The following is a 56,372-nucleotide window of genomic DNA, read 5'->3' on the forward strand; positions in this document are numbered from 1 at the left end:
CGCGCTGGATCATGTGTTCGGTTATGCGCTGGGCCTCGACATGACGCGCCGCGATCTGCAGGCTGAAGCGAAAAAGCTCGGCCGTCCCTGGGATACGGCGAAGGGCTTCGATCATTCCGCGCCCATCGGTCCGATCCATCCGGTGACGCAAGTCGGCCAGATTGGCCAAGGTGCGATCTGGCTGAACGTGAACGGTGAGGAAAAGCAGCGCTCGGATATTTCCCAGCTGATCTGGCCGGTTGCGGACACGATCGCGTTCCTTTCGACGCTGTTCGAATTGAAGGCCGGCGATCTGATCTACACCGGCACGCCTGAAGGCGTGGGCGCGGTCAAGCGCGGCGACGTCATGACGGGCGGTGTGGATGGCCTGGGCGAGTTCGCCGTGCGCGTGGTCTGATCGAACCGAGAAAGGAGCGTGAGAGGAGCATGAAGCTTTACAGCTATTTCCGCAGTTCGGCGTCGTATCGCGTGCGTATTGCGCTCAACCTGAAAAATCTGCCGTACGAGTACGTGCCGGTGCATCTGGTGCGCGATGGAGGCGAGCAACTCAAGCCCGAATATCGCAAGGTCAATCCCGATGCGATCGTGCCGACCCTGATCGACGACGATAACCACGCAATCCAGCAGTCGCTCGCGATCATCGAGTACATCGAAGAGACGCATCCGGAGCCGCCGCTGCTGCCTGAGTCGCCGGCCGACCGCGCGCACGTGCGCTCGCTCGCGCTTCAGGTGGCGTGCGAAATCCATCCGATCGACAATCTGCGCGTGCTGAAGTACCTCAAGCACACGCTGGGTGTGGACGAGGCGGCCAAGGACGCGTGGTATCGGCACTGGATCGAGAACGGTTTTGCGACGCTGGAAGAGCGGCTCGCGAACGATGCGCGCACCGGCAAGCTCTGCTTCGGCGATACGCCGACCATCGCGGACCTGTGCCTCGTGCCGCAGGTGTTCAACGCGCGTCGCTTCAAGATCGACACCACGCGCTATCCCACGATCCAACGCATCTGCGATTACGCGGAACAACTGGACGCATTCGCGCAAGCCGCGCCGGGAGCGCAACCGGATGCGGAATGACGCCTCGTCAGGCGTCGATCGGTGAAAAAAGGGCGCCGTTCGCGAGAACGGCGCCCTTTTGACTTCAGCGCAACGGCGGCGTGCGGCTTAGCTGCCCAGCAGCGCGTCCGCGAATTCTTCGGCAACGAACGGCTGCAGGTCTTCGACCTTCTCGCCCACGCCGATGAAATACACCGGCACCGGACGCTGGCGCGCGATCGCCGCCAGAATGCCGCCCTTGGCCGTGCCGTCGAGCTTGGTGACGATCAGACCCGTGAGACCCAGCGCATCGTCGAACACCTTGACCTGCGTGAGCGCGTTCTGGCCCGTATTTGCGTCGATCACCAGCAGCACTTCGTGTGGCGCGCCGTCGAAGGCCTTGCCGATCACGCGCTTGACCTTCTTCAGCTCGTCCATCAGGTGCAGCTGGGTCGGCAGGCGCCCGGCGGTATCCGCCATCACGACGTTGATGCCGCGTGCGCGCGCGGCGTTCACGGCGTCGAAAATCACCGCGGCGGGGTCGCCGCTTTCCTGCTGCACGACCGTGACGTTGTTGCGCTCGCCCCAGATCGTCAACTGCTCGCGCGCGGCGGCGCGGAAGGTGTCGCCGGCAGCCAGCAGCACGCTCTGGTCGAAGTTCTGCAGATGCTTGGCCAGCTTGCCGATGCTGGTGGTCTTGCCCGCGCCGTTCACGCCCGCGATCATCATGACGAGCGGCTGCGCGCGGCCCAGCATGAGCGAGCGCTCAAGCGGCTTGAGCAGGTCGATCAGCAACTGACGCAGCGCGGTTTTCACCTGCTGCGCTTCGGTCAGACGCTCGGCGCGCACCTTCTGGCGCAGCGCTTCGAGCAGATATTCGGTGGCGTCCACGCCCGCGTCGGACATCAGCAGCGCGGTTTCGAGCTCTTCGTAGAGATCGTCGTCGATCTTCGCGTTGACGAAGATGCTCTGGATGTTCGAGCCGGTTTTCGAAAGGCCTGAGCGCAGGCGCGACAGCCAGGACTGCTTCGCGACGGCGTCGGGCGCGGGCGGCGGCACGATTTCGACGGTCTCGAATTCGCTTTCGTCGCTTTCGCTGTTTCCGCTAATTTCGGCTGCGCGCGGCGCGTGCGGCTCGATCGCGGCGGGCGCTTCAGGCGTTTCTAGCGCCTCACTCCCCGCTTGCGCTTCGTCCTGTGCGGCTTCGGCTGCGTTATTCCCGGCGCCCTTCGAGCCCCGGAGTCGTTTGAAGAAACTGAACATGATCTGGTGTGGTGGGGTCGCGTTGCGGGTCTGACCGAGGGACGGTCATCGACGTCGAAGATGCGGGCAACGCGTGGAAAACACAGCATTTTATCAGGCGGCTCCGGGCGCGTCGCCGCGACGGGCCTGGAGCGTGCGCGACGGCCATTTGCGGCGGGCGTGCAAGCGGCGCTGCGGCGTTCGCGCGCCCTTGTGGTAACGTTCGCGCAATAGTGCACCGGCGGTGCACCGGCGCGCTTAAGCACCTGCAAGCGCGCACAACCGAAATTATTCATCTAGCAGAATCGCATGGCCCGTTCCTCTATCCTGCGCCCCCAAAGCGCCAAGTCCGCTGCAAAGCACGACGCCAGGCCCGCCCCGAAGGCCGCGGTCAAGGCGCCCGTCAATGCGCCGCATTCGATCCGCATCATCGGCGGCGAGTGGAAGCGCACGCCGCTGCCGGTGCTCAATCTCGACGGCCTTCGGCCCACGCCCGATCGCGTGCGCGAGACGCTGTTCAACTGGCTCGGCCAGCAACTCGATGGCCTGCGTTGTCTCGATCTGTTCGCGGGCAGCGGCGCGCTGGGTTTCGAGGCCGCGTCGCGAGGCGCGGCGCGCGTCGTGATGGTGGAGCGCAACGCGCGCGCCGCCGCCCAGTTGCGCGCCAATCAGGCGCGCCTGGGCGCAAAGATGATCGAAATCGCCGAGGCCGATGCACTGCGTCTGGCCGCGAACCTCGCACCGGGTTCGTTCGATGTGGTGTTCCTCGATCCGCCATTCGGCGACGAGGCGCTGCTCACGCGCTCGCTCGAACTGGTCGCGCCGATCGTCGCCGCCGACGGCTGGCTCTATGTGGAATCCGGCGGACCGGTAGACCCGGCCTCGACACCCGCGCTGGCGGGCTGGAGCGTGGTGCGCGAGGGCAAGGCGGGGGCCGTCCGCTATCATTTGCTGCAGCGCGAAAATGAGGAATAATGCGCGTTCGATAACGAAGCGGGCGGGCGTCATCCGGCGTCACGCAGGCACTCGCGCAAGCCGCGCAGATCGAAACGCGGCGTGGCAATGCGCCCCATTTCTGTTGAGAGGAGAAGCCTCATGGTAGTCGCCGTGTACCCCGGTACGTTCGATCCGCTCACGCGCGGTCACGAAGATCTCGTGCGGCGCGCATCGAGCATTTTCGATACGCTGGTGGTCGGCGTGGCCGACAGCCGCAACAAGAAGCCGTTCTTCACGCTCGACGAGCGGCTCGAAATTGCCCACGAGGTGCTCGGCCATTATCCGAATGTGCAGGTGATGAGTTTCAAGGGCCTGCTCAAGGATTTTGTGCGCAGCAACAATGCGCGCGTGATCGTGCGGGGCCTGCGCGCCGTGTCGGACTTCGAGTACGAGTTCCAGATGGCGGGCATGAACCGCTACCTGCTGCCGGACGTCGAAACCATGTTCATGACGCCGTCGGATCAATACCAGTTCATCTCGGGCACCATCGTGCGCGAAATCGCCCAGTTGGGCGGCGATGTCAGCAAGTTCGTGTTTCCTTCGGTGGAAAAGCGTTTGCAGGACAAAGTCGCGGCGCTCAATAGCGCAGCAAAGCCCTGACGCTATCGCGGGTCAGGCAAAAGGCAGGGCCGCGGCGCTATAATGTATTGTTTTTGAAGGGAAAAGCGAGAGAAGTATGGCCCTGATGATTACCGACGAGTGCATCAATTGCGACGTTTGCGAGCCCGAGTGCCCGAACGGTGCGATCTCGATGGGCCCGGAAATCTACGTGATCGACCCGAACAAGTGCACGGAGTGCGTCGGCCATTTCGACGAGCCTCAGTGCATCCAGGTGTGTCCGGTGGAGTGCATCCCGAAGAATCCCGAGCACCTCGAATCGCAACAGCAACTGATGCAGAAGTATGAGACGCTGACGGCGGCGAAGAACGCCTGAGGTTTTCACGACTGGAAAAAGGAAACGCGCCCGAGGGCGCGTTTTTTTATGGCTCGGCGCGGTAGGGAACGTCAGGCGACGATGGCCTTGAGCGCCGCGACGAGCGTGTCGCATTCGGCGTCTGTGCCGACCGAAATACGCAGATGCTGGTTGATGCGCGGGGCGTTGAAGTGGCGCACGAAGATCTCCTGCTCGCGCAGTTTCGCCGAGATCGTCGCCGCGTCGTGCTGCGGATGCTTCGCGAACACGAAGTTCGCCGCCGACGGCACGACTTCGAAGCCCAGCGCTTCAAGCGAGGCAACGAGGCGCGCGCGGCTGTCGATCACACGCTGGCAGGTCGACTCGAAGTAGGCATGGTCTTCATAGGCCGCCGTGGCCGCCGCCTGGGCGAGCCGGTCGAGCGGATAGGAGTTGAAGCTGTCCTTCACGCGGTTGAGCGCGTCGATCAGATCGGCGTGGCCGAATGCGAAGCCTACGCGCATGCCCGCGAGCGAGCGCGACTTCGACGTCGTATGCACCACCAGCAGGTTCGGATAGCGATCGATCAACGCAATGGCCGATTGCGCGCCGAAATCCACATACGCTTCGTCGACGATCACCACCGAATCCGGATTGCCCGCGACCAGACGCTCGACGTCGGCGAGCGGCAGAACGTGGCCGGTTGGCGCGTTCGGATTCGGGAAAATCACGCCGCCGTTCGGGCGGTTCTGCGCGAGATAGTCGTCGACGCAGATCGTGAATTGCGCGTCGAGCGGCACCGTCTCGAATTCAATCTGGTAAAGGCGCGCGTAGGTCGGATAGAAGCTGTAGCTGATGTCGGGGAAAAGCAGCGGCTTGTCGTGCTTGAGGAGCGCCTGGAATGCGTGTGCGAGCACTTCGTCCGAGCCGTTGCCGACAAACACCTGGTTCGGTTGCAGGCCGTGATGCGCGGCCACGGTGGCGCGCAGGCCCTTGGCGAGCGGATCGGGGTAACGGCGCAGCGCTTCCGCATGCTCGCCCAGTTCGGCGCGGATCGCGTCGAGTACGCGCGGCGAAGGCGGGTAGGGATTCTCGTTGGTGTTCAGTTTGACCGGGTGCGCGAGGGCCGGCTGCTCGCCGGGCACGTAGGGCACGAGGCGGTGGACGATGTCACTCCAGAAACGACTCAAGACGCTCTCCTTGACTTCGATAAGACTTGCGGCGCGCGGCCGCGAGTCCCGACGCAGCGCGCGCGGATTTCAGCCGTTGCGATGCAGCAGCATCACGGCGCGTTCGGTTTCGCCCTTCACGAAGGTGGGCATGATGGCGAGCGAGCGCTCGATCGACGCGTCGATCACATCCTGCTCCTCGCGGCGCGGCGGCTTGAGCACGAAGTTCGCCACATCCGGCTTGGCGCCGGCGCGCGCGCCTTCGGGAATCAGATCGCGCGGATGGCCGATGCCGATGCGCAGACGCCAGTAATTCTGCGTCGACAGATGCGCGGAAATGTCCTTCAAACCGTTATGCCCGCCACTGCCGCCGCCGAGCTTGAGCTTGACGGTGCCGGGCGGCAGATCGAGTTCGTCATGCGCGACGAGGATCTCGTCGGGCAGGATCTTGAAGAAGTTCGCCACCGCGACGACCGACTGGCCCGAGCGGTTCATATACGTCTGCGGTTCGAGCAGATGCACTTCCTCGCCGTAGAGACGCGCCTTTGCGTAGTGGCCATGGAAGCGGCGCTCGTCGCGCAGGGTGGTGCCGGCTTCGCGCGCGAGCTGGTCCACGAGCCAGAAGCCCGCGTTGTGGCGCGTCGCCGTGTATTCGGCGCCCGGATTGCCGAGCCCGACGATCAACCTGATCATGTTGGGTGTTCCGCCTGCGTGAATCGATGAATTGCTGGATCGATCCGCAAGTGTACGGAAGAGTAGAAAAGAGTGCGAAAAAAAACCCGCCGGGCGAACCGCGGCGGGTCACGTCGTTCCGTTTTATTCAAACGGATCGAGAGGATCGGCTGTTGCCGGCAGCTTATTCAGCAGCTGCTTCGCCTTCAGCAGCGGCTTGCGCGCCAGCCGGAACCGGTGCCGAAGCGACGACCGGGTTTTCGGCTTCAACGTGCTGAACCAGCGTCACGCCTGCGGGCAGGGTGATGTCCTTGGCGTGCAGCGACTGGCCGGCTTCGATGTTCGCGAGGTCGACTTCGATGAATTCCGGCAGTTGGCCCGGCAGGCACTGGACTTCGATTTCAGCCAGAACGTGCGAGATGATCGCGCCACCCAGCTTGACTGCCGGGTTGGTTTCCTGGTTCATGAAGTGCAGGGGCACCTTCGTGTGGATCTTCTTGCTCGGGTCAACGCGCTGGAAGTCCACGTGCAGCACGAGCTGACGGAACGGGTGGTATTGCACGTCGCGCAGCAGAACCTGTTGCGACTTGCCTGCCACTTCGAGTTCGAGGATCGACGAGTGGAAAGCTTCTTTCTTGAGGGCGTGCCACAGCGCGTTGTGATCGACTTCGATCAGTTGCGGCTCAGCGCCGACACCGTAAACGATGCCAGGGGTCTTGCCAGCGATGCGCAGGCGGCGGCTCGCACCCGTACCTTGCAGGTTACGCTCGAAAGCGATGACTTTCATGGTGTTCTCTTTTCAATGCACTGCCCGCGACCAGGCAGTAAGTAAAACGGGGTCCTTTCGGCAAACACTTGCCAGAAGGCCCCCGACGATAACAGCACAGACCTTCGTTCGCCTGCGCTGATTACACGAAGGCGCGGCATCCTTGCGAATGCCGCGCCTGTCGCGTGAATCCTTTTAGCTGTCCGCGAACAGCGACATCACCGAGTCGCCGCGACGGATGCGCGAGAACGTTTCTGCCAGCAGACCGGCGCTGGTGAGCGCGCGGATCTTCGAGCAGGCACGGGCTTCTGCGCCCAGCGGAATCGTGTCGGTCACGACCAGTTCGTCGAGTTCCGAGGCTGCGATGCGCTCGCCCGCGCCACCCGAGAGAACCGGGTGCGTGGCGTAAGCGAACACCTTCTTCGCGCCGCGTTGCTTGAGCACTTGCGCTGCCTTGCAGAGCGTGCCGGCGGTGTCGACCATGTCGTCCATGATCACGCAGGTGCGGCCTTCGACTTCACCGATGATGTTCATCACTTCGGCGACGTTTGCCTTCGGACGACGCTTGTCGATGATCGCGAGATCGCAATTCAGTTGCTTGGCGAGCGCACGGGCGCGCACCACGCCGCCAACGTCCGGCGAAACGACCAGCAGGTTCTCGTGATTCTGCTTGCGCAGATCGCCGAGCAGCACGGGCGTAGCGTAGATGTTGTCGACGGGAATATCGAAAAAGCCCTGGATCTGGTCAGCGTGCAGATCCATCGTGATGATCCGCTCGACGCCCGCGATTTCCAGCATGTTCGCCACGACCTTCGCCGAGATGGCGACGCGCGCCGAACGGGGGCGGCGGTCTTGACGGGCATAGCCGAAGTAGGGGATGGCTGCGGTGATCCGGCCTGCGGATGCGCGTTTGAGCGCATCAACCATGATCATCAGTTCCATCAGATTGTCGTTGGTCGGAGCGCAGGTCGATTGCAGGACGAAGACGTCCTTACCGCGCACGTTTTCCTGGATTTCGACCTGGATTTCACCGTCGGAGAAGCGGCTAACCATAGCCTTACCGAGGGGAATACCGAGGATCTTGACGACTTCCTGTGCAAGCGCGGGGTTTGCGTTGCCAGTAAAAACCATCAGGCCGTCATGGCTGCTCATCATGCACCTGCTGCGGACTTTGGGGGGCGAGAGGAACTACTTGGGCGAACTACTTTAGAATTTTTGGCAGGGGAGGAAGGACTCGAACCCTCGCATGCCGGAATCAAAATCCGGTGCCTTGACCAACTTGGCGACTCCCCTACACTGAACTGCGAGCCTGACTGACCGGTAGGACGATCAGCCACGCAAAACTATGACGCGAAAGTGAAGAGTGGATGCTTGTCCAGACTGGAGGTGACTGCGCTTCTCCAGTTCGGTTTTTCCGCAAGCAGTCTGGCCTGAGCCGCTTCTGCTTCGTACCGACTGGCGAATGCTGCGAAGACGCTTGCACCCGATCCGGTCATCCGCGCCGGCGCGATACTGTTTGACACATCATCAAACCATCGCAGCACTTGCGCTACTTCCGCGTATTTTCCTGCGACAACGGCTTGCATATCGTTATGGCCGAAGCTGTCTGGCCATCCCTGCTGCGTTGCTTGCTGTGCAAGAAAGAATGCTATTGTGCAGTGCTGCGTGTCACGTGTCAACTGCTTTTCAGAAAAAATCTCGGCGGTCGGGACATGAGCTTGCGGCGTCACCACCAGGAAGTGGCGCGCGGGCAATTCCACTGCCTGCAGCGCTTCGCCAACGCCTTCTGCAAATGCATTCTTCCCGAAGACGAAAAAGGGCACATCCGCACCCAGTTTCAACGCCAGCGCCTGCAATTCCTCGCGCGGCAGATCGAGCTTCCAGAGGCGGTTGAGCGCAAGCAGCGTGGTGGCTGCGTCCGAGCTGCCGCCGCCCAGCCCCGCGCCCATCGGCAGACGCTTTTCGATGTCGATTTCGACGCCTTGCTGCGTGCCCGTATGTTGCTTGAGCAACGTCGCGGCGCGCACGGTGAGGTCGTGTGCGGCGGGAACGCCGTCGACTTCGGTCGTGCGCGTGATGCGGCCGTCCTGACGGCGCGTGAAATGCAGCGTATCGCCCCAATCGAGCAGTTGGAACACCGTCTGCAGATTGTGATAGCCATCGGGCCGGCGGCCCGTGATGTGGAGGAACAGATTGAGTTTCGCGGGCGCGAGGCAATCGCGCAGCGAGTCTTGAGTTTCGGTCATGTTGCGTGGCGCCCGGCGAGGCGTGCGTCGAAGCGCGAGCCGGGCGCGACTCCTGGAATTGCTGGATTACTGGTCGAGCACGAGTTTGATCTGCAGCGGCGGATCTTCGCGCGTGAGGTTCACGCGTTTGACGCCGGTGGCCGGCGCATCCGCGTAAGCAAGATAATCGATGTCCCAGCCGTCCTGCTCGATCTTCGAGAGGCGCTGCGGATTCTGCGGATCGAAGGTCGTGCGTGCGCGCGAGTCAGGCGCAGCGGAGGGCTGCAGCCAGTAGCGCAGCCCCTCGACCGGCAGCGCGAAGCCCATGGCCTGCTGCATCAGGGTGCTGACGTTGTCGGCGGTGAGCGGCGGTTTGTTCGGCAATTCGAGCGTGGCCTGACCCGGCGCGGACGTCACCACGGCCAGCGTCTGTCCGAGCGGATTGAGCAGTTGCAGCGTGACGGTCGAATTGGCTTCGCGCAGGTCGAAGTTGCCGTAGGCATTGCGCTGCTGGCCGTTCTGGTCGTTGTACTGGATCGCGAAACGGCCGTGATACGCGCGGCTCGTCTGCGCGGTCAGCGAAGTCGTGGCGCGCGCGGTGGACGGCTCGTGCGTCGCTTGCGTCGCGCAGCCCGCGAGGGCGAGCAGCGCGGCGGCCGCTACGCCCAGAGCCGGACGGCGCAGACCGGTGGACAGAAGGAAATTCACCATCAGAGATCGTTGACCTGGAAACGCTTGAGCGTTTTCAGGAGCGTGTCGTTGTCGGGTTCGAGCTTGCGCGCCTCGCGCCAGGCGTCGCGCGCGCCGGTCTGGTCGCCGTTCTTCCACAGCACTTCGCCCAGATGCGCGCCGATTTCGGCGTTCGGCTGCAGGCTGTAGGCCTTGCGCAGCAGCTTGATGGCATCGGCGTTGTCGCCCATGCGGTACTTGACCCAGCCCACGCTGTCCATGATGAACGCGTCGTCCGGCGCGAGCGACGAAGCCTTTTCAACCAGTCGGTCCGCTTCCGGCAGGCGCTGGTTGCGGTCCGCGAGCGAATAGCCGAGGGCGTTGTACGCCTGCGGATTATCCGGCTGGGACTTGATCAGCTTGCGCAGTTGCGCTTCCATGACTTCGTAGTGGCCGTTCTTTTCGGCGGCCATCGCGTAGTCGTAGGTGAGGTCGGGGTCGTCCGGGAAATCGGCGGTGGCCTTGGCCAGACGCGCTTCGGCTTCCGGATAGCGCTTCGCGTCAAACAGGATCGCGGCGTCCGTGCGCGCGACCAGCGCCTGGTCGCGCGGATCGTCGCTCTGAATGCTGGCGAGCTGCTTGCGCGCTTCGTCGATCTTGCCCTGACGGTCGAGCATCTGCGCGCGCGTGATCTGCGCGGGCACGTACTGTTGGCTGCTCGGGCCGATCTTGCTGAGCCACATCTGCGCGCCCGCGTCGTCTTTTTGCTCGACGGACAGCTGCGCGAGGTAGATGTAGGCCTGACCCGCATCCGCGCCCGGCGTTTTTTCAGCCTGTTGCGCGTACATCTGGAGGTACTTTTTCGCGTCGTCGTACTTCTTCTGCTGCACGTCGATGAGCGAAAGCGCCATCAGCGGCATCAGATCCTTCGAATCGTTCTTGTGCAGGATCTCGAACTGCTTCTGCGCATCGTCCAGACGATCCGAGGCCAGATAGGTCTGCGCGAGCGCGAGGCGTCCGTCACGCGACTTCGGATTGCTCTGCACGTACTTTTCGATCGCGGCGACGCCTTCCTTGCGCTCTTCCGGGCCCATCTGCGCGAGCATCAGCGCGGCGGGCAGGAAATCGGGCTTGATCGCGAGCGCCTGTTCGAACGACTTGCGCGCGCCGGGCACATCGTCGGCCAGCAGTTGCTGACGGCCGATCGCGAGTTGCGCCTCCGGGCGGTTCATGTCGTTTGACAGCAGCGACTTGAGCACGTCCAGGCCGCCCGAACGGTTCGGGCCGCGCGAGAGCAGCAGTTGCAGCGACAGGATGGCCTGACCGCGGCTGTCCGCGGGCACGCGGGCCAGTTCGCGCGCGAGCAGCGGCTGCGCATCGGCGGGCTTGCCGCTCAGCACCAGCAGGGAGGCGTCGAGTTGCGCCGCGCGCTGCGAATCGGGCGCGTACTGCTGCCACAGCTGCACGGCGGTCAGCGCGTCGGTGGGGCTTTGCGCGGCGAGGGCGATTTCGGTCGCACGCTGCGCCATGCGCGGATCGTGCGTGTCGCGCGCGAGCGCGAGATAGGTCTGATAGGCGGGCGCCGGCTGGTCGCGTTGCAGCGCGACTTCGGCGGCGAGCACCTGGAAGACGATCTGGCTGGAGAGCGCGACGTTCGGCAGGTCCTTCTGCTCGTCCGCCGTGGCGGGGCCGAAGGCGTCCGGCATCGTGACGGAAGTGTCGTCAGAGTCGGGGGACGGATCCTGCGCGTACGCGCTCGAAGTGGTCATAGCCCAGGCCGCGAGTACGGCGACGCCGAGCAGGCGACGGGGTCCGAACGCACGCAGTGCCGGGATGTTGCGCAGACGCGGCGCTGCTCCAGGCAGGCGCTTCGCAAACAGCTTTACGAAAGACAGTTCCATGGAATTCCGTCGAATGTTTCAGTCGATTGTAACGCGCTGGCTACAATACGCGCACGACGATGACGCAAGTTACAGACCAGCCCCGCGCATCCGCCGATCGTTTCAGCCAATCTCATCACCAGCCTTTCATCTGTCGCCTGTCATGCCAGAACTGCCAGAAGTCGAAGTCACCCGCAGAGGCATCGAGCCGTGGGTCGCGGGCCGCCGCGTCGAGCGCGTGGACGTGCGCAACGCGTCGCTGCGCTGGCCCGTGCCCGCCACGCTCGCCCGCACCTTGCGCGGACGCACGATTCGTTCCGTTGGGCGGCGCGGCAAGTATCTGCTGTTCGAAGTCGATGAAGGCTGGTTCATCGTGCATCTTGGCATGACTGGGACGTTGCGGGTGTTACGTAATTTTCCAAAGCCGCCCGCCGCCGAAAAGCACGATCACGTCGACTGGCTGTTCGACGACTTCACGCTGCGCTACCGCGATCCGCGACGCTTTGGCGCCGTGCTGTGGCATCCGCGCGAGAACGGCGATGTACTGGGCCATCCGCTGCTGGCGAGCCTTGGCATCGAGCCGTTCACGCCCGCCTTCGACGGCGCGCTGCTGTTTCGCGAGACCCGCGGGCGCAAGGTGGCGGTGAAGCAGGCGCTGCTCGCGGGCGATATCGTCGTGGGCGTCGGCAATATCTACGCGTCGGAAAGTCTTTTTCGCGCGGGCATCCGGCCGACCACGCCCGCCGGGCGCGTTTCGCTCGCGCGCTACGAACTGCTCGCCGACGCCGTGCGCGCCGTGCTGGCCTCAGCGATCGAAAAGGGCGGCAGCACGCTGCGCGACTTCGTCGGCAGCAATGGCGAGAGCGGCTATTTCCAGCTCGAATACTTCGTCTACGACCGCGCGGGCAAACCCTGCCGCGTTTGCGGCACGCCGATCAAGCAGATCGTGCAGGGCCAACGCTCCACTTATTTCTGTCCGCGCTGCCAGCGCTGACGGGCAAGCTTCTCCATGTATCTCTCGACCGCATCCAAAGACACGCTCACAAGCGCCGCGCGCCAGGCCGCGCTGAAGGCCACCTATCCCGTGGAACTGCTCGCGAGCTTCGCGCCGCGCCTGATCGCCTGGCAGCGCGAGCACGGCCGCCACGATCTGCCGTGGCAAAACACGCGCGATGCCTATCGCATCTGGCTATCGGAAATCATGCTGCAGCAGACGCAGGTTTCCACCGTGATTCCGTACTACGCGCGCTTTCTCGAACGCTTTCCGAGCGTCGAGGACCTCGCCAATGCACCCGTCGACGATGTGATGGCGCTGTGGGCCGGCCTTGGCTACTACACGCGCGCGCGCAATCTGTATCGCTGCGCGCAGGTGGTGGCGCAGGAGCACGGCGGCCAGTTTCCGCGCACCGTCGAAGGACTTGCGGAGTTGCCCGGCATAGGCCGCTCGACGGCGGCTGCGATCGCTTCGTTTGCGTTCGGCGCGCGCGAGACGATTCTCGATGGCAACGTGAAGCGCGTGCTCGCGCGCGTGTTCGGGGTGGAAGGCTTCCCTGGCGAAAAGCGCGTGGAAAACGGCATGTGGACGCTCGCTGAGTCGCTGGTTCCGGACGCCAATGCGACGGACGCCGACGTGACTTCCTACACGCAAGGCCTGATGGATCTGGGCGCAACGCTGTGCACGCGCGGCAAGCCCGACTGCGAGCGCTGCCCGTTCGCGAGCGATTGCGTCGCAAAGACCACCAATCGGCAGCGTCAACTGCCCGCATCGCGTCCGAAAAAGGCCGTGCCCTTGCGGCAGACGTGGATGCTCGTGCTGATGGACGGCGATTCGGTGATGCTCGAAAAGCGCCCGCCTTCGGGTATCTGGGGCGGCTTGTGGAGTCTGCCCGAAGCGCCCGGCGAAGCCGCGCTTGCCGCGCGCGCCGAAAGTCTTGGGGCGGATCTGGCGACTGTGTCGGCGCTCGCGCCGCTCACGCACACGTTCACGCACTTCAAGCTCGACATCGAACCGCGTGTGGTCGAGATGGGCCGCAAGGGCGGCGCGCTCGTCGCGCAGGAAGCCGATACGGCGTGGGTCCCATTGCGCGACATCGACGCCTATGGCGTGCCCGCGCCCGTGCGCAAATTGCTCGATGGTTTGCGCGGTTCGCTGATCTGACGCGCGGACTTCGAATGCATCGGCGTCAAAGCAACTGATGCTGCTGCATGTAGTGATGCACGACCTCAATGCGCGCACCCGCGTCGGTCAGTTCCATGAGCTTTTGACGCGCGCGCAGCGCGATCGGCAGCACTTCGGCGAGGCGGTTGGAGACCCAAGTGGGATCGTCGAACCGGAACGGCTCCGCGAACGGGACGCTGGCCGCATCGCGCTCGCGAATCGTCGCGATGATGCGCTCCAGCACTTCGGCGCACGCGCCGAAACGCGCCAGCGCTTCGCTGCCTTCGAGCGGGATGTCGTCGGGCAAGGGTTCCGCCATGCCGACCAGCAGGCCATCGTGCTGCACGCGATGCGACAGCAGCCTGAAGCGCCGCGTGCCCTGCGCGCGGATCAGCAGCATGCCGAACGCCTCCACATCGCATTGCTCGATTTCGGCGAGACAGCCGATGGTTTCGGGCACCGAAGGCTCATCGGGCAGCGCGACTTCGCCGCCGCTTTTCAGCAGGCACACGCCGAACGGCGTTTTCTCGCGCAGGCATTCGCGCGCCATGTCCAGATAACGCGCTTCGAAGATCTTGAGCGGCAGCAGGCCGCCGGGGAAGAGCACCGTATGCAGCGGAAACAGCGGCAAATCGGCGAGCACGGCAGGAGTCGAGGACATGGCGCAACGCTTTCGGTTAAGGCCGCGCGTGCGCGGCCAGTTAGGCGATAAGCCGGGACGATTCTCCGACGTCGAGGGGTGCATCGCGATGACGCACGATCACGTTCGACTCGCCCGCGAAGCGCGTGGCGAGCGTCTGGGCGATAAAGACCGAGCGATGCTGGCCGCCGGTGCAGCCAATCGCGACGGTCAGATAACTGCGGTTGTCGGCGCGAAAATGCGGCAGCCACTTGGCCACGAACGCATAGATATCGTCGATCATTTCATGCACCGCCGGTTGCGCCTTTAGAAAGTCGATCACGGGCTGATCGAGCCCGGTGAGCGGACGCAGACGGGCGTCGTAATGCGGATTGGGCAGCGTGCGCACGTCGAACACGAGATCCGCGTCGAGCGGCACGCCGCGCTTGAAGCCGAACGATTCGAAGGTGAGCGTGAGCGAGCCGCGCTCGCCTTCGACGAACACCTTGACCCATTGGCGCAGCGCGTTCGAACTGAGATTGCTGGTGTCGACCTGATGGCCGAATTCGGCGAGATTGGCGACCAGTTCGCGCTCGTGCTCGATCGCTTCTTCAAGCGACTTGAGCATGCCCACGTTCGCATCGTGCGCGGCGGAACCCGACAGCGGATGGCGGCGGCGCGTTTCCGAAAAACGCTGGATCAGCGATTGCGTGCTGGCGTTGAGGAACAGCACGCGCACATCATGCTGGGGCGCGAGACCGCGGATCATCTCCGGCATGTCTTCGAACGAGGAACTGGAGCGCGCGTCGATCGCGACCGCGAGACGCTCGTAACCGTCTTCGGAGAGATATTGCGCGAGTTGCGGCAGGAAACGCGGCGGCAGATTGTCGACACAGAAATAGCCGACGTCTTCGAGCGCGTTTAGCGCCACTGACTTGCCGGAACCCGAGATGCCGGTGATCAGGATGATACGCATGGGAAAGTCGATGAACCCGATTGGGTCATCATAGCATCCGATCTGCGCCCTCGCGATGACAGGAGGGCGCAGCGGCGGCCCTGGACTGGCTTGAGGCCGGGCCGCGGGGAGCGTTAAATCAGCTTGCCGGGAAACTGGCTGTCGGGGTCCTGCATGGCGAGGCGCTGGCGGTCCATGAAGTCGCGCAGCGTGTCGATGCCGCGCAGTTGCAGGATCGTGTTGCGCACGGCCGCTTCGACCAGCACGGCGAGATTTCGGCCCGCCGCCACCTGGATCGTGACTTTGCTGATGGGCAGGCCGAGCACGTCGACGGTTTGCGATTCGAGCGGCAGGCGCTGGAATTCGCCGTCCGGGCGGCGCACCAGTTGCACGATGAGCTTGAGCTTCATCTTGCGGCGCACGGCCGTTTCACCAAAGATCGTCTTGATGTCGAGCAGGCCCAAACCGCGCACTTCCAGCAAATTTTGCAGGAGCGGCGGGCAGCGGCCTTCGACGAAATCGGGGCCCAGGCGAACGAAGTCCACGGCGTCGTCGGCGACCAGACCGTGGCCGCGGCTGATCAGCTCCAGCCCCAGTTCGCTCTTGCCCAGACCCGAATCGCCCGTGAGCAGCACGCCCATGCCGAGAATGTCGAGGAACACGCCGTGCAACGTCGCGCGCGGCGCGAGGATGCGCGACATGTAAAGGCGCAGGCTGTCGATCACCGTGGCCGCCGACATCGGCGTGGTGAAAAGCGGCGTGGACGAACGCGTGCAGCGAAGGACCAGTTCGGGCGGCGCGGTCATGCCGTCGGCGACCACGAGGAACGGCGGCTCCAGCGCGATCAGCTCGGCCATGTGGCGCGAGCGGTCTTCGTCAGTCTGACGCTGGTAGTAGTGAACCTCGGCGTCGCCGAGCACCTGAATGCGGTTCGGGTGAATCAGGTTCAAGTGGCCGACGAGGTCGGCGCTGGCCGTGGCGGTGGCGACCGTTTCGGCGGAAAAGCCGCGTTCCCAGCCTTCGTGCCCCGTCAGCCAGCTGAGCTTGAGCGTGGTGGCGTTGTCGTCGAAGATGCTTTGGGCGTTGATGCTGGACGTGTCCATGAACCGGTGACTCCGCAGTGACTCGCTTGACTACTTCTTTCGTACTAACACCGTGCTTGTACCGTAATTAACGGATACCGGTCGCGCCCGGTTGCCCGTGTTTTCACCGATAAGCCGCGTGCGCATGCCGCCCGCGCAGCGCGCGCCGGGCCAGACGCACAGGCCCGGCAGGCGCGCGGCACGCTTGAATGCGCAACACGCGTTACATCAAGGTTGCCACTGGGTGAGCAGGCGATGCAATGTCTCGCGATCCTCTTCCGTGTGCAGGCGCTCGCGTGTTTCGCGATCCGACAGCAACTGGGCGATCTCGGACAGAATTTCAAGATGCTGCTGCGTGGCCTGTTCGGGCACGAGCAGGAAGATGAGGAGCGAGACGGGCTGACCATCCGGCGCTTCGAAGGCGATTGGCTCGGCCAGACGCACGAAGGCGGCAAGCGGCTGCTTCAGGCCCTTGATGCGGCCGTGCGGGATCGCCACGCCCTCACCGAGGCCGGTGGAGCCGAGGCGCTCGCGCGCGAACAGATTGTCGGTAACCGTGCTGCGGGCAATGCCGTTCTGGTTTTCGAAGATCAGGCCTGCTTGTTCGAAGACGCGTTTCTTGCTGGTAACGGACAGGCCGACGACGACGTTCTCGATGGGAAGTATTTTGGCTAAACGATTCATGTTGGCAGGCGAAAACGTGGCCTGAAATGCTCCTCACCCCGGCAAACGATGCGAAGGATGCGCGAGGCATACATGCCTTTGCGCACCTGACGATGCGTGCGCGGCCGGCGCCTTGGTTGGCACAACCTTGGCACAACCTGCGCGGAGCCGGGACCGTGGGGACGTGATACCCCGAAAGCGACCAGTCCATTATAGATCAAGCGTACTGGCCGATGGTGCGATGCGCCAGGCATCGGCGCAACCATTGTTGCACGGTTGCACCTGTGCTCACCGTTCGATGCAGCGTACACGTGCGGCGCGCATGGCGGGCTTCCATAAAAAAGCCGCCCTGTGGGCGGCTGTGCTGTGTGCATGGCTGGGTGTTCGAACCTTCCGTTAATCGGGGCTGCATCGGAACTCAACCGGCAACCTCGCGAACACTGCCATGCACCGACATCTTCATCGCATCATTGCGGCGGTAGTTCGATCTGAACCTGCGGCTGATGCTTGAGCGCTTCGTGCTGATGTCCCTGCACGCGGTCCTTGTGACGCACGACCTGGCGATCGAGTTTATCGACCAGAAGATCGATGGCGGCATACATGTCGCCATTGCAGCTCTCAACGAAGATGTCCTTGCCTTTCAGATGAAGGTTGACTTCAACCTTCTGTCTCTTGTCCTTTTCCTTGTGGTTGTCGACCGAGAGGACCACATTGCCATCGATGACCTGATCGAAATGCCTTAGCACCCTGTCCAGTTTGGTGATCACATATTCTCGCAACGCTGGCGTTACTTCGAGATGGTGTCCACTGATCTTCAGATTCATAGTGCTTCTCCAGGCTGATGGCCGCGTGACGCGTGAAGCGCGGCTGTGCCGGTCGACTGACTTGCCGATGCGTGCGGCTCCCCGAAAGGCCTGCTACGAACGACTAGCGCGGCCGGCCATTTCCGCCAACTGGCGTTGCGGCCGGAAAACGCCTGCTCCGTAAAAGCCGGAACAGGCTCAAAGAGACTTGCGCAAATTGACTGCTGGAATCTTCAGCGCCTCGCGATACTTCGCGACAGTGCGTCGCGCAACCACGAAACCCTGTTCAGCCAGCAGTTCGGCTATGCGGCTGTCCGAAAGAGGGGATTTGGTGTTCTCGGCTCCTATGAGTTGCTTGATGAGCGCGCGGATCGCGGTTGAGGATGCTGCGCCTCCCGTGTCCGTCGATACATGCGATCCGAAGAAGTACTTAAATTCAAGTGTCCCGAATGGAGTCAGCATGTATTTACCGGTTGTCACACGCGAGACAGTTGATTCGTGTAGGCCCAGCGTATCAGCAATCTCCCTCAAAACCAAGGGGCGCATGGCGATCTCGCCGTGCACGAAAAAGTTCTTCTGACGCTCGACGATAGCCTGCGCCACGCGCAGGATGGTTTCGAAGCGCTGCTGGATGTTCTTGATGAGCCAGCGCGCTTCCTGCAACTGCTGGCGCAGCGAGCCGCTGCCCGGGTCGCCCCGGTTGTTGCGCAGGATATTCGCGTACAGATGGTTGATGCGCAGCTTGGGCACCACTTCAGGGTTCAGTTCTGCGAACCAGTTCTGGCCCGTCTTCTTGACCATGATGTCCGGCACCACGTAGTCCGCTTCGGCCTTGCCGTAGGCCGCACCGGGGAACGGTTCGAGCGAACGGATCAGCGCGTGTGCGTCGCGCAGTTCGTCGTCGCCGGTCTTCAGTTGCTTGCGCAAGCGCGTGAAATCGCGCGCCGCGAGCAATTCGAGATGGTTCGACACGATTTCCAGCGCAAGCGTGCGCGTGGGCGACGAATCGATGCGCAGCAGTTGCAGCTTGAGACATTCGGAGGCCGAGCGCGCGCCCACGCCCGCCGGGTCGAAACTGTGCAGCAAGGCGAGTGCCGCGTTCAGTTCGTCGTTGTCGACTTCGAGCTCTTCCGGGATATCGGCAAGGATCTCCTCGCAGGTCGTGGAGAGGTAGCCGTCTTCGTCGAGCGATTCGATCAGGAACGTAATGAGCGCGCGATCACGGGGGCTCGCGTTCGTTTCGCGCAACTGCGCCATCAGGTGATCGCGCAGCGTCGTGGTGGATTCGTGTATCTGCAGCGGCGGCAGATCGTCGTCGTCGGAGGCGCTGCCCGAGCGACCGTAGTCGTCCAGGTTCCATTGACTGGAATCGCCGTTCGCGTCGCCGCCGAGGCCGTTGTAGTCGTCCACGCCGCGCGGTTCGCCATCGCCGTTATCGCTGTCGCTGCCCGACGAGCTGGATGAGCCGTTGCCCGCGCCCTGCATCGATTCCGGAGCCGACGATTGCGGCGGCTGCGCGATGAGGGAGCCATCCGAGGCCACGCGCAGCGGGCTTGAAATCCAGTCGTCGTCGTTCTCGAGCAGTGGATTTTGCGAGATCGCCGTGGCGACTTCCTGCTGCAGTTCGAGCGTCGACAGCTGTAGCAGCCGGATGGACTGCTGCAGTTGCGGAGTGAGCGCAAGATGCTGCGAGAGGCGGAGTTGGAGGCTGGCTTTCATGGCAATGTGCGATTCATTGTAAAGAGTTTGCCACGCTCGCGATACCACGCGACATTCGCGAAAACGCGCGTGCCCCGCCTTGGTGCCGCTGGGGCTGCGGGGGCGAATTTGGTGCGCAAACAGCGCCTGCGAATCCATGCTCGATGACGCATTTATTCGTCTTGCGTAAGCATGCCGCGCCTGTGACGCAGCCACACGATAGCGCATCGCGCGCTCGCAGCGGACAATCGCTGACGGCGGGCAGACACAACGGAAAACTCAGGGGAAGCGGGGGCGCGAGGCAGATTGGGCGCCCAGGATACAGCGACGGGCCGCCGGATTCTGTCAGAGCCAGCGAGACCGGCTCCGGGCGCATGCCGCGCCCGGCCGATCGTGCTGCTACATGCGGTGTTACATGCGGAAGTGTTCGCCGAGGTAAACGCGGCGCACGCTTTCGTTTTCGATGATTTCACCAGGCGCGCCGGCGGCCAGCACGGTGCCGTCGCTGATGATGTAGGCGTGATCGCAGATGCCGAGCGTTTCGCGCACGTTGTGGTCCGTGATCAGCACGCCGATGTTGCGCTGCTTCAGGAACTTGACGATCTTCTGGATTTCGAGCACGGCTATCGGGTCCACGCCCGCGAACGGCTCGTCCAGCAGAATGAAGCTTGGGTCGGTGGCCAGTGCGCGCGCGATTTCCACGCGGCGACGCTCGCCGCCCGACAGTGACAGCGCCGGATTCTCGCGCAGATGCGCAATCTGGAGTTCGTCGAGCAGCGCTTCGGCGCGCGTCGTGATGACGTCTTTCGACAGGCGTTTGCCGTTCTCGTCCACTTGCAGTTCGAGCACCGCGCGGATGTTCTCCTCGACCGTGAGCTTGCGGAACACCGACGCTTCCTGCGGCAGATACGAAAGCCCCAGCGCCGCGCGCTTGTGGATCGGCAGCAGGCTGATCGACTGGCCGTCGAGATCGATCTCGCCCGCGTCGAGCGGCACGAGACCCACGATCATGTAGAACGAGGTGGTCTTGCCCGCGCCGTTCGGACCGAGCAGACCAACCACTTCGCCGCTTTTCACGTCGAGCGAGACGTCCTTGACCACCGTGCGCGAGCCGTAGCGCTTCTTGAGGTTGCGCACGACGAGCGAGCTCGTCTTGCCCGCGGACGGGCGCTGATGGATGGGGGAGGCGGTGGCGATGTTCACTGTTGCGGCGCTTCCTGAAGCTTGGTGGAGGGCGCAAGCGTTGCCGAAGCGCCCGTGAGCGGCTGCACGCCGCCATTGCGCGGCGATAGCATGGCGCGCACACGGCCCTTCGGATTGCCCGGGCCCGCGACGTCCGTACCCGACTTCGCGGTGTAGAAGTCGTTCTGGCCGTCATAGGTCACGACGCTGCCATGCACCTGATCCATCACCGTGGACAGGCCTTGCAGGCGGCGCACCGTAGCGCGCGTCGTGAGCGTGGTGAGGTCCTGCTTGCCGTCGTAGTCGATGCGTTCGGCGGTGCCGTCGACGTATTCGTCGATGCCTTCGCGCTTCTGGCGGAAGTAGGCGAGGTTGGCGTCTGGCGTGCCCGGCGCGACCGTGCCGGTGGCGTACTGGTAACCCTGCGGATCCTGCGTGACGACGAGCTTGTCGGCCTTGATCAGGATCGTGCCCTTGGTGGCGACCACGTGACCGGTGAAGATGGTCTGCTGCTTGAGGTCGTCATAGGTCATGTTATCCGCTTCGATGTTGAGCGGTTTGTCCTTGTCGGCGCGTTCGGCGTGTGCGGCCGGCGCAAAGCCCGCGAGCGGAAGCGCGAGGGCGAGCGCGCCCAGCGTGGCGAACGCGGCGCGGCGCCAGCGCTCGGCGCGCGGCAAACCGGACAAATGACGGGGAAGCGAATCGTTCATGCAATCATGCCTTGCGTGGACGGCCCGGGGGATCAGGACGAGCCGCCGGAATCAGCCGGGGCGATCGCGCCGCGGACGTTGCCGTAGAGCTGGATGACCCGGGTGACGTTGTTGTAGTTCATGCCGTTGGTGGCCGTCATGACCGACAGGCCGCGACGAAGTTTAACCGGCTTTTCGGTCAGGATCACATCGTCGTTCACCAGCACGCGGAAATGCTCGGAATCAGCCTGCATCTCGGGGTTGCCATAGCCGGCGGCGCGCAGGATGCGTGCGTCGTCATACAGATTGACGATCGAGGCGTCCGAATTGACCGTGCCGCGCTTGCCGGTGGCCGTGACGGTCGGTTTGCCGGGCTGGAACGCGCGCACCGCCGGCATCGTGAGGTCGCTATCCTGATCGTCCTCGTAATGCACCATGTGGGTGGCGGTCAGGCGGTACTGCGTCGCGCCCGACTGGTCAAGCTCGGAAACCGAGAAGTTATCGGCGAAGTAATCGGGCGAATGCGTGAGCGGATGCGGCGCAGCCTCGTTCTCGTGCGGCTTGACGGCCTGGAACAGCCACCAGGTGAAGCCGGCGAGAAATGCCACGCAGACGAGCGGAATCAGCGAGGTGAGGCGGAACTTCTGGCTCATTGCTGCGCCTCGGCGGCGCAAGCCTGCGCGAGCATCGCGTCGTAGTGGCCCTGGGCGCGCAGGATCAGGTCGGTGACTTCGCGCACGGCGCCGTGGCCGCCGGTGCGCTCGGTGACCCAATGGGCGCGCGCGAGCACTTCGGTGTGCGCGTTGGCCGGCGCTGCGCCAAAGCCGCACTGGAGCATCACCGCGAGGTCGGGCCAGTCGTCGCCCATGTAGCCGCATTGTTCGGCCGTGACGCCGGTTTCGGCGAGCAGCTGCTTGAACGCAACGCGCTTGTCTTCCACGCCCTGATAAAGATGCGTGATGCGCAGTTCCCTGGCGCGCACGGCAACGATCTCGGACTTGCGCCCGGTGATGATGGCCGTGTCGATGCCCGCTTCGCGCAGCAGCTTCGCGCCGTGGCCGTCGAGCGAGTTGAAGTCCTTCATGGTGTCGCCCGCGCCGGTAAACAGCAGGCCGCCGTCGGTGAGCACGCCATCGACGTCGAAAATCATCAGTCGCACGCGTGCCGCGCGCGCCTTCGCATCAAGCTCGGAAGCCGCCATCAGATCACCTTCTTGGAGAACAGGTCGTGCATGTTGAGTGCGCCGATGAGTACGCCGTCGGCGTCCACCACCAGCATCTGATTGATGCGATGGCGCTCCATCAGTTCCACGGCTTCCACGGCAAGTTGATCGGGACCGATCGTGCGCGGTCCTTTGGTCATGACTGCGCTGATCGGCAAATCGCGGAAATCGCCCACGCGTTCGAGCACGCGGCGCAGGTCGCCGTCGGTGAAGATGCCCGCCACGTGGTTATCGGCGTTGACGATCGCCGTCATGCCCATGCGCTTGGCGGTTAGCTGGAAGAGGGCGTCGCGCACCGTGGCGTTGTCGCGCACCTGCGGGACGGCTTCGCCCGTGCGCATCACGTCGCGCACATAGGTGAGCAGGCGGCGGCCGAGTGCGCCGCCCGGATGCGAGCGCGCAAAGTCGTCCGCGCCGAAGCCGCGCGCGTCGAGCACCGCAACCGCGAGCGCGTCCGACAGCGCGAGCGCCGCCGTGGTGCTGGCGGTCGGGGCGAGATTGAGCGGGCAGGCTTCCTTTTCCACACCGGCGTTCAGGTGCACGTCGCACAGCTTGCCGAGCGTCGATCTCGGGCGGTCGCCCGTCATGCCGATCATCTTCGCGCCGATGCGCTTGACGAGCGGCAGGATCGCCACGAGTTCTTCGGATTCGCCGGAATTGGACAGGCCGATAAAGACGTCGTCCGCCGTCACCATGCCCAGGTCGCCGTGACTCGCTTCGGCGGGATGCACGAAGAAGGCGGGCGTGCCCGTGGAGGCCAGCGTGGCCGCGAGCTTGCGGGCAATATGACCCGATTTGCCGATGCCGGAAACGACCACGCGTCCACGGCAGCTGAGGATGAGATCGACCGCGCTGACGAAGTTGTCGTCGAGCCGGTCGCGAAGCCCGCGCACGGCGTCAGCTTCGATGTCGAGCACGTCGCGAGCGAGCGTCAGCGCCCGGTCGCCATTGATTTTCGCTATCATCCGGGGAGTATAGCAAAGGCGTATGCGCGCCGCGCCAGCGCTCCCAGCGCGCGCAGCCCGTCCACCGGCGCTCGCCGGACGCCCGGCTTTCCCCAGCAGTCCGCGGTTTGACCCTCGCAGCACTTCCCAATTCGCATCGTTTGCGCCGATCATGGACCCGACCGGCGCGGGCGGAACTTTCACCGTCGGCTACGCACCTTTTGAGACGTACTTTCGGCAACCCATAAGAAACGAGGACGCTTCGCACGATGATTTCACCGCTGGAAATGACGTTGTTCCTGCTGCTCGCTTCGGTGGTGGGCGTCGTGCTGTTCCGTTATCTGAATCTGCCGCCGATGCTGGGCTATCTGACGGTCGGGATTCTGGTCGGTCCGCGCGCGCTCGGCATCGTGCCGGACACGCACGGCGCGCAGAACCTGGCGGAATTCGGCGTGGTGTTCCTGATGTTCTCGATCGGGCTGGAGTTTTCGCTTTCCAAGCTGCGCGCGATGCGGCGCGCCGTGTTCGGGCTGGGGCTCTCGCAGGTCATGGGGTCGATCGCGGTGGCGCTGCTGGTGGGACTCGCGCTCTCGCCGTGGGTGCATATCACCTGGCAGGCCTGCGTGGCGCTGGGCGGGGCGCTGGCCATGTCGTCCACCGCCATCGTCAGCAAGATGCTGGCGGAGCGGCTGGAGATCGAATCGGAGCATGGCCGCAACATCCTTGGCGTGCTGCTGTTCCAGGATCTGGCCGTGGTGCCGCTGCTGATCGTGATCGCGGCGTTTGGCGGCTCGTCGGCGTCGCTGATCGAATCGCTGGGCATGGCGGCCATCAAGATCGTGCTCGCGCTGGGCATTCTGTTGTTCGTCGGCCAGAAGTTCATGACGCGCTGGTTCAACGTGGTCGCGCGGCGGCGCTCGCAGGAGCTGTTCGTGCTGAACGTGCTGCTCGTCACGCTGGGTGCGGCCTTCATCACCGATAAATTCGGCCTGTCGCTCGCGCTGGGCGCGTTTATCGCCGGGATGTTGATCGCCGAAACGCCCTACAAGCATCAGGTGGAAGAGGACATCAAGCCGTTTCGCGACGTGCTGCTGGGCCTTTTCTTCGTGACCACGGGCATGCTGCTGAACCCGCATGTGATCTGGCAGCACCCGCTCATGGTGGCCGCGTTCCTGATCGCGCCGATCGTGCTCAAGGCCGTGCTCATCACCGCGCTCACGCGGCTCTTTGGCGCGTCGCCGGGCGTGGCCATGCGCACGGGCCTCGGGCTCGCGCAGGCGGGCGAATTCGGCTTCGTGCTGCTTAACCTGATTCTCGACAAGCATCTGGTCGATCCCACGCTGCTGCAGGCGATCCTCGCGGCGATGCTGCTGTCCATGCTGGCCGCGCCGTTCCTGATCCAGAACGCCGACCGCATCGTGCTGCGCCTGTCCTCCACAGAATGGATGCAGCAGTCGCTGATGATGACGCGCATCGCTACGCAAAGCCTCAAGCAGAGCGGCCATGTGATCGTCTGCGGCTATGGCCGCGCGGGGCAGAACCTGGCGCGCATGCTCGAATACGAGGGGCTTTCGTATGTGGCGCTCGACCTCGACCCGGATCGCGTGGCGGCGGCGGCGGCGGCGGGCGAATCGGTGGTGTTCGGCGATGCGGCGCGGCGCGAGTCGCTGGTCGCGGCCGGCATCCATCGGGCGGCGGCGGTGGCGATCACCTATGCGAACACGCAGTCGGCGTTTCGCGTGCTGCATCACATTCACGAACTGGAGCCGACTCTCCCGGTGATCGTGCGCACCGTCGACGACGCCGATCTCGAACGCCTGCTCGCCGCGGGCGCAACCGAGGTGATCCCGGAAATCGTCGAAGGCAGCCTGATGCTGGCCTCGCACATGCTGGTGCTGATGGGCGTGCCGATGCGCCGCGTGGTGCGCCGGGTGGAAGAACTGCGCGACGAACGTTACAGCCTGCTGCGCGGCTACTTCCACGGCACCGACGATGCCGGCGAGGACGGTCACGAGCAGGTGCGGCTACAATCCGTACCGGTCGACGAGCGCGCCGACGCCGTGGGCCGCACGCTCGCGGAACTGGGGCTGGCCGACCTCGGCGTGGTCGTGACGGCGATCCGCCGCCACGGCATCCGCGGCGTGGAGCCGGACCCGTCCACCAAGCTGCGCGAAGCCGACATCGTCGTGCTGCGCGGCCTGCCCGAGCAGCTCGCGCTGGCCGAGGAGCGTCTGTCGCGCCACCGCAAGGCGGGCGCGACGGCCTGAGCGCCGCTGGGCCTTTCGGGGTCCCGCCCCGTTATCCGGCCCGCCTCTATCTATCTGTTACTCGTTACTACCCGGAGAAATCATGTCCAACGCACCTGCGAACGCGAGCGTCGATCCTGCGCAGTTCGTAAATAGCCTGATCCGCACGGTGCCTGACTGGCCTCAGCCGGGAGTGCAGTTCCGCGACATCACGCCGCTCATCGGCGACCCGAAGGGTCTGCGCGTGCTGATCGACCTGCTGGTCGAGCGTTACGTGGGCATGAAGCTCGACCGCATCGCGGGTCTGGACGCGCGCGGTTTCATCATCGGGCCGATCGTCGCCTATGAGTTGAACGTGGGTTTCGTGCCGATCCGCAAGATCGGCAAGCTGCCGTACAAGACGGTTTCGGAAACCTACAAGCTCGAATACGGCGAATCGACGGTGGAGATTCACGAGGACGCGGTCAGCCAGGGCGAGCGCGTCGTGATCGTCGACGATCTGATCGCCACGGGCGGCACCATGCTCGCGGGCAAGCGGCTGCTGGAGCGTCTGGGCGCAACGGTAGTGGAAGGCGCGGCGATCATCGACCTGCCGGAACTGGGCGGCTCGAAGCTGCTCACCGAATCGGGCCTGCCGCTTTACACCATCACGTCGTTCGGCGGACATTGATTCCGCGGATTTCACGGAGGCCCTGAGGCCATGCCCAATTTCGCGCTCTTTCTCGCGACTTCGCTCGCCATCACTTTCGCGCCCGGTCCGGATAATCTCCAGGTGCTCGCGCGCGGCATCTCGCAGGGCCGCGCCGCCGGTCTGGTGTCCGCGCTCGGCTTTGCCGCCGGCGTGACGTTCCACACCACGCTGGCCGCGCTGGGTATCGCCGCGCTGCTGCGTTCGTCGCCGCTGGCGTTCCAGATTCTCAAGCTCGCGGGTGCGGCCTACCTGATCTGGATCGGCGTGAAGGCGCTGCGCAGCCAGGGCCTGGCTTCTGCGGGCGACCGGCCGCGTCAGCCGCTCTCGACGATCTTTCGCCAGAGCGTGCTCGGCAACGTGATGAACCCGAAGGTCACGCTGTTCTTCGTGGTGTTCCTGCCGCAGTTTGTCGATACGCATGGCGCACAAAGCGGCGCGCAAAGCGTGACGCTGCAGATGCTCGAACTGGGCGTGGTGTTCATGCTGCAAACGGTGGTGGTGTTTTCGATCTTCGGCCTGTGCGCGGGCACCATCGGCGGCTGGCTCAAGCGCCGTCCGCGCGCGGGCGTGTGGCTCGACCGCCTCGCGGGCCTGACCTTCATCGCCATCGGCATGCGCATTGCACTGCGCGATTGAACTTGCCGCACGACTACCGGATGACCCGATGAGCTTGCCTTGCATCCTTGACGCGCGCCGCTTCGACGCCGCCGCGCACCTGCCGTTTTACTTCGGCGACGAGCGCGTGGGCTGGATTCGCCGCGCCGACGTCCCGCTGCTGGCGCGTTGGCCCGATGTCTTCACCATCGTCGATGCCGGGCCGGACGCGCATGTCGCGCTCGGCGCCGGGTTCGACAACGTCACGGCCCGCAGCGCGGCGCTGGGATCGGTGATTGGCGCGCTTGCCGCCGAGGGCCGCATTCCGGGCTGGCGCAACGAGACCTACGCGATCCGCAACCGCTTCGACGCGCCGCCGCTTGCCTTTATCGAGCGCGCCGCCTCGCGCTTCTTCGGCACCATGACCTACGCGGTGCATCTGAACGGCGTCGTAGAATATGCGGCCACGGCAGCGGGGAAAGCTCCGCAGTTGTGGATCGCGCGCCGCAGCGACACCAAGGCCACCGACCCCGGCATGCTCGACAACGTCGTGGCGGGCGGCATCGGCTGGGGCCTGGGCGTCGAGGCGACGCTTGCGAAGGAGTGCTGGGAAGAGGCGGGGATCGCCGCCGAACTGGCCGCGCGCGCCACGCCGGGCCGCACCGCACATGTGCTGCAGTCGCTGCCCGAAGGCACTCAGGCCGAGCAGATTTTCGTCTACGACCTCGTGTTGCCCGAAGATTTCGTGCCGCACAATCAGGACGGCGAAGTGGGCGAGCACCGCCTCGCGGGCATCGAGGAAACCGCGCGCTGGATCGAGGAAGGCCGAATGACGGTCGACGCGAGTCTCGCGACGCTCGACCTGCTGCTGCGCCGCCAATGGATCGACGAAGACGCGTGCGAGGGCATCGCCGCGATCTTCGAACCACCGACGCTGTGAAAGGGCGTTGGATTTTTTACTCGCTAAAGCCCTTTTGAATCACAAAGAAATGACGGGAGTTACCAAGGTCATGTCGACCGATCACAGCTTCATTCTCAATCTGTCGTGCGCCGACCGGCCGGGCATCGTGCATGCCGTGTCGGGTTTTCTGTTCGAGCGCGGCAGCAATATCCTCGATTCAGCGCAGTTTGGCGACAGCCACACGAGCGAATTCTTCATGCGCGTGCACTTCCAGCAAGTGGGCGGCGACCCGGGCCTCGACGGCCTGCGCGCGGCGTTTGCGCCGCTGGCCGAAGAGTTCGACATGCGCTGGGAGCTGCAGGACGCGAACGTGAAGCCGCGCGTGATCATCATGGTGTCGAAGATCGGCCACTGCCTGAACGACCTGCTGTTCCGCTACCGCACCGGCCAGTTGCCGATTGAAATCCCTGCGATCATCTCGAATCACAAGGACTTCTATCAGCTGGCGGCGAGCTACAACATTCCGTTCCATCACTTCCCGCTGCTCGGCGGCACGGCTGCCGACAAGGCCGCGCAGGAAGCGCGTGTGCTGGAAGTGATCAACAACGAACGCGCCGATCTGGTGGTGCTCGCGCGCTACATGCAGATTCTCTCGCCGCAGCTGTGCGATGCGCTGGAAGGCCGCGCAATCAACATTCACCACTCGTTCCTGCCGAGCTTCAAGGGTGCAAAGCCTTACTACCAGGCGTTCGACCGCGGCGTGAAGCTGATTGGCGCGACGGCGCATTATGTGACGTCGGACCTGGACGAAGGCCCGATCATCGAGCAGGAAGTCGAGCGCGTGGACCACAACATGACGCCGGAGCAGCTGACGGCGATCGGCCGCGACGTGGAATGCGTGACGCTCGCGCGTGCAGTGAAGTGGCACGTGGAGCACCGCATTTTGCTGAACGGGCACAAGACGGTGGTTTTCCGTTGAGCTGAGCTTTTGCTGCGTAGTAACGAAAATGGCCGCGAAAGCGGCCATTTTTCATCGCGCATCGCAAGCCTCAAACCAGCCGCAGATAAATCAGCTCGCGCTTGATATACGCGTAGAAAATCGGCGCGGCGATCACGCCCTGGATGCCGAATGCGGCTTCCATCACCAGCATCGCCATCAACAATTCCCAGGTGCGCGCCTCGATCTGGCCGCCCACGATGCGCGCGTTCAGGAAGTATTCGAGCTTGTGGATCAGGATCAGGAACGCCAGCGCCGTCACCGCCGCCGGCAGGCTGACCGTGAGCGCGATCGCCACGATCAGCGTGTTCGAAATCAGATTGCCGATCACCGGCAGCAGGCCTACCACGAAGGTCACCACCACCAGCATCTTTGCAAGCGGCAGCGGCGCGTGCACCACCGGCAGCACCAGCAGCAGGAACAGCCCCGTGAAAACGGTGTTGATGGCCGAAATCTTCACCTGCGCGAACACGATGCGGCGAAACGCGTCCGCGAAACGCGAGACGCGCGCGACAAACGCCGTCGACAGCGGCAGCCGCGTGGCGTTCTTCTGCGCACCGATCGCGATGATCGCGCCGATGATCATGCCAATCACGATATGACCCAGGATGCGCGCCGCGTTCTTGCCGCCCTGGCCAAGCTGGGTGGCGTGCTCGTGCATCAGCGCGAGCGCCTTGAGCTTCATCTGCGCGACGTCCACGGGCAGATAGGAGGCGATGGCGTCGGGAATGCGCCCGCGCGCCTGATCGACGAAGGTCATCATCTGCGCCATGACCTTCTGCACGCTCGGCACGTCGTTTTCGAACTGCTCGATTACGCCCACCGTGAGGCCGGTGAGCACGCCCACGATCACGATCGACACCAGCACCACCGAAAGCCAGCGCGCGCGGCTGCTCGACATGCGCCGCTCGATCAGCGGTGAAATCGTGTGCACGAGTTGATAGACGAGCATGCCCGCGAGCAGGGCGCCGAGCAGGTTCAGATGCAGCACCGCCCACATCCCGCCGATCGCGGCCAGGTAGCTGCCGATTTCCACCGCCGACAGCTTCGGCAAGCTCATATCGCTCGTGAGCCTCACGGGCCGGGGCCGCAGATCGCGCACCTGCTGCTTGTCGTTCGCTGTGTCGGTCGCTTCGTTGCGCTTGGCCATGTTGCGTGTATTCCGTCCCCAGACCCTTGGGGGCGCGCGGCCCCCGTTCCGTTGTGTGCGCAGCCTTAGTGAAAACCTGCGCTGCGTGTTTGCCCAGCTTGTTGCCCGACTCTGTTTCTGACTGCGTGACCCACTACGTGCCCGAAGCCGTATCGAGCGCGGCGACCTTGCCGCCCGAGCGCTTGAGCAGCGGCGCGAGATAGCGGCCGGTGAAGCTGGCCTTCGACTTCGCCACCTGCTCGGGCGTGCCTTGCGCCACGATCTGGCCGCCGCCCGCGCCGCCTTCGGGACCCATGTCGATGACCCAGTCTGCCGTTTTGATTACATCGAGATTATGCTCGATGATCACGACTGTATTGCCCTGATCGCGAAGCCGGTGAATCACTTCGAGCAGCAGGGCGATGTCGTGGAAGTGCAGGCCGGTGGTCGGCTCGTCGAGGATGTAGAGCGTGCGGCCGGTGTCGCGCTTGGACAGTTCCAGCGACAGCTTCACGCGCTGCGCCTCGCCGCCCGAGAGCGTGGTGGCCGACTGGCCAAGGCGGATATAGCCCAGACCCACGTCCAGCAAGGTCTTGAGCTTGCGCGCGACGACCGGCACCGCCTTGAAGAACTCGTAGGCGGTTTCCACCGTCATGTCGAGTACTTCGCTGATGTTCCGGCCCTTGTACTGGATCTCCAGCGTCTCGCGGTTGTAGCGCTTGCCGTGGCAGACGTCGCACGGCACGTACACGTCAGGCAGGAAGTGCATTTCCACCTTCAGCACGCCGTCGCCCTGGCAGCTTTCGCAGCGGCCGCCCTTGACGTTGAAAGAGAAGCGTCCGGATTCGTAGCCGCGCTCCTTGGCCGCCGGCACGCCCGCGAACAGTTCGCGGATCGGCGTAAAGAGGCCGGTGTAGGTGGCGGGGTTCGAGCGCGGCGTGCGGCCGATCGGCGATTGATCGACGTTGATGACCTTGTCGAAGTGCTCCAGGCCCTCGATGGCCTCGAACGGCGCCGGTTCCGCCGACGATCCGTACAGATGCTGCGCGACCGCGTGGTAAAGCGTGTCGTTGATCAGTGTGGACTTGCCCGAGCCCGACACGCCCGTCACACAGGTCAAGAGGCCCACCGGCAGGTCGAGCGTAACGTGCTTGAGGTTGTTGCCGTAGGCCTCGACAATGCGCAGGCGGCGCTCGCCGGGCTCCATGCGCTCGTCCGGATAGTCGATGCGGCGCGCGCCCGACAGATACTGGCCCGTCATCGAGGCCGGATCGCTCTCCACGTGCTTGGGCGTGCCTTCGGAAATCACCATGCCGCCGTGCTCGCCCGCGCCCGGCCCCATATCGACCACATAATCGGCCATGCGGATCATGTCTTCGTCATGCTCCACGACGATCACGGAGTTGCCCAGGTCGCGCAGGTGCTTGAGCGTGGAAATCAGGCGATCGTTGTCGCGCTGATGCAGGCCGATCGACGGCTCGTCCAGCACGTACATCACGCCCGTCAGGCCCGAACCGATCTGCGACGCCAGCCGGATACGCTGCGCCTCGCCGCCCGAGAGCGTTTCGGCGCTGCGGTCGAGCGACAGGTAATCGAGTCCGACGTTATTCAGGAACATCAGCCGCGCGACGATTTCCTTGACGACCTTGTCGGCGATCTCGCGCTTGGCGCCTTCGAGGCGCAGCGTCTGGAAGTAGCCGAGCGAGTCGCGCAGCGGCCAGCCGCTCACCTCGTAGATGGCGCGCGCGTCTTCATTCATGCCGATGCGCACGAAGCGCGCTTCGCGGCGCAGTCGCGTGCCTTCGCAGTGCGGGCAGGCCTGATTGTTCTGGTATTTCGAGAGTTCTTCGCGCACCGCGGACGAATCGGTCTCGCGATAACGGCGTTCCAGATTCGGAATGATCCCTTCGAACACATGTTCGCGCACCGAGGTGCGGCCGCGCTCGTTGATGTACGAGAACGGGATTTCCTGCTTGCCCGAGCCGTACAGCAGGATTTTGCGCACTTTCTCCGGCAGGTCTTCGAAGGCCGTGTCGATATCGAAGTCGTAGAACACCGCCAGGCTTTGCAGCATCTGGAAGTAGAACTGGTTGCGCCGGTCCCAGCCCTTTACCGCCCCCGCCGCGAGCGACAGCGACGGATGCGCGACCACCCGCTTCGGATCGAAGAAGGTGATCTGGCCCAGGCCGTCGCATTCCGGGCACGCGCCCATCGGGTTGTTGAACGAGAAGAGGCGCGGCTCCAGCTCCGGCAGCGAGTACGAGCAGATCGGGCAGGCGAATTTGGAGCTGAAGAGGTGCTCCTTGTTCGTGTCCATTTCGAGCGCGACCGCGCGGCCTTCGGCCAGACGCAGCGCGGTTTCGAACGATTCCGCGAGGCGCTGCTTCATGTCCGGGCGCACTTTCAGGCGGTCCACCACCACGTCGATGGTGTGGCGCTCGCTCTTCTTGAGCTTGGGCAGCGATTCCACCTCGTAGATCTTCGCCTCGCCTTCATTGGCCGTGCCGCCGCCCGAGCGCACGCGAAAGCGTACGAAACCCTGCGCCTGCATATCGTCGAAGAGTTCGGCGTGCTCGCCCTTGCGGTCCACGATCACGGGCGCGAGGATCATCAGCCGGGTTTCCTCGGGCAGCGCGAGCGCGGCGTCCACCATCTGCGACACGCTTTGCGATTCCAGCGGAATCTCGTGGTCGGGGCAGTACGGCGTGCCCACACGTGCGTAAAGAAGTCGCAGGTAGTCGTGAATTTCGGTGACCGTGCCGACCGTCGACCGCGGGTTATGCGAGGTGGCTTTCTGCTCGATGGAAATAGCCGGCGACAGACCCTCGATCAGGTCGACGTCGGGCTTTTCCATCAACTGCAGGAACTGGCGCGCATAGGCCGAGAGGCTTTCCACGTAACGGCGCTGGCCTTCCGCGTAAAGCGTGTCGAAAGCCAGCGAGGACTTGCCCGAGCCCGACAGCCCGGTGATCACCACGAGCTTGTGGCGCGGCAGGTCCAGATTGACGTTCTTGAGGTTGTGGGTTCGGGCCCCACGGATACGGATCTGTTCCATGAACCTGCGGGAGAAAGGGAGGCTAAACCTGCTACTATAACGACTTTTCCAGACCGCCGTTACGGCTTCCTGACGGTCTTTGAAAGGGTCCTGACGTGCGCCTGACGCATCGTACGCGGGCCCTGCAAGCGAAGCGACTGCTCTTGCATGCGACCCAGGCCTGCGCGCCGGGCCACGGTCGGCGCCACCGGCGCTCATGACCGCACGACCGGTGGGCAGCGGCGGCCTAAACACAAAACGCTCCGATGTCCTCCAACTCACCCGCTACCTCTTCACGCATGAGCGCGCCCGAAGTGCGCGCGACCGTGTCGCTTGCCGCGATCTTCGCGCTGCGCATGCTGGGCCTGTTCATGATCATGCCGGTGTTTTCGGTGTACGCGAAAACCATTCCCGGCGGCGACAACGTGCTGCTGGTCGGCATTGCGCTGGGCGCGTACGGCGTCACGCAGTCGCTTCTGTACATCTTCTACGGCTGGATTTCCGACAAGATCGGGCGCAAACCCGTGATCGCAGCGGGCCTTGTGATCTTCGCGATCGGCAGCTTCGTCGCGGCGGGCGCGCATGACATGACGTGGATTATCGTCGGTCGGGTGATTCAGGGCATGGGCGCGGTGTCGTCGGCAGTGCTCGCCTTTATCGCCGATCTGACCTCGGAGCAGAACCGCACCAAGGCCATGGCGATGGTGGGCGGCTCGATCGGCCTGTCCTTCGCGGTGGCGATCGTGGGTGCGCCGGTGGTGTTCCACTGGCTCGGCATGAGCGGCCTGTTCGCGGTGGTGGGCGTGTTCTCGATCCTCGCCGTGGGCGTGGTGCTGTGGGTGGTGCCCGATGCGCCCAAGCCCGTGCATGTGCGCGCGCCGTTCTCCGAAGTCCTGCATAACGTGGAACTGTTGCGCCTGAATTTCGGCGTGCTGGTGCTGCATGCCACGCAGACGGCGCTGTTCCTCGTGGTGCCGCGTCTGCTCGTCGATGCCGGTCTGCCGGTCGCGGCACACTGGAAAATTTACCTGCCGGTGATGGGCCTGTCTTTTGTCCTGATGGTGCCTGCCATCATTGCGGCAGAGAAGAAGGGCAAGATGAAGGCGGTGGTGGTATCGGCCATTGGCCTTATCCTGATTGGCCAGCTTCTGCTCGGCTCGCTTGCGCATACCATTGCAATCGTGGCGGCCGTGCTGTTCGTCTACTTCCTCGGCTTCAATATTCTGGAAGCGTCGCAGCCTTCGCTGGTGTCGAAGCTCGCGCCTGGCACCCGCAAGGGCGCGGCCACCGGCGTGTACAACACCACGCAGTCGATCGGCCTCGCGCTGGGCGGCCTGGTGGGCGGCTGGATGCTCAAGCACGAAGGAGCAAGCGCGGTTTTCTATGCGTGCTCTGGGCTGGTTCTGTGCTGGCTTATAATCGCGGCCAATATGAAGGCTCCGCCCAAACGGGCCGAAGCCAGACAGGCGTAAGCCTCAACAGACACATTGGCGAACAGCGGTTCGCGCCCGGCAGTCGCGCAATGACTGCAATGCGTGCGCATCGAGCAACATGAGCGCGCGGCCGCTTCTCGCAACTGAATCAACAGGAGAATTTCATGGCATCCGTGAACAAGGTGATCCTCGTCGGCAATCTCGGCGCCGAGCCGGAAGTGCGCTATCTGCCGAGCGGCGACGCCGTGGCGAACATCCGCCTCGCAACGACCGACCGCTATAAGGACAAGGCGTCCGGCGAGTTCAAGGAAATGACCGAATGGCACCGCGTGGCGTTCTTCGGCCGTCTGGCTGAGATCGTCTCGCAATACCTGAAGAAGGGTTCGTCGGTGTATATCGAAGGCCGCATCCGCACGCGCAAGTGGCAGGCGCAGGACGGCACCGACCGTTACTCGACGGAAATCGTCGCGGATCAGATGCAGATGCTGGGCGGCCGCAGCGGCGCCGGTGCATCGGCAGACGCCGATATGGGCGACGACGGCGGTTACAGCCAGCAGTCGTCGGCGCCGCGCGGCGGTGGCCGTGCTTCGGGCGGCAACGCGGGCGGCGGCGCTCCGCGTTCGAGCGGCGGCGCTAGCGGCGGTGGCCGCCCGAGCGCCCCGGCTGGCGGCGGCTTCGACGAAATGGACGACGATATTCCGTTCTGAGCGTCCGGCCACGCAGCATCCCATTCAAAACGCCCTTGCAGCATTGCCGCTGCAAGGGCGTTTTTCGTTGGGGTTTCGCTTTTCGTATTCCTCCGATTCAGGCGACGAGGCGCGCTCCCTAAGCTGATTTCCCACGACGCGCGGCAGGATGCTGCGCCCCACCGGAGTTCAGCCATGAGTCCCAGCCCGCTTATCGATCTCACCCGCCTGCAGCAGATTCCCGCTGCGTCTTACTCGCGCGCTTCGGCGTCCGGTTGCTTCGTCGCTTTCTTGCGGCGCTTTTTTGGCTGAACTTATCGACAGAATTTTTTGGCAACCCAACGTTTTGTCGAACGGTTTTGTCGGAGGGGGTTGACATTTTGTCGTAAACCGTCAAAATGTCATTCATGACGAAGCCCGCACTACACCACGAAAACCAGCTCCTGCTGCGCGAGGGCCGCAAGATCGTCGAGGCGCTCGGCCAGACGCTGGCGCCGCTCGTCGAGGTTCTGCTGCACGATCTCACGACACCGGAGCGATCGGTCGTCGCCATCGCCAACAATCTGTCGGGCCGTCAGATTGGCGATGCCGCCACCGAAATGGGTCTCGCGCGCATCGCGGACCCAGGTTTTCCCGATGTCGTCGCCAACTATCCGAATCGCTTTCCTGATGGACGGGCGGTCAAAAGCACATCGATCGGCCTGAAGAACAGCGCGGGCGAGTGCGTCGCGGCCATCTGCCTGAATATGGACGTGTCGCTGCTCGGCGCGGTCACGGCGGGCCTTGGCCAACTGATGCAGACCGGCGCGGCCGCGCCCGTCGCCGAAACGCTCGCGCCGCACGGCGGCGGCGAGGCGCGCGACACCATCCGCGTCGCGCTCGAACGCTTCGCTGCCGCGCGCAACACCACACCTATCGGCATGACGCTCGCGCAGCGCCGTGAAGCGGTGCGCGAGCTCGCCGAAAGCGGCCACCTGAACCTGCGCCACGCGCTTGCCGAAGTCGCGCGCACGCTCGGCGTGGCGCGCCCGACCGTCTATTCCTACCTGCCCAGCGAGCATCGATCATGAGTACCTTGCCGATTTCCTACGAAGACGTGGCCGCCGCCCACGAGCGCATTCGCGGCGTCGCGCATCGCACGCCTGTGCTGACTTCGCGCACTGCGAACGCGCTCGTCGGCGCGGACCTGTTCTTCAAGTGCGAGAACTTCCAGCGCATGGGCGCGTTCAAGTTTCGCGGCGCGTACAACTCGATCGCGCAGTTCACGCCGCAGCAGAAGCAGGGCGGCGTGATCACGTTTTCGTCGGGCAACCATGCGCAGGCGATCGCGCTTTCGGCGCAACTGCTCGGCGTGAAGGCCGTGATCGTCATGCCGAAGGACGCGCCCGCCGTGAAGGTCGAAGCGACGCGCGGCTACGGCGGCGAAGTCGTGTTCTACGACCGCTACACGGAAGACCGCGAAGCGCTCGGCCAGCGACTGGCCGATGAACGCGGCCTCACGCTGATTCCACCTTACGATCACCCGCATGTAATGGCGGGGCAAGGCACGGCGGCGAAGGAACTGTTCGAGGACGCGGGCGGACTGGACGTGCTGCTCACGCCGCTCGGCGGCGGCGGGCTGCTGTCGGGCAGTGCGACCGTGGCGCACGCGCTCGCCCCCGGCTGCACGGTGCTCGGCGTGGAACCGGAAGCGGGCAACGACGGCCAGCGCAGTTTCCAGTCGGGCGAGATCGTCCACATCGACACACCCAAGACCATCGCCGATGGCGCGCAGACCCAGCATCTGGGCAACTACACCTTTGCGGTGATTCGCGAGCGCGTGCAGGAGATCGTCACCGTGAGCGACGCCGAACTCGTCGAGACGATGAAGTTCTTCGCGAGCCGCATGAAGCTGGTGGTGGAACCGACTGGCTGCCTCGCGGCGGCGGCGGTGCTGCAACGTAAGCTGGATGTGCGCGGCAAGCGCGTGGGCATCGTGATTTCGGGCGGCAATGTGGATCTGTTGCGTTTCGCGGATCTGGTGAGCGCAAAAGACTGACGCGTTCGCAGCGACTCGCGGCCCGCTCCTCTAGCCGAGCAGGGCCGCGAGCGCCTCGCGCGCATGACTCACCTGCGGGTTCTCGCCGGGCCGCCCCGGCAAGAGATGAAACTCCGCCGCCGGCAACGCCGGCAGCCCGAACGAAGCGGGGCAGGCCTCCACGCCGTCGCCAATCGCCGATTCGTTCAGACACGAAATCCCCAATCCCGCCTTGAGCGCCAGTTGCAGACCGGCCACGCCCGACGCCGAATGCGAAATCAGATACGGCATGCGCGCGCGTTCCAGCAGCTTCACCACATAGCGCTGCAATTGACACGTCGACGGCAACAGCACCAGCGGCCACGGCGGCGCGAGCGAGCCATGCTCGCGCAGCGTTTCGCGCGCGCCGACCCACACCAGCTTCTCGCGCCGGATCACGGTGCTCTGGCGCGCGCCCGCTGCGCTGCCCGGGGTTGCGGCGCGGTTCGCGCGACTGGACGGCGCATCGACCATGCGCAGCGACAGGCCGATATCGAACATGTCGTCGTGCGCGCCCGCATCGATCACGGCGCTCGGCAGCACCGTCACATGCAGGCGCAGGCGCGGATGCTGGCTGGCGAAGCGCCGGATGATGGCGGCCACGTCGTGCGGCCGGTAGTAATCGGTGATGGCCAGGCGCAGCTCGCCGTCGAGCGAGCGCCCAAGCATGTCGTCGAAGGCGGCGTCGCACATCGCCACGATGCGGCGCGCATGCTCCACGAGTTTCGCGCCCGCCGGCGTAGGCGCGACGCCTTGCTTGCTGCGCACGAACAGCGGCTGGCCGATGCGTTCTTCGAGCTTCTTCAACTGTTCGCTCACGGAGGACTGCGAAAGAAATACGCGCTCCGCAGCGCCCGAGACGCTGCCTGCTTCCGTCACGGCGAGGAAAGTGCGCAATTGCGCGAGATCGAGACCGCGTGCGTTCATGTTGAAGCTGTCCGTGCATTCTGCATTTTATGTTTCGGTAAATCCGATCATGTCGATTGGATATTCCCGCTTTTCCGATAGATGGTGCGCCCTTAGCATGGCCGCAGTCAATGCATTTCTGGAGGCGGACATGGCTTGCTCAGGGGAACACGCGACGGGGCGCGCGGCGTCGCATCGCTGGAAGGTGCTGGGTGTCGGCGTTGCAGCCAATGCGAGTTTTGCGGCGGCGTTTTCGGGGATTCCCGCCACTGCGGTGTGGTTGCGCCACGCCTACGCCATCAGCACGGGGGAGCTGGGCGTTGTGCTGGGCATGCTCGGGCTTGGCATCGTGCTCAGCGAGTTGCCCTGGGGACTGCTGACGGATCGCTGGGGCGACCGGCGCGTGCTGCTGCTGGGGCTGGCTTCGACGATGGCGGCGCTGGTTGCGATGGCGGCATGGGGCGCGCCGTCCCGCGGCCATGTGCCAAGTCCGCAGGCGCTGGCGGCGGGCTTTCTCGCAATTGGACTGCTGGGCGGCAGCGTCAATGGATCGAGCGGGCGGGCCGTGATGGCCTGGTCCGGGCCTGGCGAGCGCGGCCTCGCGATGAGTATCCGGCAGACGGCAGTCCCCTCGGGCGCCGCTATCGGCGCGTTGCTGTTGCCGGCGCTCGCGGCCCATGCGGGCTTCGCGTGGGTGTATGGCGCACTCGCGGCAATGTGTCTTCTGTCTGCAATCCTTACGATTTTGTGGGTGCGCGAGCCTGACGTGCTTCCGCATGAGGCAACGGCAACGGGCACGATCGCTGCCGTGGTGACGGCGCGCTCGCCGTTGATGCGCGCGCAGGTCTGGCGCATGGTCGGCGGCATCGCGGCGCTGTGCATTCCGCAGGTTGCCGTGATCACGTTCGCGAGCGTTTTTCTCCACGATTTCGGCCATGCGGGTGCTGCGGTGGCAGGCGGGGCGCTCGCATCGGTGCAGCTCGGTGCGGCGGTCATGCGCGTCTGGAGCGGCCGATGGACCGACCGGCGTGCGAACCGCAATGAATATCTGCGTGCGTGCGCAGCGCTCACGGTTGCGCTTTTCGCTTTGCTGGCCGCGGCGACGGCATGGTGCGCTCACACAGTTCATGGGGCGCCGGGCATGCCGCTGTTCGGCACGATCGGACTTTTGATCCTGCTGGTGGCGGGCGGCATCGCCGCGTCCGCGTGGCACGGCGTGGCATTCACCGAACTGGCCACGCTCGCGGGGCATGGCCGTGTGGGCAGCGCGCTCGCGATGGGCAACACGGGCGCGTTCATTGCGTTCTGGCTCGCACCATCCGTCATTCCGATGCTGCTGGCGGGCACCGGTTGGCCGTCCGTGTGGCTGGCGGCGGCGGCGTGTGGCGCGCTCGCGTGGCCGGCATTCGCGCGCGCGCCTGCCAACCGGCTGCAGATGGATGGCGCGATTGACGTTGTCGCGCGGCCAGCTGGACGCAAGACCGGCAAGCGCGCCGTTGTTTGAGGCGCGCGATAGAAAAAGTGCGGGAGCGGTGAGCAGGAACGTCGTGAAATTTACCTCTATCTAATGCGCATAATCTGGCAATTGTTGATTTTTGGTTGAAATCTGCTGATTAGGAAATTTCCTATTCTGGCGTTCTTTAATCAATGTTCAGATGGTGCTTTCAGAAAGGTTGCGTGCGATGCAACGACATGCAGCGACATGCAACGACGAAAATGATGCGGCCGGGTGAGGGTTCGGGCACGCATCGGCCGATCCGATACCCCTACAACATCGAGAGAGAGCCACCTTGAAGCTCAGAGTCGTCCTTGCTGACGATCATCCATTCGTATTGCTCGGTGTGCGTTCCGCGCTTGAGGCGGCAGGCGATATTCATGTCGTCGGCGAAGCGTCCGGCCCGAGCGCTCTTTTCTGCACGCTCGAAAAAGTGCCGTGCGATATCGTGCTCACCGATCTCACGATGCCAGGCGAGCCAGGCGCATCGCAAGACGGGCTCACCCTTGTTCGTCGCCTGCGGCGCGACTGGCCAGAATTGCGCACCGTCGTGCTCACCAGCATTGCCAATGTCGCCATCCTGCGCGCCGTCATGAACACTGGCGTGACCGCGCTGATCCGCAAAAGCGAGCCGATGGACGAGCTGGTGGCGGCGGTGCGCGGCGCGGGCAACGGGCTGCGCTACGTGAGCCGCTCGATCCTCGACGAACTGGCGGCGACGGGCACGGAGCGCACCGAAGGCATGCGCGCGCGCCGTCTTTCGCCACGCGAATCGGAAGTCATCCGTCAATTCGTGCGCGGCCGCACGATCACCGAAATCGCCCGCACGCTCGAACGCGATGTGCGCACGGTGAGCCGCCAGAAGCGCGACGCCATGGCGAAGCTCGGCGTGAGCAATGACGCAGGATTATTCGCGTTCGTCCGCGCTCACGGTTTGCTATGAAGACCCCGTCTTCGGTCCAGGCCGCCGTATGGCCAGCGAAAGCCGGTGCGGAGCCGAACCAGGAGCGCGGCGCGCGCGAGCCTACCCCAAACGACGCCGATTCCGATGCCGCGCAACCGGCGCAACCGCTCAGGCTGCTCGTCGCGGACGATCATCCTCTCGTGCTCTTCGCGCTCGACAACCTGATCGCCGCACAGACGAACATGCGCATCGTCGCGCGCGCGCAGACTATGGGGCAGCTTTTCGAGATCGCGGCGCACCATGCCTTCGATCTTGTCCTGATGGATCTGCACATGCCCAGCGACGGCTGCGAGGGGGGGCACGAAGCGATCCGCGCCTTCCAGCGCGAGCACGCGGGCAAGCCCGTCGTCGTGCTGACGATGGACGACGACGCCAAAGTGCTGCGCGGTGCGCTCGACCTCGACGTTGGCGGCCTGCTCAGCAAGCGCGACCGCATCGACCTGATTCCCGTCGCGCTTGCCTCGGCGATGGTGCAGGAGCAATACGTCGGGCCGTCCGTGCGAGACCTGCTTGAAAGGGCCTCGCGCGAGGAACGGCGTGCACATGTTCATAGGGTGCTGTCGCGGCGTGAATACGAAGTCCTGTCGCATTACGCCACCGGTCTGGGCGTGACCGGGATCGCCAGGTTGCTCGGGCGCAGCGTCAAGACCATCAGCGCGCAGAAGTGCGCGGCCATGAAGAAACTCGCGCTCAGCAGCGATATCGAGCTTTACCGGTTCGCGGTCGAGTGCGGCGTCGTGCCCCCGGAAGATACTGAATAAGCTTCGAATAAGCGTCGAGGCTTGTCTGTCAGAAATAGCCGTCGGATTGACTCGCGCACAGCCGCTCCGATTTCCTCGCATTTTCAGAGTTGTCCTATCTGATCGGGCGTTACGCCTGACCATAATTTTCAGTCGCGCAGCGCGAACTGTTGGGTAGCTTCAGGTCAGCTCGACTATTCCGATCTTGTTTCCAACAGGGCCGCGAGCTCAGTGGCAGCTTGCGCGCGGCAACTGGAAGGGGACACAGAACGATGAAGCTTGGCGAGCGATTGGCGGTCGAGGCCGCAGGCACGGCATGGCTCGTGTTCGTGGGCTGCGCGAGTACGGCGCTCAATACCAGCGCACCTGCGCAGGGCTGGAATGTCTTCGACATGGCCGCTGCCTTCGGCCTTGCGCAGGCCGTAGCGGCTTACGCGTGCGGCCGCGCATCCAGCGCCCACTTCAACCCCGCCGTCACGATCGGCTATGCCATTGCCGGGCGCTTTCCCACGCGCGACGTCGCCCCTTATATCGCCGCACAAACCGTTGGCGCGCTCGCGGGCGCCTCGCTGCTTGCGGTCGTTGCGAGCGGACGGCCCGGCTTCGATTTCATGGTTTCGGATTTCGGCAGCAACGGCTATGCGGAACATTCGCCAGGCGAGTATGCGTTCGGCGCCGTGCTCGCCGTCGAACTCACCATGACGTTCGCTTTCGTGCTCATCCACCTTGTGATGTCCGGCTCGGAACGACGTCGCCGCGCAGCCCCGGCAGCGCTCGGCGCGTGCCTGACAGCGGTCAGTCTGATCGCGATTCCGGTCAGTAACGGCGGCATGAACCCGGCGCGCTCGACCGGGTGTGCGTTCTTCGTCGGCGACTGGGCGCTCGATCAACTGTGGCTATTCTGGGCCGCGCCGATGCTCGGCGGGATCGCCGCGGGCTGGCTTCACCGTTATGCGACGCGCCGCCGTCGCCGTATTGCGCCCGGTTCGGGCGGCCCGTTCGGCGGAGCCTGAGCCGCTTCATGAGCGCGCCGCCATGTGCCTCGCCGGTTGCCTTGCGGTCCACGCTGCGTGATTTCGCGCACGCGTGCGTGCTGTGCGTGATGATGGCGCTGGCATTGGCCGGTGTGCAGGTTCCGCGCCCGGCGTTGGCCGCGCAGACCGTCGCCTCGTCTGCGAGCGCGGGCGCAAAAACGGGCTCACAGACGGGCGCGCACACGGGCGCAAGCGGCTTGCCAGCCACATTGCGTGTCGGCATTGTCGCGGGCGGCTGGCCGCCGCTCGAATTTCTCGACGGCGACACGGTGAACGGTTTCAGCGCGGACTACCTGCGTCTGCTCGCAGGTCCTGGCGTGCGGCTCGTGCCGCAGGTCTATCCGGACATGAGCGCGCTGCTGGCGGGCGCTTGCGCCGCCGAAATCGATATCGTCATGAGCATCGCGCGCCTGCCGCAGCGCGAACGCTGCCTCGCCTTTACGGTGCCGTATCTGAGCGGCAACAGCGCGTTCGTCACGCGCATCGGCAGCGAGGCGTACGCGAATCCGGCGCAGCGTCTCGCGCACGCCCGCATCGCCGTCGAACGCGGCTATGCGCTAGAAACGATCCTGCGCAAGCGCTTCGCGCAAGCCGATATCGTCGTGTTCCCGGATACCCGCGCCGCGCTGCTCGCACTCGCCCAGGGGCGCGCCGACGTCTATGCCGGATTTGCTCCGGTCGTGCATTACCTGCTTTCTCTCGCTGCCTGGCGTGGGCTGCGCGTCGCCTACGAGGAAGGCTATACGGTGCGCGAACTGCGCTTTGGCGTGCCGCTCGCGAGGCAGGCGTTGCGTGACCAGTTGAACGTCGCGGCGGGCGGCGTGCGGCCAGCGGCTGCGGCCGCGCTGCGCGTGCGCTGGCTGGGCAGCGGAGCCGACCCGGGCCGCGAGGCGCACAGCGACGGCCCGCGCGCCTCGCCGCTCGTGCTCGATCCGGCCGAGCGCGCATGGCTGCATTCGCTGCCGCCCTTGAAAGTGGGCTTCGATCCGGCATGGCAGCCGTTCATCTTCACGAGCGGGCACAACCGCACCACGGGTATGTCGAACGACTATCTCGACTATCTGGCCCGCGCGCTTGGCGTTGCCTTCGAGCGCGTGCCCGTTGCGAAATGGGGGGATGCCGACGCCGCCTTGCGGCGCGGCGATCTGGCGATGCTGGCCTCAGCGGGGGGCGATGGCGGCCTGAGTCCCGACACTCTTTACACGCGCGCGATCGAACACTATCCGCTCGTGATCGTGGGCCGCCGCGACGAGCCGATGGCGCGCGATGCGCGCGAACTCGCCAATCGGCGCATCGTGCTCGCGCCGCATGCGCCATCGGCGCAGCAGTTGTTCGGCGACGCGCTTCCGGTGCGCGTCGAACGCGCCGTAACGCTCGATGCGGGTCTCGCCCAGGTCCAGCGCGGCGACGCCGATCTGCTGGTGGGCAACGCCGCTGCGCTTGATGCACCGCTGAGCCGTCAATATCTCGAATCGCTGAAAGTGGTCGGCGCGTCAGGCACCGACGAATCGACAACCTTCGCGGTGCGCCGCGATCTTGCTCCGCTCAATGCGCTGATCGATCGCGCGTTGGACGCGATGTCGCCCGTCGAACAGCAGGAAATCCGCAATCGCTGGACGGCCGCCGCGCTCGAGCGCCGTGGTGGCTGGAGCATGAACGCGCTGCGGCTGCTGCCTTTCGTGATCGCCTTCGGCGTGGTGCTTCTCGTGACGCTGCGCGCCTACATTCTGTTGCAGCGGGAGATGCGCGGGCGACGCCGCGCGGAGCAGGTGCTGGCGAGGCAGGTCGAACTGCAGGACACCATGACGGAGATGATCCCGTACCCGCTCGGCGCGCGGGATCTGGAAAACCGCTATCTGGCGGTGAATCGTGCCTATGAGGAGATGACCGGCCTGCAGCGCGGCGAGGTACTGGGCCGCACCGGCGCGGCGGTGGCCGCATGGGGCGAGGAAAACAGCCGCCGCGTGGATGCGCTGTACGCAAAAACGATCGACGAAGGTGAGAGCCAGCGGGTCGAATTCGTGTTCGACGCGCCAGTTGGGCAGGGCGTGCCGGAGGGCGGCCGGCGGCATGGCATCTTCTGGACGCGCCTGTGCCGCGACGCTCGCAATGCGCCGTACTGCGTGCTGGGCACGATGATCGACATCACCGATATCCGTCGCGCCGAAATGCGCGCGCGCGCGTCCGAGCGGCTGCTCTCGGATGTCACGGGGTCGCTTCCGGCGATCGTGTTCCAGCTGCGGCGCAGCGCCAACGGGCAGTACACCTTCCCCTACCTTGGCGGCGATACGCAACGTCTGCTCGGCGAAGCGGCCACGCAACTCATGCGCACCCGCGTGCAGGATCTGTCGCGCGTGCATCGCGGCGATCGCGCGCGGCTTGCGGCGGCGCTCGAACGATCGGCACGCCTGCTTGCGCCGGTCAACGTCGAATTCCGTTTTCACGGCGCCACCGGGCTGCTGTGGGCGCGCGCGGAGTTCATGCCGCGCCGCGCCGAAGGCGGCGTGGTCGTGTGGAGCGGCTACGCCGTGGACGCCAACGTCGAACACACCCGTGCGGCCGAGCTGTCGCGCGCTCGCGATCTGGCCGAAGCCGCCTCGCGCGCGAAAGACGACTTTCTCGCCATGATGAGCCACGAAATCCGCACGCCGATGAATGGCGTGCTCGGTCTCGTGGAGGTGTTGGAGCGCACGCCGCTCAATCCCGACCAGACGCAGATGGTCGGCATGGTGCAGGAATCGGCGGGCGCGCTGCTACAGATCCTCGACGATCTGCTCGATTATTCGAAGATCCAGGCGGGGCGGCTGGTGATCGGTTCCGAGCCGTTCAATGTGCGCGAACTGGTCGATAGCGCCGTCGGCTTGCTGGCGGGACGCGCGCACGAAAAGGGCCTCAAGGTGCGCGTGGACGTCGGCGCGGGCGTGGCTGCGCAGTTGCGCGGCGACAGCGTGCGGCTGCGGCAGATTCTCTTCAATCTGCTCAGTAATGCGATCAAGTTCACGCCGCATGGCGAGGTCAATGTGACGGTGTCCGCGAGCGCGGTGGATGGCATTGCTGGCGGGGCCCGAGGGCAGCGCCAGAGCCTGTCGATTTCCGTCGCCGATACCGGCATCGGCATCGCCCAGCAAGCTCAGGCGCAGTTGTTCGAGCCCTTCGTGCAGGCAGAAACGTCGACGACGCGGCGCTTTGGCGGCACGGGGCTGGGACTCACGATCTGCCGCAAGCTGGCGGCGCTGATGGGCGGCAGGCTCGAACTGCGCAGTGAGATTGACCGCGGCACCTGCATGACGCTCCATATCGAATTGCCCGTCGAGACGCTGACGAGCGACGCGGACGGCCTGCGCGGCAAGCGCGCGATTGTGCTGTGCGACGACGTGCCGGTTGCCGAAGCATTGATGCACCTTGGCGTGGCGCTTGGCATGAAGATGTCGCGCATCGGGGCGACGCAGTCGACGCAATCGAAGCCATCTAAGCAACCGAAGCAATCGAAGCAATCGAGGCAACCGAAAAAAGCGGGGCAGGTGCCTGCCGGGCAGCGCTCCGAACTGCAGGCGCTGCGCAAGCTGGCGCAGCGAGGCGATGTCGACCTCGTGTTCGCGGTGGAGGCGTTGGCTGGCGAACTTGTCGATCTGCGCGTGCCGGTTATCCGCCTGACCGAAAACCCCAAGCCCAGCGGTTATCGGGTGGCGGAAAGCGGTGTGCGCGTGAGCGTCAACCCGCTTTCCTGGCACGGACTAGGCGCCGCCTGTGCCATGGCGATTGCCGGCCTGCCCGCGATGGCGGCGCGCCCCGCCGCTCCCGCCGAAGCGGCGCTGGTTGCCCCCGGGCGCGAAAGGGAATGCGCGGCGGGCCGACTGATCCTGGTTGCCGAAGATCATCCCGTGAATCAGGAACTGATCCGGCATCAGCTTGCGCTGCTGGGTTTCGCCTGCGATGTGGTCGACGATGGCGCGCAGGCGCTGGAGGCGCTCAGGCGCACGCGCTATGGCTGCCTCATCACCGATTGCCATATGCCGAACGTCTCGGGCTACGACCTCGCGCGCAGCGTGCGTGAAATGGAGTTCAAGCGGGATCGGCGCGAGGGTCCGACGCTGGTCAACACGGCGCGCCTGCCCATTCTGGGCATCACGGCAAACACCGCTCCCGAAAACCTGCGCCTGTGCCGCGAAGCCGGTATGGACGATTGCCTGATCAAGCCCACGCGCGTGGCGACGCTGCGCGAGCATCTGGCGCGCTGGTTCGGCGCGGAGAACGCTCATCGTGTGGCGCTGGAGGGGGGTGAAGGACGCAGCGCGGGAGAGGAGCAAGGCAGCATCGGCGGCACGGCGGCAGTCAACGAAATTGCGCGCGAGGGCGAGCCGCTCGATCTCGCGCACATGATCCAGGTGTGGGGCAGCGAAGCGACGGTGAAGACGCTGCTTGGTTCGTTCGTGAGCGCGGTGCGCGAGGATATCGACTCGCTGCCGGCCTTGCTGGAGGTCGTTGAAGTAGCGCGTCTACGCGAATGGCATCATCGGCTCGCGGGCGCCGTGGGCGTGCTGCAGTATCCGGCGCTGCTCGCCGTGCTCGAAACCTATCGCCGTCATATGAACTGTCATACGCCACAGCAACTGCGCGAAGAAGGCTTCGCGCTGATGCGAACCTGTCACGCCATGCTCGATGGCATCGAACAGCAGGCCGCGCTATTGCCGTGACGCCTGTTCGTGCCCGCGCTTCACTCAAGATGATCCGAAGATGGCGCGAAACTGGCAGCTCTGTCAGATACCGGAAAAAGTCGGCGAGCGCGCGATAAAAAGGGGAAAAACAGGCGAAAAACAGGCAAAAAAAACGCGGCCGGAGCCGCGTTCAAGCTTGGAGACCCTTCGATGAAGAGTCACTTCTCGCAAGACGAAGCATAGTTCGCGAGCCTCCAAAAATCGAGATAAAAACGATCAATTAACTATTACACGTTGTGCTGATAATCGCCTGGCGCGTGACTTCGTTCTGCCGAAACCAGTCCACCGTGAAATCGACGAACGAACGTGTTTTTGCCGGAACGTGGCGGCGGCCGGGATAGACCAGCGAGAGTTCCTTGTCTGCGTCGCGGATTTCATAACCGGCAAGCACGCGCTTGAGCGCGCCTTGCGCGAGATCGGCGGCCACCTGAATGGCCGGCAGGATCGTGATGCCCATGTCCGCGAGCGCCGCCTGCCGCAGCATTGCCGAGTTGTTGACGGCGTAGACCGGTTCGATCCGCACGGGCACGCGCGCGCCACTGGCGTCGTCGAAATGCCATTCGTTGCCGTGAATGTCCGCCGACGGTGCGAGCAGCGTGTGTTGCGCAAGTTCCGCTGGATGCAAGGGGGCGCGATGCGCGGCCAGATAGGCGGGCGAGGCTACGGCAACCGGTGCGACGCTCACGAGCGGACGCCGGATCAGCGTGCCGCCGCTCACCTGGCGCGGCGCGACGATTCCCACGTCGAAGCCTTCTTCGATGAGATCGACGGGGCGATGCAACAGCGTGAGGGTGAGACGCACCAGACCGAAAGTGGCGAGATATTGCCGGAGCAGCGGCGTGAGGCCGTGCAGCGAAAACGACGCATGTGCCACCACGCGCAAGGTGCCCGAAGGCACCGAGACGCCGTGCGCGATCTGTGTTTCGGCGCGTTCGAGATCCTCCAGGACTTGCCGACACGTCTGAGCGTAGCTGCTGCCCGCTTCGGTTAGCGAAATACTGCGCGTGTTGCGATTGATGAGCCGCGTATTGAGATGCGCTTCAAGCAGCGCGATGTAACGCGTGACCACGGCATTCGACATGTTGAGGCTGGCGGCGGCGCGGCCAAACGAACCGTTATCCGCAACGCTCACGAATACGCGCATGGCCTGCAGCTGATTGATGGTCTTGGGACGCGTCGACATGACATGCAGCAGCGCGGCAAAGCGCCGTTGTCCAGAAAGTGAATGGCGAGAGTCGCCGGATAGTACCGGTACGAACAGGCGCAGTTAATAGGATGCGTCTTAATCCATCGCTGTCCTGAAATTTGTGCGTTGCATTGTGACAACGATATATCGGGATAGGTTTTCGCGGGCGGATTGAATCTGAAAATTTGAGATTGATTGAACGCGTTATGCATCAAGCCATTGCGCGTTTCACGACGACACTATTCGACTTCTTCGAAAAGCTTTTTGTGCCGCTGCGGGATGGCCGCGCTAAAAGTGATGCCAATAAACTTCGGCTTGCAAATTAAAGCGGCGTCGTGTTTGCGACGTGGGACACGGCGCGCCAGCGTACTGCCGGCGAATGTGTACACCCCGGCAAAATTGTTTTACACCGAAGGAATCGTTATGAAAAAGAGTCTGGTTATCGCGGCCGCAGTCGCGGCTACTTTCGCATCGGCGTCGTATGCACAAAGCAGCGTGACGCTCTACGGCGTCGTCGATGCCGGTTTCACCTATACGACCAACATCGGCGGCAAGGCTGACTACGCCATGACGAGCGGCAACGTTCAGGCAAGCCGTTGGGGCCTGCGCGGCGTTGAGGACCTGGGCGGCGGGCTCAAGGCGATCTTCACCCTCGAAAGCGGTTTTGACGTCATGAACGGCAGGCAGAATGGCAGCCTGTTCAATCGTCAATCGTATGTCGGTCTGTCGCAGGCGCAATACGGCACGGTGACGTTCGGCCGCCAGTTTGACTCGGTGGTCGACTACGTTGGTCCGCTGACCGCGGTCGGCACCTGGGGCGGCACCTACATGGCGCACGTGCTCGACAACGACAACGGTAACGCCACCTTCTCGCTCAACAACGCTGTCAAGTACACGAGCGGCAACCTCTCGGGCTTCCAGTTCGGCGGCGCGTATGCGTTCTCGAACCAGGCTGGCGGCTTCGCCAACAACCGCGCTTACAGCGCAGGTATGAGCTACAACTACGGCGGCCTGCGTCTGGGCGCTGCCTACCTGCAGGCGCAAGGCCTCGACCGCGGCAATGCGGGTGGCGCGATCGTCGGCGCACCGCTCGTCGGCGCGATCAACGATACGTATCGCCAGCGCACTTGGGGTGCCGGCGCAAGCTACGCCTACGGCCCGATGGTCGGCGGCGTGGTCTTCACGCAGTCGCGTCTGAGCGCAAGCAACAATGCCGCGCGCTTCAACAACATCGAAGCCAACGTGCGTTACAACCTGACGCCGGCGCTGGCCATCGGCGGTATGTACACGTACACGAACGCGCTTGGCAACGCCATCGACTCGGGCACGGGTAGCCGCTCGGCGCACTGGAACCAGTTCGGCCTGCAAGCCGACTACGCGCTGTCGAAGCGCACCGACGTCTACCTCGAAGGCGTGGGCGTGTGGGGCGCAGGCCAAAATGCAGTTGGCCTGACGGAAGTCGGCTACACCTCGGACGGCGGTATCTCGTCGTCGAAGAACCAGGGCATCGTCTCGACGGGTATCCGTCACCGCTTCTAATCGGAGCGCATCGTGCGGCCGGGCATCGAATCGGGCCGCACACGAAGCTGGGTAGCAAAGTAGAAGGTAGTACTTGGGTTCAGAGCGCCGTTCGCGGCGCTCTTTTTTTGCCTGCGTTTTACCGGGATATTCCCAGCGTTGCGCCGCGAGAGGCAACGACGCTGCAAACGTCATCGGCGGATTTGCTCTAGCATGTGGCTACGCGACTGCGGCCGGGGAATCCTTTCAGTTAGTCCTTTCGGTTTGCTCTGGTGCGGCGCGTCACAACAACGGAGAAATCCCATGAAAGCGCTTCGCCCGCTCCAGCTTGCTCTCGCTCTGTGTGTCCTCGCTTCCGGCGCGGCCTTCGCCGATACCGTCGCGCTCAAGGCGGATCTCGAACCGTCCAGTGAAGTGCCGCCGCGTGTGAGTCACGGCCACGGCATGCTCAACGCCACCTTCGACACCTCCAGCAAATCGCTGAACTGGACTGTCACTTATGAAGGCCTGTCGACGCCGGTGACGGCCGCGCACTTCCACGGTCCCGCGCCGGTTGGCCAGAATGCGGGCGTGCAGGTGCCGATTCCCAAGGGCGAACTGGCGAGTCCGATCAAAGGCAGCGCCACGCTCAACGACAAGCAGGTCACCGATCTGATGGCCGGCCAGTGGTACTTCAACGTGCACACGCAACAGAATCCGTCGGGCGAGATTCGCGGTCAGGTTTTGCCGGCGAACTGATCGCCGGCGAGCCGATTCATGAGCCTGCAAAGCCGCTTCATCTGCTGGTGGCTGCGCCGCCGCTTCTTGCCGGTGACGCGCCGTCCCATCGATGTCGCGCGCACGCGCGTCAATACGCAGAAGCGCGTGTGGCTGCCGCCCGTGCCGGCTGGCTGGCAGTTGCGAGAGCAGTATCGTGACGTCGATGTGCCGCTGCGCGGCGAATGGCTCGTGCGCGAGGGCGGTGCACCGCGCACGATTCTCTATCTGCATGGCGGCGGCTATTACTTCTGTTCGCCCAGAACGCATCGCGCGATCACGTATGGCCTCGCCACGCGCGCCGATGCCGATGTCTTTTCGCTCGACTATCGGCTTGCGCCCGAGCATCCCTTTCCGGCCGCGCTCGACGATGCGCTGGCGGCCTACCGCCGTTTGCTCGCCGATGGCGTGCGGGCCGATTCGCTCGTGATCGCCGGCGATTCGGCGGGCGGCGGTCTGGCGCTGGCGACGCTCGTGGCCTTGCGCGATGCCGGCGGCGCGCTGCCGGCGGGGGCGTTGCTCTATTCACCGTGGACCGATCTTGCCGTGACGGGCGCGTCGATCCGCGAAAACGATGGCCGCGATCCGATGTTCTGCGGCGATGTCTTCGCGCGTGTGGCGGCGATGTATCTGGGGGACGCGAACCAGACGCGCGCAACCGATCCCTACGTTTCCCCGCTCTATGCCGATTATCGCGGCTTGCCGCCGCTCTACATGCTGGCGGGCAGCACCGAGACGCTGCTCGACGATACGCGCCGCGTCGCGCAACGAGCGCGTGCGGCGGGCGTGCAGGTCGAATGCAATATTGCGCGCGGTCTGCCGCACATCTGGCCGATCTACGCACCGTTCATGCCTGAGGCGCGGCGTTCGCTCGACGATTCGGCGCGCTTCGTCCAGCGCGTGACCACCGTTGATACGACGGCGCGCGCACAGAAAGCGGCTTCATCGAGCCACGCGCCTCAATCACCCCAATCACCTCAATCCAGCGAGAGCTCGATCTCCTCGTAAGCCGCCTGCACGGCGGCTTCGCCGTACTGGCGTTCGAGCCGGCGCACCGTGAAATGCCCGTGCGCGACGTTCTGGAAGTGGTCGATGAAGACGGTGTTGACCATCGCGCCCAGCACCGCGCCGATCGCCGGAATCGATTTCGCCGCAACCTGCTCGCTGACCTGCACGGAAAAGCGCGCCGCGACCGTCTGCATGAGCTTGAGCAGCGCCGCCGAGCCATGCGCGGCGAAACCCTTGGCCGCCATCTCCGACGACGCCTTCGACACCGCCTGCGCCAGCGCGCCGCGCACCACGAAATAACCGAAGTCGGCTTCATCGTCCGAGGCCGAGCGTCCGCCCATGCCGAAAACGGTGAGGCACTGGAGTTGGGTGTCGGCGTGCGTGATGTCTTCGCCCTCGCTGCGCGCGATGTCGCAGATGGAGCGAAACATCAGCGTGGTCGTGACCGGCAATTCGACTGGTAGCGCGAACAGGCCGAATGCGCCGCCTGCTGCGCCCGTGGTCGCGACCGCGAACTTGTGCAGCAGGTTGCTGGGTTTGGCGGGCGCGACAGCGGCGAGCGAGTTCGCGTCCAGTTGCGCCTGCTTGCCGAGCGTCCTGAGCGCGAGTTGCAGGCACTTGCGCAGCGCGGCCTGGGTGGCGTCGTTGACCTTGTCGTTGGCCACGCCGGGTAGTTTCGCGATCAGCTTTTCAATCGGCGCGCCGACGATGGCGGCCAGTTTCATGCCGAGCGGCGGCGTTTCGAGTTCGTGTTTGGCGCGCCTGAGCGCGGCGAGATCGGCTTCGGAAAAATCGTTGAGTGACGCCATAAGTCTCCCGAAATACGGTGCGAAAGAGGCGGCCGGGGCCGCTTCACCCCAGTTTACCGAGGAACGGCCGTGCTAAGATGTGAATCCTTTGACGCGTCAATCGTTGCGGGATCAAAAAATGGCCGTTCATACTGCCGCCCATCACTCTAGCGCTCAGGTGTTGCCGTTCCGGGAGTCGCTGCTGGCGATGCTCGGCGTTTCTTTTGTCGCCATGCTGGTCGCGCTCGACCAGACCGTCGTCGGCACCGCCTTGCCGACCATCGTCTCCGAACTGCGCGGCTTCGAGCTGTACGCGTGGGTCGCCACGTCCTATCTGCTTACCTCGGTTATTACCGTCCCCATTTTTGGCAGGCTCGGCGATTACTACGGCCGCAAGCCGTTCGTGATCGCGTCGATCGTCGTGTTCACGCTGGCTTCGGTGCTGTGCGGCGCGGCCAGCAGCATGTCCTTCCTCGTGGTTGCGCGCGGCTTGCAGGGCATCGGCGGCGGCATGCTGGTGGGCACGGCGTTCGCCTGCATCCCCGATCTCTTCCCCGATTCGGTCGTGCGCCTGCGCTGGCAGGTGCTGATGAGTTCGGCGTTCGGCATCGCCAATGCGATCGGACCGTCGCTCGGTGGCTTTCTCACCCAGTACTACGGCTGGCGTTCGGTGTTCTACGTGAATCTGCCGGTCGGGCTGCTGTCGCTGTTCTTCGTCTGGCGTTATCTGCCGCATCTGCGCCATATCGCGCACAAGGAACGCATGCGGCTGGACTGGCCCGGCGCGCTGCTGATCGCCGTGGCGCTTGGCAGCCTGCAACTGTTCGTCGAGCGGTTGCCGGAGCATGGTCTATCGCTCGCGGCGATCGGGCTGCTGGCAATTGCGGCGGCCGCCGCGTTGGCGCTCTGGCAGTGGGAGCGGCGCTGTGCGCAGGCGATCCTGCCCGTCGACATGTTCCGCAACGCCAGCCTCAACGCGCTTTTCACGCTCGCCGTGCTGGGCGGCTTCACGATGTTCTCATTGCTGTTCTACGCGCCGCTGCTGTTCCAGGGCGGCTTCGGCATGTCGCCGAACGAGGCGGGCGTGGTCATCACGCCGCTGGTGGTGTTCATCACGATTGGCAGCATTGCGAACGGGCGCATCGTGTCGCGCATCCGCAATCCCAATCGCATGCTTTACGTCGGCTTCGCAATGCTCGCGTTCGCGTGCTTCGCGGTCGCGCTCGCGTCGCACAACACGCCGCGCGGGCTGCTGATGGCGGTGATGATCGTCGGCGGGCTGGGGCTGGGCTTCGTGATGCCGAACCTTACCGTATTCGCGCAACAGACCGCGGGCCGCGAGCATCTGGGCATCGCCACGGCGTTGCTGCAATCGCTGCGCATGATCGGCGGGATGATCGGCACGGCGCTGACTGGCACGCTGGTGACGCAGCTCTATTCGAGCGGCGTACACAAGGCGCTGGAGGCCGATGGCGCGCTGCACTGGTTCACGCAACTCGCCGATCCTCAGATTCTCATTAACCGGAACACACAGGGCGCACTCGTTGGCGAACTGGCCAAGGCCGGGCACAATGGCGCGCCGCTGCTCGAAGCCGCGCGCGAGGCGCTGGTGGGCGCGATTCATCTGGGTATCGCGCTGGCGGCGGTGGTGGCGCTGGTGTCGCTCTGGCAGACGCGCCGCGTGCCGCTCATCAAGTTGCAGCGCAAGGTCGAGCCGGTGATCCACGCCGATTGAGCCGGCACGCAACTACGCACGCAACTACGCACGCAGCTGCGCACGCAGAACGCAATCCGCGAATCAGAATTCAGGCAGGAAAACACCGCATGGAAGCACAGGACCGCATCGCCATCATGCAGCAATTCGGACGCACCTATCGTGCGTTCATGTCGGCGTTCGAGGCGCAGGTGGGGCATCCGCTGCCGCGCTGGCGCATCCTGCTGGCGTTGCACGAGCAGGACGGTGCGTCGTCGCAGAAGCGTCTGGTCGAGCGCTTGCGGGTGGACCCGGGCGCGCTCACGCGGCAACTGAAGCCGCTGGAGTCGCTGGGCTGGATCGCGCGCAGCGCCGACGAGCGCGACAATCGCATCACCAACGTCAAGCTGACGGCCGCGGGCCGCGAAGTGGTGGAAGCGGGGCTGCCGCGACGCAACGAGTTCCTGCGCGTGGCGATGTCGCTTCCCGACGAGGCGCTCACGGCGCTGTCGGCCGCGCTGAGCATGATGGAGGAACGCATTGGACTGGCGGCGCAGGCCGCCGATGCGAGCCGCGCCGCCGATTGAAACACGCAAGGCCTGAACAGGCGCTCAGAAGAACGTTTCGATCACTTCCGTCACGCGATACTTGCCGTCGACCATCAGCACCTGACGCCACTTGTCGAAAGTGAGGCAGGGGTGCGAGATGTCGAAGCCGATCATGTCGCCCACCTGAATATCCGCGCCTGCGGGAATCTGCAGATAGGCGTGCTGATCCATCATCTGGAACACTTCCCAGCCTTCTTTCGCGTCGATCTCTCGCGGCGCGCCGTGGACTTCGCCGTCGCGCGCCGGACGATAGTGACGCGACGGCTCCGGAAAGCCCGCATCGAACGCCGCATCGCGCTTGCCGAAGCCGATGATCGCGCGGCCCGGTTCCGGAATCGACTGCACATACGCCCAGAGTTGCAGCGCGGGCAACAGCGCCGTGCCCATTTCGCGCGCGACCGGATTGCGCGAAAGAATGTCCGACTGCGCCTTCTTGTAGACGCCCACGTCATGCGACAGATAGCAGCCGGGACGCAGGATGACGTCGATCGTGCCCGCCTTGGCCGCCTGGGCGAATTCCTCGGCGACGATGTCGTACCACGCCGATCCCGCACCCGAAAGCAGTGCCGGCGAGCGTGAAAAACGGTCCGCCGCCGCGAGTTCTTCGGTCACGTTGAGCGCGTCGCGCAGGAAGGTGCGCACTTCGCTTTCCTCCTTGAGCACGCCCTCGTAGATTTCCACGCCCGCCAGGGCAAGCGAATCCGGGTAACGTTCGATCGCTTCCAGCACGGCGCGGCGCGTGTCCGCGTCGCGCACGCCGGTGCGTCCGCGCGGCACGCCCAGTTCCAGCAGCACTTCCAGCTTGCGATTGGCCTTGCGGAAGAATTCGCCCAATTGCTCGACGCCTTCCACGGAATCGACGAGGCAAAAGAATTCGAAGGTCTGGTCGCTCAATAGCTCGGCGATGATCGCCATATTGCGGCGGCCCACCAACTGGTTCGCCATCAGCACGCGCGAAATGCCGCCGCGATAGGCCGCGCGCGTCTGATGCGCGGTGGCGAGCGTGATGCCCCACGCACCGCCGTCGATCTGGCGGCGGAACAGTTGCGGCGCCATCGTGGTCTTGCCGTGCGGCGCGAGTTTCACGCCGTAGCGCGTGACGAATTCCTGCATCCACTTGAGATTGTGCTCGACGCGATCCGCATACAGAACGGCGGCGGGCAGGCTCACGTCTTCGGCGAGCAGATTCCATTCGAGGCGCGCGGCGTCCCCCAGTGGCACGCTCGCGCCAGGCACGTTGCCGAGGCCCTTGCTGTTCGGGTCGATCGTCGCACTCTGATAGTTTGTAACTTTCATTTTCGTTCGCTCCATATTCTCCATAACGCCTTATATTACGGGATAGACAGCTTGTGGCGTTGACTCGGTGATAGTACACAAAGTACCATCTCTGCGTGAAATGTTATTTATTAACAGAAGCCTCTCCGCGATCCCCTCTGAATCTTGCCCGACTCCCATGAATTCCGCCGTTGAGCCAGGCCGCTTTGATATCGTCGCGCGCATCGCACAATGCGTGCCGGATCTGCGTCCTGCCGAGCGCGACGTCGCCGCGCTGATCCTCGACGATCTTGCCGCCGCCGCGCGTGCGAGCATCGGCGAACTGGCGCAGCGCGCGGGCGTGAGCGTGGCGTCGGTCACG

At 64.4% G+C, this 56,372-nt stretch carries 52 protein-coding genes and 1 tRNA gene (2 of these 53 only partly in view); 27 read left to right on the forward strand and 26 right to left on the reverse strand.

What is annotated here, in order from left to right; all coding sequences use genetic code 11:
- Both F4827_RS05395 and maiA read left to right on the forward strand, forming a co-directional pair.
- Positions 1-397 carry the 3' portion of a fumarylacetoacetate hydrolase family protein gene (locus tag F4827_RS05395; RefSeq protein ID WP_183722563.1) on the forward strand. 302 nt of this gene lie to the left of the window's left edge, so only the last 397 of its 699 coding nucleotides appear in the window; its start codon lies off the left edge, out of view; it ends in the stop codon at positions 395-397.
- Between the two features lie 29 nt (positions 398-426).
- Complete coding sequence (gene maiA, locus F4827_RS05400; protein WP_183722565.1) at positions 427-1,074, forward strand: maleylacetoacetate isomerase; 648 nt, start codon at positions 427-429, stop codon at positions 1,072-1,074.
- 87 nt (positions 1,075-1,161) lie between these two features.
- On the opposite strand, the gene ftsY is transcribed toward maiA, so the two are convergent.
- Complete coding sequence (gene ftsY, locus F4827_RS05405) at positions 1,162-2,295, reverse strand: signal recognition particle-docking protein FtsY (RefSeq protein ID WP_183722567.1); 1,134 nt, start codon at positions 2,293-2,295, stop codon at positions 1,162-1,164.
- A 288-nt stretch (positions 2,296-2,583) separates the two neighbouring features.
- On the opposite strand from ftsY, the gene rsmD reads away from it, so the two are divergent.
- From rsmD to F4827_RS05420, 3 genes are all read left to right on the forward strand, one after another.
- Positions 2,584-3,249 (forward strand): 16S rRNA (guanine(966)-N(2))-methyltransferase RsmD, encoded by a 666-nt coding sequence (gene rsmD / locus F4827_RS05410; protein ID WP_183722569.1) that lies wholly within the window; start codon positions 2,584-2,586, stop codon positions 3,247-3,249.
- A 120-nt stretch (positions 3,250-3,369) separates the two neighbouring features.
- Positions 3,370-3,870, forward strand: coding sequence for a pantetheine-phosphate adenylyltransferase (coaD, locus tag F4827_RS05415; protein WP_167067365.1), 501 nt, complete (start codon positions 3,370-3,372; stop codon positions 3,868-3,870).
- Between the two features lie 76 nt (positions 3,871-3,946).
- Positions 3,947-4,204, forward strand: a complete 258-nt coding sequence (locus F4827_RS05420) for a YfhL family 4Fe-4S dicluster ferredoxin (RefSeq protein WP_183722571.1) — start codon at positions 3,947-3,949, stop codon at positions 4,202-4,204.
- 71 nt (positions 4,205-4,275) lie between these two features.
- On the opposite strand, the gene hisC is transcribed toward F4827_RS05420, so the two are convergent.
- The 8 genes from hisC to F4827_RS05460 all read right to left on the reverse strand — a co-directional run bounded on the left by hisC (position 4,276) and on the right by F4827_RS05460 (position 11,564).
- Positions 4,276-5,352: a histidinol-phosphate transaminase gene (gene hisC / locus F4827_RS05425; protein ID WP_183722573.1), complete on the reverse strand. Its 1,077-nt coding sequence runs from the start codon at positions 5,350-5,352 to the stop codon at positions 4,276-4,278.
- Between the two features lie 69 nt (positions 5,353-5,421).
- On the reverse strand, positions 5,422-6,024 hold the full coding sequence (gene pth, locus F4827_RS05430; RefSeq protein WP_183722575.1) for an aminoacyl-tRNA hydrolase: 603 nt from the start codon (positions 6,022-6,024) through the stop codon (positions 5,422-5,424).
- 163 nt (positions 6,025-6,187) lie between these two features.
- Positions 6,188-6,790: a 50S ribosomal protein L25/general stress protein Ctc gene (locus tag F4827_RS05435; protein ID WP_183722577.1), complete on the reverse strand. Its 603-nt coding sequence runs from the start codon at positions 6,788-6,790 to the stop codon at positions 6,188-6,190.
- A 174-nt stretch (positions 6,791-6,964) separates the two neighbouring features.
- Positions 6,965-7,921: a ribose-phosphate pyrophosphokinase gene (locus tag F4827_RS05440; RefSeq protein ID WP_167067566.1), complete on the reverse strand. Its 957-nt coding sequence runs from the start codon at positions 7,919-7,921 to the stop codon at positions 6,965-6,967.
- A 64-nt stretch (positions 7,922-7,985) separates the two neighbouring features.
- Positions 7,986-8,062: transfer RNA gene (locus tag F4827_RS05445), tRNA-Gln, on the reverse strand.
- 50 nt (positions 8,063-8,112) lie between these two features.
- Entirely contained in the window at positions 8,113-9,015 is a 903-nt protein-coding gene (gene ispE / locus F4827_RS05450; RefSeq protein ID WP_183722579.1) for a 4-(cytidine 5'-diphospho)-2-C-methyl-D-erythritol kinase, read from the reverse strand.
- Positions 9,016-9,081: 66 nt separating this feature from the next.
- Positions 9,082-9,705 carry a lipoprotein insertase outer membrane protein LolB gene (gene lolB / locus F4827_RS05455; protein WP_183722581.1) on the reverse strand — a complete coding sequence of 208 codons (624 nt, stop codon included), beginning with the start codon at positions 9,703-9,705 and terminating at the stop codon, positions 9,082-9,084.
- Positions 9,705-11,564, reverse strand: a complete 1,860-nt coding sequence (locus tag F4827_RS05460; RefSeq protein WP_183722583.1) for a tetratricopeptide repeat protein — start codon at positions 11,562-11,564, stop codon at positions 9,705-9,707. The genes lolB and F4827_RS05460 overlap by 1 nt, the downstream gene beginning before the upstream one ends.
- Positions 11,565-11,706: 142 nt before the next feature.
- On the opposite strand from F4827_RS05460, the gene mutM reads away from it, so the two are divergent.
- Together mutM and mutY are read left to right on the forward strand one after the other, a co-directional pair.
- Positions 11,707-12,537, forward strand: a complete 831-nt coding sequence (mutM, locus tag F4827_RS05465; RefSeq protein ID WP_183722585.1) for a bifunctional DNA-formamidopyrimidine glycosylase/DNA-(apurinic or apyrimidinic site) lyase — start codon at positions 11,707-11,709, stop codon at positions 12,535-12,537.
- A gap of 15 nt (positions 12,538-12,552) precedes the next feature.
- Positions 12,553-13,701 (forward strand): A/G-specific adenine glycosylase, encoded by a 1,149-nt coding sequence (gene mutY / locus F4827_RS05470; RefSeq protein ID WP_183722588.1) that lies wholly within the window; start codon positions 12,553-12,555, stop codon positions 13,699-13,701.
- A gap of 25 nt (positions 13,702-13,726) precedes the next feature.
- Here the strand turns inward: mutY and F4827_RS05475 are convergent, their stop codons facing one another.
- The 11 genes from F4827_RS05475 to kdsD form a co-directional block, all read right to left on the reverse strand.
- Positions 13,727-14,362: an LON peptidase substrate-binding domain-containing protein gene (locus F4827_RS05475; RefSeq protein WP_183722590.1), complete on the reverse strand. Its 636-nt coding sequence runs from the start codon at positions 14,360-14,362 to the stop codon at positions 13,727-13,729.
- A 40-nt stretch (positions 14,363-14,402) separates the two neighbouring features.
- Positions 14,403-15,296, reverse strand: a complete 894-nt coding sequence (gene rapZ / locus F4827_RS05480) for an RNase adapter RapZ (protein WP_183722592.1) — start codon at positions 15,294-15,296, stop codon at positions 14,403-14,405.
- A 113-nt stretch (positions 15,297-15,409) separates the two neighbouring features.
- Positions 15,410-16,378 carry an HPr(Ser) kinase/phosphatase gene (gene hprK, locus F4827_RS05485; RefSeq protein ID WP_027815678.1) on the reverse strand — a complete coding sequence of 323 codons (969 nt, stop codon included), beginning with the start codon at positions 16,376-16,378 and terminating at the stop codon, positions 15,410-15,412.
- A 207-nt stretch (positions 16,379-16,585) separates the two neighbouring features.
- Positions 16,586-17,041: a PTS IIA-like nitrogen regulatory protein PtsN gene (gene ptsN / locus F4827_RS05490; protein WP_027815677.1), complete on the reverse strand. Its 456-nt coding sequence runs from the start codon at positions 17,039-17,041 to the stop codon at positions 16,586-16,588.
- A 446-nt stretch (positions 17,042-17,487) separates the two neighbouring features.
- Positions 17,488-17,844, reverse strand: coding sequence for a ribosome hibernation-promoting factor, HPF/YfiA family (gene hpf, locus F4827_RS05495; RefSeq protein ID WP_183722595.1), 357 nt, complete (start codon positions 17,842-17,844; stop codon positions 17,488-17,490).
- Between the two features lie 177 nt (positions 17,845-18,021).
- Positions 18,022-19,542, reverse strand: coding sequence for an RNA polymerase factor sigma-54 (locus tag F4827_RS05500; protein ID WP_183722597.1), 1,521 nt, complete (start codon positions 19,540-19,542; stop codon positions 18,022-18,024).
- A 390-nt stretch (positions 19,543-19,932) separates the two neighbouring features.
- Positions 19,933-20,700, reverse strand: a complete 768-nt coding sequence (gene lptB, locus F4827_RS05505) for an LPS export ABC transporter ATP-binding protein (RefSeq protein ID WP_167067570.1) — start codon at positions 20,698-20,700, stop codon at positions 19,933-19,935.
- Between the two features lie 20 nt (positions 20,701-20,720).
- Positions 20,721-21,413, reverse strand: a complete 693-nt coding sequence (lptA, locus tag F4827_RS05510; RefSeq protein ID WP_183722599.1) for a lipopolysaccharide transport periplasmic protein LptA — start codon at positions 21,411-21,413, stop codon at positions 20,721-20,723.
- 32 nt (positions 21,414-21,445) lie between these two features.
- A complete protein-coding gene (gene lptC / locus F4827_RS05515) occupies positions 21,446-22,045 on the reverse strand; it encodes an LPS export ABC transporter periplasmic protein LptC (RefSeq protein ID WP_183722601.1) in 600 nt (199 codons plus the stop codon).
- Positions 22,042-22,593 (reverse strand): HAD family hydrolase, encoded by a 552-nt coding sequence (locus F4827_RS05520; protein ID WP_183722603.1) that lies wholly within the window; start codon positions 22,591-22,593, stop codon positions 22,042-22,044. Before F4827_RS05520 ends, lptC begins: the two co-directional genes overlap by 4 nt.
- On the reverse strand, positions 22,593-23,579 hold the full coding sequence (gene kdsD / locus F4827_RS05525) for an arabinose 5-phosphate isomerase KdsD (RefSeq protein ID WP_183722605.1): 987 nt from the start codon (positions 23,577-23,579) through the stop codon (positions 22,593-22,595). The genes F4827_RS05520 and kdsD overlap by 1 nt, the downstream gene beginning before the upstream one ends.
- Positions 23,580-23,827: 248 nt before the next feature.
- Between kdsD and F4827_RS05530 the strand changes: the two genes are divergently transcribed.
- The 5 genes from F4827_RS05530 (at position 23,828) to purU (ending at position 28,969) form a co-directional block, all read left to right on the forward strand.
- On the forward strand, positions 23,828-25,825 hold the full coding sequence (locus tag F4827_RS05530) for a cation:proton antiporter (RefSeq protein ID WP_183722607.1): 1,998 nt from the start codon (positions 23,828-23,830) through the stop codon (positions 25,823-25,825).
- Between the two features lie 82 nt (positions 25,826-25,907).
- Positions 25,908-26,474, forward strand: coding sequence for an adenine phosphoribosyltransferase (locus tag F4827_RS05535; protein WP_167067418.1), 567 nt, complete (start codon positions 25,908-25,910; stop codon positions 26,472-26,474).
- A 30-nt stretch (positions 26,475-26,504) separates the two neighbouring features.
- Positions 26,505-27,131, forward strand: coding sequence for a LysE family translocator (locus F4827_RS05540; RefSeq protein ID WP_167067421.1), 627 nt, complete (start codon positions 26,505-26,507; stop codon positions 27,129-27,131).
- A gap of 28 nt (positions 27,132-27,159) precedes the next feature.
- Positions 27,160-28,029, forward strand: coding sequence for an NUDIX hydrolase family protein (locus tag F4827_RS05545; RefSeq protein ID WP_183722609.1), 870 nt, complete (start codon positions 27,160-27,162; stop codon positions 28,027-28,029).
- 70 nt (positions 28,030-28,099) lie between these two features.
- Complete coding sequence (gene purU, locus F4827_RS05550; protein WP_183722612.1) at positions 28,100-28,969, forward strand: formyltetrahydrofolate deformylase; 870 nt, start codon at positions 28,100-28,102, stop codon at positions 28,967-28,969.
- A 70-nt stretch (positions 28,970-29,039) separates the two neighbouring features.
- Here the strand turns inward: purU and F4827_RS05555 are convergent, their stop codons facing one another.
- Complete coding sequence (locus F4827_RS05555; protein ID WP_183722614.1) at positions 29,040-30,137, reverse strand: AI-2E family transporter; 1,098 nt, start codon at positions 30,135-30,137, stop codon at positions 29,040-29,042.
- 133 nt (positions 30,138-30,270) lie between these two features.
- Positions 30,271-33,171 (reverse strand): excinuclease ABC subunit UvrA, encoded by a 2,901-nt coding sequence (uvrA, locus tag F4827_RS05560; protein ID WP_183722616.1) that lies wholly within the window; start codon positions 33,169-33,171, stop codon positions 30,271-30,273.
- Positions 33,172-33,416: 245 nt separating this feature from the next.
- On the opposite strand from uvrA, the gene F4827_RS05565 reads away from it, so the two are divergent.
- From F4827_RS05565 to F4827_RS05580, 4 genes are all read left to right on the forward strand, one after another.
- On the forward strand, positions 33,417-34,622 hold the full coding sequence (locus tag F4827_RS05565) for an MFS transporter (protein WP_409258762.1): 1,206 nt from the start codon (positions 33,417-33,419) through the stop codon (positions 34,620-34,622).
- A 125-nt stretch (positions 34,623-34,747) separates the two neighbouring features.
- Positions 34,748-35,290, forward strand: a complete 543-nt coding sequence (locus tag F4827_RS05570; protein ID WP_183722619.1) for a single-stranded DNA-binding protein — start codon at positions 34,748-34,750, stop codon at positions 35,288-35,290.
- A gap of 386 nt (positions 35,291-35,676) precedes the next feature.
- Positions 35,677-36,339 (forward strand): transcriptional regulator, encoded by a 663-nt coding sequence (locus F4827_RS05575; RefSeq protein ID WP_183722621.1) that lies wholly within the window; start codon positions 35,677-35,679, stop codon positions 36,337-36,339.
- Positions 36,336-37,307 carry a threo-3-hydroxy-L-aspartate ammonia-lyase gene (locus F4827_RS05580; protein WP_183722623.1) on the forward strand — a complete coding sequence of 324 codons (972 nt, stop codon included), beginning with the start codon at positions 36,336-36,338 and terminating at the stop codon, positions 37,305-37,307. The genes F4827_RS05575 and F4827_RS05580 overlap by 4 nt, the downstream gene beginning before the upstream one ends.
- A gap of 30 nt (positions 37,308-37,337) precedes the next feature.
- On the opposite strand, the gene F4827_RS05585 is transcribed toward F4827_RS05580, so the two are convergent.
- Positions 37,338-38,252 carry a LysR family transcriptional regulator gene (locus F4827_RS05585; protein WP_183722625.1) on the reverse strand — a complete coding sequence of 305 codons (915 nt, stop codon included), beginning with the start codon at positions 38,250-38,252 and terminating at the stop codon, positions 37,338-37,340.
- A 130-nt stretch (positions 38,253-38,382) separates the two neighbouring features.
- Between F4827_RS05585 and F4827_RS05590 the strand changes: the two genes are divergently transcribed.
- The 5 genes from F4827_RS05590 to F4827_RS05610 all read left to right on the forward strand — a co-directional run bounded on the left by F4827_RS05590 (position 38,383) and on the right by F4827_RS05610 (position 47,158).
- Positions 38,383-39,735: an MFS transporter gene (locus F4827_RS05590; RefSeq protein WP_183722627.1), complete on the forward strand. Its 1,353-nt coding sequence runs from the start codon at positions 38,383-38,385 to the stop codon at positions 39,733-39,735.
- Positions 39,736-40,021: 286 nt separating this feature from the next.
- Positions 40,022-40,669 carry a response regulator transcription factor gene (locus F4827_RS05595; protein ID WP_183722629.1) on the forward strand — a complete coding sequence of 216 codons (648 nt, stop codon included), beginning with the start codon at positions 40,022-40,024 and terminating at the stop codon, positions 40,667-40,669.
- On the forward strand, positions 40,666-41,451 hold the full coding sequence (locus F4827_RS05600; RefSeq protein WP_183722631.1) for a response regulator transcription factor: 786 nt from the start codon (positions 40,666-40,668) through the stop codon (positions 41,449-41,451). The genes F4827_RS05595 and F4827_RS05600 overlap by 4 nt, the downstream gene beginning before the upstream one ends.
- Before the next feature lie 251 nt (positions 41,452-41,702).
- Positions 41,703-42,443: an aquaporin gene (locus tag F4827_RS05605; protein ID WP_183722633.1), complete on the forward strand. Its 741-nt coding sequence runs from the start codon at positions 41,703-41,705 to the stop codon at positions 42,441-42,443.
- Positions 42,444-42,451: 8 nt separating this feature from the next.
- Entirely contained in the window at positions 42,452-47,158 is a 4,707-nt protein-coding gene (locus F4827_RS05610) for an ATP-binding protein (RefSeq protein ID WP_183722635.1), read from the forward strand.
- A 241-nt stretch (positions 47,159-47,399) separates the two neighbouring features.
- Here the strand turns inward: F4827_RS05610 and F4827_RS05615 are convergent, their stop codons facing one another.
- Entirely contained in the window at positions 47,400-48,362 is a 963-nt protein-coding gene (locus F4827_RS05615) for a LysR family transcriptional regulator (RefSeq protein WP_260174980.1), read from the reverse strand.
- 426 nt (positions 48,363-48,788) lie between these two features.
- Here F4827_RS05615 and F4827_RS05620 point away from each other — a divergent pair, with 426 nt between their 5' ends.
- The 3 genes from F4827_RS05620 to F4827_RS05630 all read left to right on the forward strand — a co-directional run bounded on the left by F4827_RS05620 (position 48,789) and on the right by F4827_RS05630 (position 51,647).
- Complete coding sequence (locus F4827_RS05620) at positions 48,789-49,904, forward strand: porin (RefSeq protein ID WP_183722637.1); 1,116 nt, start codon at positions 48,789-48,791, stop codon at positions 49,902-49,904.
- A gap of 282 nt (positions 49,905-50,186) precedes the next feature.
- Complete coding sequence (locus F4827_RS05625; RefSeq protein WP_183722640.1) at positions 50,187-50,621, forward strand: CHRD domain-containing protein; 435 nt, start codon at positions 50,187-50,189, stop codon at positions 50,619-50,621.
- Between the two features lie 18 nt (positions 50,622-50,639).
- Positions 50,640-51,647, forward strand: coding sequence for an alpha/beta hydrolase (locus F4827_RS05630; RefSeq protein WP_183722642.1), 1,008 nt, complete (start codon positions 50,640-50,642; stop codon positions 51,645-51,647).
- Here F4827_RS05630 and F4827_RS05635 read toward each other — a convergent pair.
- On the reverse strand, positions 51,617-52,456 hold the full coding sequence (locus F4827_RS05635) for an EcsC family protein (RefSeq protein WP_183722644.1): 840 nt from the start codon (positions 52,454-52,456) through the stop codon (positions 51,617-51,619). The two genes, F4827_RS05630 and F4827_RS05635, sit on opposite strands and share 31 nt — an antisense overlap.
- Before the next feature lie 118 nt (positions 52,457-52,574).
- Here F4827_RS05635 and F4827_RS05640 point away from each other — a divergent pair, with 118 nt between their 5' ends.
- Both F4827_RS05640 and F4827_RS05645 read left to right on the forward strand, forming a co-directional pair.
- On the forward strand, positions 52,575-54,170 hold the full coding sequence (locus F4827_RS05640) for an MDR family MFS transporter (RefSeq protein WP_183722646.1): 1,596 nt from the start codon (positions 52,575-52,577) through the stop codon (positions 54,168-54,170).
- A gap of 89 nt (positions 54,171-54,259) precedes the next feature.
- Positions 54,260-54,715: a MarR family winged helix-turn-helix transcriptional regulator gene (locus tag F4827_RS05645; protein ID WP_183722648.1), complete on the forward strand. Its 456-nt coding sequence runs from the start codon at positions 54,260-54,262 to the stop codon at positions 54,713-54,715.
- Positions 54,716-54,739: 24 nt separating this feature from the next.
- Here F4827_RS05645 and F4827_RS05650 read toward each other — a convergent pair whose 3' ends face one another.
- The gene (locus F4827_RS05650) at positions 54,740-56,032 is read right to left on the reverse strand and encodes an amino acid deaminase (RefSeq protein WP_183722650.1); all 1,293 of its coding nucleotides are present in this window, start codon (positions 56,030-56,032) and stop codon (positions 54,740-54,742) included.
- A gap of 157 nt (positions 56,033-56,189) precedes the next feature.
- Between F4827_RS05650 and F4827_RS05655 the strand changes: the two genes are divergently transcribed.
- Positions 56,190-56,372 carry the beginning of a MurR/RpiR family transcriptional regulator gene (locus F4827_RS05655; RefSeq protein WP_183722652.1) on the forward strand. 795 nt of this gene lie beyond the right edge of the window, so 183 of the gene's 978 nt are visible here — the first part of the coding sequence; the start codon lies at positions 56,190-56,192; its stop codon lies off the right edge, out of view.

The sequence above is a fragment of the Paraburkholderia bannensis genome (assembly GCF_014200455.1).
Lineage (GTDB): Bacteria > Pseudomonadota > Gammaproteobacteria > Burkholderiales > Burkholderiaceae > Paraburkholderia > Paraburkholderia bannensis_A.

Excerpts from the sequence above, each read along its gene's own strand:
- F4827_RS05645 (WP_183722648.1), top strand. The coding sequence starts at position 54,260 with ATGGAAGCACAGGACCGCATCGCCATCATGCAGCAATTCGGACGCACC.
- pth (WP_183722575.1), bottom strand. The coding sequence starts at position 6,024 with ATGATCAGGTTGATCGTCGGGCTCGGCAATCCGGGCGCCGAATACACG.
- hpf (WP_183722595.1), bottom strand. The coding sequence starts at position 17,844 with ATGAATCTGAAGATCAGTGGACACCATCTCGAAGTAACGCCAGCGTTG.
- mutM (WP_183722585.1), top strand. The coding sequence starts at position 11,707 with ATGCCAGAACTGCCAGAAGTCGAAGTCACCCGCAGAGGCATCGAGCCG.
- F4827_RS05625 (WP_183722640.1), top strand. The coding sequence starts at position 50,187 with ATGAAAGCGCTTCGCCCGCTCCAGCTTGCTCTCGCTCTGTGTGTCCTC.
- F4827_RS05615 (WP_260174980.1), bottom strand. The coding sequence starts at position 48,362 with ATGTCGACGCGTCCCAAGACCATCAATCAGCTGCAGGCCATGCGCGTA.
- F4827_RS05520 (WP_183722603.1), bottom strand. The coding sequence starts at position 22,593 with ATGGCGGCTTCCGAGCTTGATGCGAAGGCGCGCGCGGCACGCGTGCGA.
- F4827_RS05575 (WP_183722621.1), top strand. The coding sequence starts at position 35,677 with ATGACGAAGCCCGCACTACACCACGAAAACCAGCTCCTGCTGCGCGAG.
- F4827_RS05435 (WP_183722577.1), bottom strand. The coding sequence starts at position 6,790 with ATGAAAGTCATCGCTTTCGAGCGTAACCTGCAAGGTACGGGTGCGAGC.
- F4827_RS05620 (WP_183722637.1), top strand. The coding sequence starts at position 48,789 with ATGAAAAAGAGTCTGGTTATCGCGGCCGCAGTCGCGGCTACTTTCGCA.
- maiA (WP_183722565.1), top strand. The coding sequence starts at position 427 with ATGAAGCTTTACAGCTATTTCCGCAGTTCGGCGTCGTATCGCGTGCGT.
- F4827_RS05420 (WP_183722571.1), top strand. The coding sequence starts at position 3,947 with ATGGCCCTGATGATTACCGACGAGTGCATCAATTGCGACGTTTGCGAG.
- ftsY (WP_183722567.1), bottom strand. The coding sequence starts at position 2,295 with ATGTTCAGTTTCTTCAAACGACTCCGGGGCTCGAAGGGCGCCGGGAAT.
- F4827_RS05475 (WP_183722590.1), bottom strand. The coding sequence starts at position 14,362 with ATGTCCTCGACTCCTGCCGTGCTCGCCGATTTGCCGCTGTTTCCGCTG.
- purU (WP_183722612.1), top strand. The coding sequence starts at position 28,100 with ATGTCGACCGATCACAGCTTCATTCTCAATCTGTCGTGCGCCGACCGG.
- kdsD (WP_183722605.1), bottom strand. The coding sequence starts at position 23,579 with ATGATAGCGAAAATCAATGGCGACCGGGCGCTGACGCTCGCTCGCGAC.
- ptsN (WP_027815677.1), bottom strand. The coding sequence starts at position 17,041 with ATGAATCGTTTAGCCAAAATACTTCCCATCGAGAACGTCGTCGTCGGC.
- F4827_RS05640 (WP_183722646.1), top strand. The coding sequence starts at position 52,575 with ATGGCCGTTCATACTGCCGCCCATCACTCTAGCGCTCAGGTGTTGCCG.
- F4827_RS05605 (WP_183722633.1), top strand. The coding sequence starts at position 41,703 with ATGAAGCTTGGCGAGCGATTGGCGGTCGAGGCCGCAGGCACGGCATGG.
- F4827_RS05580 (WP_183722623.1), top strand. The coding sequence starts at position 36,336 with ATGAGTACCTTGCCGATTTCCTACGAAGACGTGGCCGCCGCCCACGAG.
- F4827_RS05540 (WP_167067421.1), top strand. The coding sequence starts at position 26,505 with ATGCCCAATTTCGCGCTCTTTCTCGCGACTTCGCTCGCCATCACTTTC.
- mutY (WP_183722588.1), top strand. The coding sequence starts at position 12,553 with ATGTATCTCTCGACCGCATCCAAAGACACGCTCACAAGCGCCGCGCGC.
- F4827_RS05460 (WP_183722583.1), bottom strand. The coding sequence starts at position 11,564 with ATGGAACTGTCTTTCGTAAAGCTGTTTGCGAAGCGCCTGCCTGGAGCA.
- hprK (WP_027815678.1), bottom strand. The coding sequence starts at position 16,378 with ATGGACACGTCCAGCATCAACGCCCAAAGCATCTTCGACGACAACGCC.
- F4827_RS05555 (WP_183722614.1), bottom strand. The coding sequence starts at position 30,137 with ATGGCCAAGCGCAACGAAGCGACCGACACAGCGAACGACAAGCAGCAG.
- F4827_RS05610 (WP_183722635.1), top strand. The coding sequence starts at position 42,452 with ATGAGCGCGCCGCCATGTGCCTCGCCGGTTGCCTTGCGGTCCACGCTG.
- F4827_RS05440 (WP_167067566.1), bottom strand. The coding sequence starts at position 7,921 with ATGAGCAGCCATGACGGCCTGATGGTTTTTACTGGCAACGCAAACCCC.
- F4827_RS05570 (WP_183722619.1), top strand. The coding sequence starts at position 34,748 with ATGGCATCCGTGAACAAGGTGATCCTCGTCGGCAATCTCGGCGCCGAG.
- coaD (WP_167067365.1), top strand. The coding sequence starts at position 3,370 with ATGGTAGTCGCCGTGTACCCCGGTACGTTCGATCCGCTCACGCGCGGT.
- F4827_RS05535 (WP_167067418.1), top strand. The coding sequence starts at position 25,908 with ATGTCCAACGCACCTGCGAACGCGAGCGTCGATCCTGCGCAGTTCGTA.
- F4827_RS05635 (WP_183722644.1), bottom strand. The coding sequence starts at position 52,456 with ATGGCGTCACTCAACGATTTTTCCGAAGCCGATCTCGCCGCGCTCAGG.
- lptA (WP_183722599.1), bottom strand. The coding sequence starts at position 21,413 with ATGAACGATTCGCTTCCCCGTCATTTGTCCGGTTTGCCGCGCGCCGAG.
- F4827_RS05565 (WP_409258762.1), top strand. The coding sequence starts at position 33,417 with ATGTCCTCCAACTCACCCGCTACCTCTTCACGCATGAGCGCGCCCGAA.
- lolB (WP_183722581.1), bottom strand. The coding sequence starts at position 9,705 with ATGGTGAATTTCCTTCTGTCCACCGGTCTGCGCCGTCCGGCTCTGGGC.
- F4827_RS05600 (WP_183722631.1), top strand. The coding sequence starts at position 40,666 with ATGAAGACCCCGTCTTCGGTCCAGGCCGCCGTATGGCCAGCGAAAGCC.
- F4827_RS05650 (WP_183722650.1), bottom strand. The coding sequence starts at position 56,032 with ATGAAAGTTACAAACTATCAGAGTGCGACGATCGACCCGAACAGCAAG.
- F4827_RS05545 (WP_183722609.1), top strand. The coding sequence starts at position 27,160 with ATGAGCTTGCCTTGCATCCTTGACGCGCGCCGCTTCGACGCCGCCGCG.
- ispE (WP_183722579.1), bottom strand. The coding sequence starts at position 9,015 with ATGACCGAAACTCAAGACTCGCTGCGCGATTGCCTCGCGCCCGCGAAA.
- F4827_RS05630 (WP_183722642.1), top strand. The coding sequence starts at position 50,640 with ATGAGCCTGCAAAGCCGCTTCATCTGCTGGTGGCTGCGCCGCCGCTTC.
- lptC (WP_183722601.1), bottom strand. The coding sequence starts at position 22,045 with ATGAGCCAGAAGTTCCGCCTCACCTCGCTGATTCCGCTCGTCTGCGTG.
- rsmD (WP_183722569.1), top strand. The coding sequence starts at position 2,584 with ATGGCCCGTTCCTCTATCCTGCGCCCCCAAAGCGCCAAGTCCGCTGCA.
- rapZ (WP_183722592.1), bottom strand. The coding sequence starts at position 15,296 with ATGCGTATCATCCTGATCACCGGCATCTCGGGTTCCGGCAAGTCAGTG.
- F4827_RS05590 (WP_183722627.1), top strand. The coding sequence starts at position 38,383 with ATGGCTTGCTCAGGGGAACACGCGACGGGGCGCGCGGCGTCGCATCGC.
- uvrA (WP_183722616.1), bottom strand. The coding sequence starts at position 33,171 with ATGGAACAGATCCGTATCCGTGGGGCCCGAACCCACAACCTCAAGAAC.
- F4827_RS05500 (WP_183722597.1), bottom strand. The coding sequence starts at position 19,542 with ATGAAAGCCAGCCTCCAACTCCGCCTCTCGCAGCATCTTGCGCTCACT.
- F4827_RS05585 (WP_183722625.1), bottom strand. The coding sequence starts at position 38,252 with ATGAACGCACGCGGTCTCGATCTCGCGCAATTGCGCACTTTCCTCGCC.
- F4827_RS05530 (WP_183722607.1), top strand. The coding sequence starts at position 23,828 with ATGATTTCACCGCTGGAAATGACGTTGTTCCTGCTGCTCGCTTCGGTG.